The organism is Mesorhizobium sp. M8A.F.Ca.ET.208.01.1.1 (genome assembly GCF_004791315.1).
Taxonomy (GTDB): domain Bacteria; phylum Pseudomonadota; class Alphaproteobacteria; order Rhizobiales; family Rhizobiaceae; genus Mesorhizobium.
Genome location: NZ_SRUT01000006.1, coordinates 279,999 through 336,683, shown reverse-complemented (window position 1 = coordinate 336,683; position 56,685 = coordinate 279,999). Strand labels below are relative to the sequence as shown.

Below are 56,685 nucleotides of genomic sequence, written 5' to 3'. Positions count from 1 at the left end.
TAGCGGCAGCGGATTTCGCGGAAAACGGCGATGGCCGGCCTTCGCTGTTTGACGCGGATGGCGTTGAGGGCTTGACTGACCCGCCGGACCGAATACGCTAAGGCCAAATACCGGCTCTGATCGCCGGGCGGCAAACATGCCTCGTATGCCTCGCCTTTTCCGGCGCTGGCTGCGGGGCATTGTCATTTCTGGGGTCCTGTTTGAAACGGCGCATCGAAATCGGCATCCTCTATTCCCGCTCGGGCAGTTATCAGCTCGTTTCCGACGCGTGTCGCATGGGCGCCATGCGCGCCATCGCCGACATCAACGCCGACAGGAGTTCAGGCATCGAGCTGGTGCCGGTCGAGCGCGATCCGCAAAGCAATGCCGATCGCTACGCGACGCTGTGCGAGGATATTTTCAAAACCAGCAACGCCCGCCATGTCGTCGGCTGCGTCACCTCCTGGAGCCGCAAGGAAACGATTCCGGTGCTTGAGAAGGCCGGCGGCATGCTCTGGTATGCTTGCCCCTATGAGGGTTTCGAGGCCAACGAGCATGTCGTCTACATGCACGCCTGCCCCAACCAGCACCTGGTGCCGCTGCTGGCTCATGTCGTGCCGCGCTTCGGCGCCAACGGTTTTCTGCTCGGCTCGAACTACATCTGGGGCTGGGAGATGAACCGCGTCGCGCGCGACCTGATCGCGGACGCCGGCGGCAAGGTCTTGGGCGAGCGCTATCTGCGCATCGGCGAGACCGACGTGTCGCGGCTGATCGCCGAAATCCGGGCGACGCGGCCGAACTTCGTCCTCAACAATCTGATCGGCACCTCGTCCTATGCCTTCCTGGCGGCCTATCGTGACCTGGGCGTTGAGGATCCCGCCTTCAGTTCGCAAAACTGCCCGGTCATCTCCTGCAACCTCACCGAGGGTGAGCTGCCGGCGATCGGCGAGACCGGCAAGGGCCATCTGTCGGTCGGGCCCTATTTCGCGCCAAGGCCGGCCGCCTTCGCCTCCTCCTTCGAAGCCTCCGCCTATGCCTCGGTGCAGGTGATGGCCGACGTGCTGTCGCGCGATCCCGACGCCGGCCCGGCGGAATTTTCCAAGGCCTTCGCCGAACGGCGCTTTTCCACCCGCCTCGGCCCGATCGCCATCGACGCCCATTCCCAGCACGCGACGCTGCCTGTCATCATCGGCCGGATCGCGGATGGCTTCTTCGAAGTCGTCAGCCGCGAGGACGAGGTCGCGCCGGACCCGTATCTGTCGCGCTACGACCCCGCAAAGACATTCGGCCGGCCACGCCTCAGGGTGGTGTCGTGACCCGAACCCCGCGCATCCCCAATCTCGGCGGCGCCAGGGCCTTTGTCCTGCATCGCCCGCACCCGACGGTGCAGGCGATCACCAGGCAATTGTCGGCCATCGGGCTTGTCACCGTGGACTGCTGGCCGGAACTGGCGCCGGAGGCGCTTGCCGCCGACTTCGTCTTCTTCGACGCCGATCTCGGCTTCGACGAGCAATTCCCCTGGAAGCCGGGCGAGGCGCCGATGCCGATGGTGGCGCTGATCGGGTCCGAAGCGCCCGGCCGCATCGAATGGGCGCTGTCGCACAAGGCAGATGCCCAGCTCCTGAAGCCGGTCGGCAATGCCGGCGTCTACAGTGCATTGCTGATCGCGCGGCAGAGTTTCGAGGCGAGAAAACATTTAGCCGGCGAGATCGCCGCGCTGCGCCAGCGTGTCGCCGAGCGCCAGACCATCGTGCGGGCTGTCTCGGCTTTGTCGAAAGGCGGCGACGACGACCGCGCCTATGCGCAGCTGCGCTCGCTGGCGATGAGCTGGCAGATCAGCGTCGAGGACGCCGCGCGCCGTATCGTGGCGATGACGGACGAGGCCAAGACCGAAGAGGAAGGCGGCGATGACCAGTCCCATCGCGCCTGATCTCACGGCCGGGCGCATGCCGGCCAAGCCGCGCGCCGGCGTCTGGCGCCGGCTGATCAAGCGCCGCCTGGCGCTGCTCGGCTTGGTCATCGTCGCCATCGTCGTCGCCGGCGCGATCCTGGCGCCGTGGCTGACCGGCTACGATCCCAACGAGCAGATGTTCGACGGCCTGACCATCGAGGGCTCGCCGCTGCCGCCGACCGCGAAATTCTGGCTGGGCACCGACCTGCTCGGGCGCGATCTTCTGACCCGCATCCTCTACGGCGCGCGCACCTCGCTGATCATCGGCATCGTCGCCAATGGCGTGGCGCTGCTCATAGGCACGCTTGTCGGCGTCAGCGCGGGCTATTTCCGCGGCTGGGTCGGCAGCGCGCTGATGCGTTTCACCGATCTGATGATGGCCTTCCCGGCGCTGCTGCTGGCCATCTGCCTGGCGGCGGTGTTCCAGCCCAGCCTCTGGATCGTCGCCATGGTCATCGCCCTGGTCAACTGGGTGCAGACCGCGCGCGTCATCTACACCGAAACCTCGTCGCTCGCCGAACGCGAGTTCATCGACGCCGAGCGCACCATCGGCGCGAGCGCGCCGCGCATCCTGTTTCGCCACATACTGCCGCATCTCCTGCCCACCATCATCGTCTGGGGCACGCTCGGCATCTCGACCACGGTGCTGCTGGAGGCGACGCTTTCCTTCCTCGGTATCGGCGTGCAGCCGCCGACGGCATCGTGGGGCAACATCATCTTCGAGAACCAGACCTATTTCCAGGCCGCGCCCTGGCTGGTGTTCTTTCCCGGCGCCGCGATCCTGGCGCTGGCGCTGGCTTTCAACCTGATCGGCGACGCGCTGCGCGACATTCTCGACCCGACGCAGAGAGGGCGGGAATAATGGGGGGCAGGTCATGATCGCCTATCTCGGCCGCCGCCTGATCCAGTCGCTGCTCATCCTGCTCGGCGTCTCGCTGATCACCTTCGCGCTGCTCTATCTCCTGCCCGCCGACCCGGTGCGCCAGATCGCCGGCCGCAGCGCCACGCCGCAGACGGTGGAGAACATCCGCCAGCAGCTCGGCCTCGACCAGCCCTTCGTCGTCCAGTATTGGCACTATCTGGTGAAGCTCGTCGGCGGCGATCTCGGCCGTTCCTACATCCAGCGCTCCGAAGTCACCGAGCTGATCGTCTCGCGGCTGCCGGCCAGCCTGCTTCTGATGGTCGGCGCCATCCTGTGCGAATTGCTGATCGGCCTCTCGATGGGCCTGATCGCCGCCGTCAAGCGCGGCACCGCCACCGACCAGACCTTGATGGTCGCCTCCTTCGTCGGCGTCTCGGCGCCGCAATTCGTCGTCGGCCTTTTGCTGCTCTACGTCTTTGCGGTCAGGCTGAGCTGGTTTCCGATCGGTGGCTACGGCACCTGGCGCCATCTCGTGCTGCCCTCGCTCACCATGGGCATTCTCGGCGCCGGCTGGTATGCGCGTATGATGCGCTCGTCGATGATCGACGTGCTGCGCCAGGATTACGTGCGCACCGCGCGTGCGAAAGGGCTGGCGCGCGGCGCCATCATTTTCCGCCACGCGCTGCCCAACGCCATCCTGCCGGTCATCGCCATGATCGGCATCGACATCGGCATCTTCATGGGCGGCATCGTCGTCGTTGAAAGCGTGTTCGGCTGGCCCGGCATCGGCCAGCTCGCCTGGCAAGCCATCCAGCGTGTCGACATCCCGATCATCATGGGCGTCACGCTGGTTTCGGCCTTCGCCATCGTGCTCGGCAACCTCTTGGCCGACATCATCGCGCCGTTCATCGACCCCCGTATCAAACTGAGATGAGCGCCCGGATGAAACCAGAAAACAAACAGAGAAAGGGAACACGACAATGAAGAAGTTTCTCGCATCGACCGTCGCCGCATCGGCCTTGGCGCTGATGCTCGGCATGACCAGCGCCCGCGCCGAGGACACGATTGACCCGAACGCCAGGCAGGGCGGCGAAATCATCGCCACATACAAGGACGATGTCACGACGCTCGATCCGGCGATCGGCTATGACTGGCAGAACTGGTCGATGATCAAGAGCCTGTTCGACGGACTTATGGATTACGAGCCCGGCACCACCAACCTCAAGCCCGACCTCGCCGAGAGCTACGAGATTTCGCCCGACGGCAAGACCTTCACCTTCAAGCTGCGCCACGGCGTGAAATTCCACAATGGCCGCGAGATGACGGCCGACGACGTCAAATATTCGCTCGACCGCGTCACCAACCCGAAGACGCAGAGCCCCGGCGCCGGCTTCTTCGGCTCGATCAAGGGTTATGACGATGTCGCCGCGGGCAAGGCCGAGGGCCTCTCCGGCGTCACCGTCGTCGACCCCTACACGGTCAAGTTCGAGCTGACCCGCCCCGATGCCACCTTCCTGCATGTCATGGCCATCAACTTCTCGCATGTCGTGCCGAAGGAAGAGGTGGAAAAATATGGCGCCGATTTCGGCAAGCATCCGGTCGGCACCGGGGCGTTCAAACTCGCCGAGTGGACGCTCGGCCAGCGCATCGTCTTCGAGCGCAATCCGGACTATTGGCACAAAGGCCTGCCGCATCTCGACAAGATCACCTTCGAGGTTGGCCAGGAGCCGATCGTGGCTTTGCTGCGCCTGCAGAAAGGTGAGATCGACCTGCCGCTCGACGGCATTCCTCCGGCAAAATTCCAGGAGGTGATGGCCGATCCCGAGCAGAAGGCGCGCGTCGTCGAGGGCGGCCAGCTGCACACCGGCTATGTCACCATGAACACCACCATGGCGCCGTTCGACAATGTGAAGGTGCGCCAAGCCGTCAACATGGCGCTCAACAAGGCGCGCATCATCCAGATCATCAACGGCCGTGCCGTGCCGGCCAACCAGCCGCTGCCGCCATCGATGCCGGGCTACGACAAGGCCTACAAGGGTTATCCCTACGACGTCGCCAAGGCCAAGGCGCTGCTTGCCGAGGCCGGCCATCCCGATGGTTTCGAGACGCAATTGTTCGCCATGAACACCGACCCCAACCCACGCATCGCCCAGGCGATCCAGCAGGACCTTGCGGCAATCGGCATCAAGGCCAGCATCCAGTCGCTGGCGCAGGCCAACGTCATCGCCGCCGGCGGCGACAAGGCCGGCGCGCCGATGATCTGGTCGGGCGGCATGGGCTGGATCGCCGACTTCCCCGATCCATCCAACTTCTACGGCCCGATCCTCGGCTGCGCCGGTGCCGTACCGGGCGGCTGGAACTGGTCGTGGTATTGCAACAAGGAACTCGACGCCAAGGCGGCCGAGGCCGACTCGATTGTCGACCCTGCGAAGGCCGGGGAGCGAAGCAAGATGTGGAGCGACATCTACGCCAAGATCATGGCGGACGCGCCCTGGGCGCCGGTCTTCAACGAGCAGCGATTCACCATGAAATCGGCCCGGATGGGAGGCGCCGACAACCTCTATGTCGACCCGGTCCACGTTCCGATCAACTACGACAATGTGTACGTAAAAGATGTGCAATAACTGCGACTACACCATCCACGGGCGCCACCACCATTTCGGCTGGGACAATTCGTTTGTCCCGGCGCAGCGCGTGGCGCCCGGCTCCACCATCGAGTTCCAGTGCCTCGATGCCGGCGGTGGCCAGCTGAGGCCCGATAGCACCGCCGCCGACATTGCCAAGCTCGACTTCGCGGGGATCAATCCGGTTACCGGACCGATCTTCGTCGAGGGTGCCGAGCCCGGCGATGCGCTGAAGGTGACGATCGAGATGTTCAAACCGTCCGGCTTCGGCTGGACGGCGAACATTCCGGGTTTCGGCCTGCTCGCCGACGACTTCAAGGAGCCGGCGCTGAACATCTGGAAATACGATGCGGCTTCACTGGAGCCGGCATTGTTCGGCAAGAACGCCCGCGTGCCGTTGAAGCCCTTTGCCGGCACCATCGGCAATGCGCTGGCCGAGATGGGCCATCACTCGGTGGTGCCGCCACGCCGTGTCGGCGGCAATCTCGACATTCGCGACCTTGCCGCCGGCACCACGCTCTATCTGCCGGTAGAGGTGGCGGGCGCGCTGTTCTCGGTCGGCGACACCCATGCCGCGCAAGGCGACGGCGAGGTCTGCGGCACCGCGATCGAAAGCCCGATGGACGTCGTGCTCAAGCTCGATTTGGTGAAAGATGCGCGGCTGAAGACGCCACGCTTCACCACATCTGGCCCGGTGACGCGCCATCTCGACGCCAAGGGCTATGAGGTGACGACCGGCATAGGCCCCGACCTGATGACGGGCGCGAAGGAAGCGGTCGCGCAGATGGTCGATTTGTTGGCGGGCCGCTACAAAATAGATCCCGTCGAGGCCTACATGCTGGCCTCGGTCTGCGGCGATCTCCGCATCAGCGAAATCGTCGACATGCCCAACTGGGTGGTGTCGTTCTATTTTCCGCGTTGCGTGTTTGAATGAGGGGTCGGCGCCGCACCCCCCTCTGCCCTGCCGGGCATCTCCCCCTCAAGGAGGGAGATTGGCTGTCATTCATGCCGGCTTCCCCCATTGCAGCGTTGGAAATTGGCGAAGCCCTGCGTGCCGTTCAATCTCCCCCCTCGAGGGGGAGATGTCCGGCAGGACAGAGGGGGGCGTGCCGCGCTAAACCTCTCGGAAGCCTGCGCCTGCAATGACCACCACCAACCCCATCCTCACCATCGCCAACCTCTCCGTCTCCGTGCGCGGCGAGGAGGGCTCCCGCGAGGTCGTCTCCAACCTCTCCCTGACGCTCGAGCGTGGCGAAACACTCTGCATCGCCGGCGAGTCCGGCTCCGGCAAGTCCATGACCGCGCTTGCCATCATGCAGCTGCTGCCGCAGCCCGCCGCGCGCATCTCCGCCGGCACCATCCGTTTGGCCGACACCGAGCTGACCACGCTTGACGAACGCCGCATGCGCCGTATCCGCGGCGACCGTATCGCCATGATCTTCCAGGAGCCGATGACATCGCTCAATCCGGTGCTGTCGATCGGTCGCCAGCTCACCGAATCCATCGAGGCGCACACCAGCCTGACGCCTGCGCAGGCCCGCCAGCGTGCCATCGAGGCGCTGAAGGCGGTGCGCATTTCGGAAGCCGAAAGCCGGCTAAAACAGTTTCCGCATGAGCTCTCCGGCGGCATGCGCCAGCGGGTGATGATCGCCATGGCGCTGGCGCTGGAACCCGACGTGCTGATCGCCGACGAGCCGACGACGGCGCTCGACGTCACCGTGCAGGGCGAGGTGCTGGAGCTGCTGCGCGACCTGCAGCAAAAGCATGGCACCAGCGTCATCCTGATCACCCACGACATGGGCGTCGTCGCCGAGATGGCCGACCGCGTCATCATCATGCGGCATGGAAGCATGGTCGAGGAAGGCAAGACATCTGACATTTTCGCTCACCCGCAAGCCGATTATACGCGCGAGCTGCTCGCCGCCGTGCCGCGTATCGGCAAGCGACGGGATCCGGACTCGGCACCGGCTCCCTCACCCAGCCTCCGCTCCGCTCGGCTGACCTCTCCCCCAGGGGAGAGGAGTTCTTCGACGTTCGCGCCAGTCTCCTTTGCCCAACGGAAAGAGGAGGAACTGGACGTGGCGTCAACCTCCTCTTCTCCCCCACGGGGAGAAGGTGGCCCGCAGGGCCGGATGAGGGGGCCTTCCGCCGAGCACTCAACCCCCGTCGCCATGGTCAAAGACCTCCACGTCCGCTTCGACCTGCGCGGCGGCGTCTTCGGTCGGGTCACCCGCCGCGTCCATGCCGTCGAGGGCGTCAGCTTCTCGATCGCGCCCAACGAGACGCTGGCGCTGGTCGGCGAATCCGGCTGCGGCAAGTCGACCACCGCCAAGGCGCTGGCCGGGCTGGTGCCGTATAGCGGCGATATTGTCGTCGGCGGCCGCAACCTGTCCGGCCTCGGCCGCGACGAGCGCAAGGCGGTGCGCCGCGACGTGCAGATGATCTTTCAGGATCCGTTTGCTTCGCTCGACCCGCGCATGCGCGTCGGCGACCTCGTCGCCGAGCCGCTGGTCATCCACGGCATCGCCTCGAAGGACGAGCGCCGCGAGCGGGTGGCGGCCTTGTTCGACCGTGTCGGCCTTTCATCAAACCAGATGGAGCTCTACCCGCACGAGTTCTCCGGCGGCCAGCGCCAGCGTGTCTGCATCGCCCGTGCGCTGGCGCTCAGGCCAAAACTGATCATCGCCGATGAAAGCGTCTCCGCGCTCGACGTCTCGGTGCAGGCGCGCGTGCTCGACCTGTTGAAGGAACTGCAGCGCGAATTCGGTGTCGCCTATCTCTTCATCTCGCACGACATGGCCGTGGTCGAGAACATCTCCGACCGTGTCGCCGTCATGTATCTCGGCCAGATCGTCGAGATGGGCTCGCGCGACCAGGTTTTTTCAAACCCGCGCCACCCCTACACCAAAAGGCTGATCGAAGCCGTGCCGGTGCCCGATCCCGCGCGGCGCAGAAACCGTTTCGCCCGCCTCGATCAGGAAATCCCCAGCGCGACGCGCCGGATCGGCGAGGCGCCGCTGAAACTGGCGCTGAGCGACGTCGGCGACGGCCATCTCGTCGCCGCCGAGGGCTGAGGGACGGCCGCCGCTGGCCGGGCTCCCTCAAGGCGATCGTCTTCCAGTTCGCCACCCTCACCGACGTCACCTGGCAGATGTCGGGCGAGGTGATCCTGATGACGCTTCTCGGCGGCATCGGCACCATGGTCGGCCCGATCATCGGCGCCAGCCTCGTCGTCGGCCTGGAAAACACGCTGGCCACGTCAGGCTTCCCGGTGACCATCGCGACGGGGCTGATCTTCATGGGGTGCGTGCTCATTTTCCGACGCGACATCGTCGGCGAACTTTACGCGCGGCTTCTCAAACGGCCGGGCAGGGGCTGATCAGGTCCAGATCGACTAACCGCGATTGAGCGGGCTGCCGCAAGGGGCGCTTTGCCCAGAGTGGGAACGTCTTGATCGGCGAGGCAAGCGAGAAGGCAGCGTCAAGTTCGAGCCGGAGATGAAGAAGAACGGAGCCATCGCCGCATAGGCGTCCGCCTCCGTGGGTATGGACGGATCCAATCATGCGCAATATGGATGTGGTATTCGCATTTTCACCGCGTCGCTGAGGCAGGAGACGTTTGTTGAATGACGCAGCGCAGGGCGGGTTGGCCTTCTGGTCCAATGCCGCTCGCATATGCGTCGATATCAGGGGATCTGGTCAATGACCGACAACAAGCCAGACGTTACCAAGGATTGGCAAGCGACGCAGGGCCAGAAGTCCTCCGCCACGCGTCTTCGCCTTTTCGCCGCACTGTCGTGGATCGTCGCCATTGGCGGCGAGATCTACGGGATTATTCTGCTTCGCCAGAACAGGTTCGACCAGGGACACCTGCCGCTGATCATCGGCCTTCTGGTCGGCATTGCGATTTTCGCAATCGCCGGCAATTTGCTGTGGAAGGCGGCCAACAGGCACGATCCGGCCCGTGCATCCGACACAGCCAGGTTCTTCTTCCAAAACCAACTCGGCGCAATCATCACGCTGATAGCCTTCCTCCCGCTGGTTTTCCTGATCCTCACCGACAAAAACATGGATCCGCAGACCAAGAAGGTTGCCGGCGGCCTCGGCGCTGCGCTGGCCGTGCTCGCGACTGTCATGGGGATCAGTTTCAAACCCCCGTCGGTCGAACAATACACCCAGGATATGAACGCCTGCGCAGCCCAGATCAAGTCGGGGCAGCCCACCACCGCCTGTTCGCCCGACGTCGCCGCCCAGGCGCAGGCGATAGCCACCGACTCCGCCGCGGTGGCTGCGGCGACGAAGGACGCGGCAAATCCCGCAGGTCAGGATGTCGTCTACTGGATCGCGCCCGAAAACGGAGCCGCGAAGTCCACGGAGCCGCATGTTTTCCATCTCTGCGCGGGCGTCAGCCCACTGAAGGACAAGACCGTGAATAGTGGCTCGGTGACGGAGGCCTACGCACAGAACGCCGTCCGCATCACGAAACAGATCGAGATGGAACAGAAGCAGTGCGGGTTTACCGCCACAACCAGCACCAACTGAGCACGCCTGCTTTCGATCGCGTTCAGCTCTTGTCGAGAGGGATGGCGCGCAAGCGCAGGCTCAGCCCGCCCCCTTACCCGTAACACCCGCGCTCCACCGCCAGCCGCCGCACCAGCGCCAGCACCCCATCGATCGCCGGCGTCGGCTGCCCCGTCAGCCGCCCCAGTTCCTGCACCGCGCCCACCAGCGCGTCGATCTCCATAGGGCGGCCGCGTTCCAGGTCTTGCAGCATCGAGGTCTTGTGTTCGCCGACATCGCCGGCGCCCTTGATGCGGCGGTCGACGTCTATGGGGAAGCGCACGCCGAGGCTTTCGCCGATTGCCTGCGCTTCCAGCATCATGGCGCGGGCGAGCGTGCGGGTGCCCTCGTCGGCGACGATTCCCGCCAGCGTGCTGCCGGTCAGCGCCGAGATCGGGTTGAAGGAGAGATTGCCCCACAGTTTTATCCAGATCTCGCCGCGTATGTCGTCGCGCACCGGGGCCTGCAGCCCGGCCTTGACCAACTCCCCGGCCAGAAGCGTGGTCCGTTCGCTCCTCTCGCCCGAGGGCTCGCCGAGCGAGAAGCGCCTGCCCTCGACATGGCGGACGAGGCCGGGCGCGTCGACCTCGACGGCGGGATAGACGACCGAGCCGATGACACGCTGCGGGCCGAGCCGTTCCCAGATCGTGCCGCCGGGATCGACCTGCTGCAGCCTGGTGCCTTCGAGCGCGCCGCCGGCCTTGTAGAAATACCACCAGGGCACGCCGTTCTGCATGGTGACGACCAATGTGTCGGGTCCAAGCAGCGGTGCGATCTGGTCGAGCGCGGGCGCGACGGAATGCGCCTTCAGCGCCAGCACGACATAATCCTGCGCGCCAAGCTCCTCCGCCTTGGCGGCGGCCCTGACCGGGGCGGTCGTTTCCTTGCCGTCCTCGATCAGGCGCAGGCCATCTGCCTTGATCGCCTCGAGATGCGCGCCGCGGGCGACGATCGACAGATCGGTGCGGCCGGCAATGGCCAGCTTGGCCGCGAGATAGCCGCCGATGGCGCCGGCGCCGAAGATGGTGATCTTCATCGTCAGAGCCCGAGCTTGGCGGCGAGCCCGATGCGCTGCAGCTTGCCGGTGGCGCCCTTGGGGATCTCGTCCAGGATCAGCACCTTGCGCGGCACCTTGAAATCGGCGAGCCGGGTCGCGGCGTGGGCGCGGATATCGCCCTCGGTGGCGCTCATGCCTTCGCGCAGCACCACGGCCGCCGCCACCTCCTCGCCAAGCTTGTCATGCGGCATGGCGAAGGTGACGACCTGCGCCACCGCCGGATGGTCCATCAGCACGTCGTCGACCTCGAGCGGCGAGATCTTTTCGCCGCCGCGGTTGATGATCTCCTTCAGCCGGCCGGTAACCTTGAGATAGCCGTCGCCGTCGAGCACGCCCTGGTCGCCGGTGTGGAACCAGCCATGCGCAAAGGCCGTGGCGTTGGCGTCCGGGTTCTTCTCGTAGCCTGACGTGACATTGGGTCCGCGAATGACGATCTCGCCGGTTTCGCCGGCCTGCATCAGCCGTCCGTCCGGCGCCATGACCGCCACTTCGGGTCCGCCCGCCGCACCGACGCTGCCCGGTTTGCGCAGGCCCGGCGGCAGCCGGTTCGAGGCCATCTGGTGCGCGGCCTCGGTCATCCCGTAGGATTCGATGACCGGGCAGCCGAAGGTCGCTTCGAGTTCGGCCATGACCTGCGCCGGCAGCGATGCCGAGGACGAGCGGATGAAGCGCGGCTTAGCTCCTGCCAGCACGCCTTCATTGCGCGCCGCGCGCGCCAGGATCGCCTGGTGCATGGTCGGCACGGCCGTGTACCAGCTTGGTTTCGCGTCACTCAGCCATTGGAAGAAGCGCAGCGCGTTGAAGCCCGGCGTGCAGTAGATGCTGCCGCCGGCGGCGAGCGACGACAGCACCGCCGCGATCAGCCCATGGATGTGGAACAGCGGCATGATGTTGAGGCAGCGATCGCTGGCCGTCAGGCCGAGCGTCGCGCCGATATGGCGGGCGGAGGCCGCGACATTGGCATGGCTGAGCGGCACCAGCTTGGGCCGCGACGTGGTGCCCGACGTGTGCAGCAAAAGCGCGATATCGTCATCGCCAGCCATGGCGGGCGCCGCCTGCGGACCGACCGCCGCACCCTCGATGATGAAGCTGCCGGCCGGAGCATCTGGCTGCACGACCAGCCGCAGCACGGCGATGCCGAGACGCTCGGCCACCGTCACGGCCGGACCGGTCTCGGTCTCCGCGACGAGGATCGCCTTGGCGCCGATGTCGGTGAGATAGAAATCGAGTTCGTCGGCCCGGTAGGCCGGATTGAGCGGCGCCGTCGAGGCTGTGGCCGCCACCGCGATGAAGCTTGTCGCCATCTCCGGCCCGTTAGGCAGCACGATCGCCACCCTGTCGCCTCGGCCGATGCCGAGGGCGTGCAGCTGAGTGGCGGTGGCGGCGATCAGCGCGCGCAGACTGCCATGGGTCAGCGTGGGCCTGTCGGGCGCCAGGATTGCGGGGGCATCGTCGGTGCCGGCAACGAGGCGGCGGGAGAGGTCTGGGTGGGTTTGGGTCATGGTCACCGACTATGTTTCAAAGCTTGTGAAAGTCCAGCGGAGGTTCGCGCCGCCCCTCATTGCCCTGCCGGGCATTTCTCCCCGTATAGCGACGGGGAGAAAGGGCTGTTCGCCGATGGTTTCGCCAACTGCCAGCAGAAAAGCGCCGAGGGAGCGGAGCGTCCCTCTCCCCGTCACTATACGGGGAGAGGATGCCGGCAGGCAGGTGAGGGGCAGCGCCAGCGCCTGGAGAAGTAGCGAGCAACCTTGAACTGAATCCCATCAGTACGCTCTACGGGTACCCATCCCTCAATATCCCAGCGCCATCCCGTCCTTGCGCGGGTCCGACGCCCCGGTCAGCGTTCCCTTTTCCCAGTCGATCAGCACCGCCTGACCGCCGCCGAGCGGATGGTGCGGCTCGGTGATGGCGTGGCCGCGCCGGCGCAGGCCTTCGATCGCCTCGGTGGGCACGTTGCGCTCGGCCTCCACCATGCCGTCATTGTAGAACACGCGCGGCGCGTCGAGCGCCTGCTGCGGGTCCATGCCGAAATCGATCATGTTGGTCAGAAGATGGACATGGCCGAACGGCTGGTAGCCGCCGCCCATGACGCCGAACGGCATCACCACGCGGCCGTTCCTTGTCGCCATGCCCGGCATGATCGTGTGCATCGGCCGCTTGCCGGGCGCGATCGCGTTGGGGTGCGCCGGATCGAGGCGGAAGCTTGAGCCGCGGTTCTGCAGCACCACGCCGCTCTTCGGGCCGACCACGCCGCTGCCGAAGGAATAATAGGTCGAGTTGATGAACGAGACCGCGTTGCGGTCGCGGTCGACAATCGAGATATAGACCGTGTCGCTGCCGGGCAGTTGCACATCCGGCAGGTGGGTCATGGCGCGCTCGCGGTCGATCTGGGCGCGCAGCCGCTCGGCATAGGCGGTCGACAGCAGCTGTCGCACCGGCACCGGGACACGGTCCTGGTCGCCGACGAAACGGTCTCGGTCGCGATAGGCCAGCCGCCCGGCCTCGATCTCCAGATGCAGGCGCTCGGCGCCGTTGGGATCGAGCTCGCCAAGCTTGAAGCCCGACAGCACGTTCAGCATCAGCAGCGCCGTCAGGCCCTGGTTGTTCGGCGGCATCTGGTGGATCTCGTGGCCGCCATAGCTGATGCTCACCGGCGCCACATAGTCGCCCCGGGTCGCGGCAAAGTCCTCATGCGAATGCAGCCCGCCCAGTTCCTTGAGCCGGCGCACGATGTCGTCGGCCACTGCGCCTTCGTAGAAACCGGCGCGGCCCTGTTTGGCGATCACCCGCAAGGTGGCGGCAAGTTCCGGCTGCCGGTGCACATCGCCGGCCTTGGGCGCCATGCCGCCCGGCAGGAAGATGCGGGCGGCATGCTCGTCGGCGGAAAGGTCGGTTTCGGGTTCGGCCCAGTCGAAGGCGACGCGGTCGTGCACGACATAGCCGTTCTCGGCATAGTGGATCGCCGGCGCCAGCACCTCGGCCAGGCTCTTGCTGCCATGGTCTTCCAGCAGCCGGCACCAGGCGTCGATGGCGCCCGGCACGGTCACCGCATGCGGCCCCTGTTTGGGAAGTTCGCTAAAGCCCTTGTCGCGATACCAGTCGACGGTCGCGGCCGCCGGCGCCCGGCCGGAGCCGTTGAAGGCCAGCACCTCGCTCTGTCCCTTGGGGCAGTAAAGGACAAAGCAATCGCCGCCGATGCCGGTCGATTGCGGCTCGACCACGCCCTGCACGGCGGCGGCGCAGATGGCGGCATCCATCGCATTGCCGCCGGCGCGCAGCATCTCGATGGCCGCAAGCGTCGAAAGCGGATGCGATGTCGCGGCGATCGCTTCGGTGGCACGAACCGGCGAGCGGCCGGGAAACTGGAAATCACGCATTCTGTCTGGATATCCCTAGGTCATTTCTGCGAATTGGTCCGATGAAATCAATGCCGCCGGCCGAAAATCTGTGCCAGCGACAAAAGCAGCACCGACAGCACGATCAGGCAGGTCGAGATGGCGGCGATGGTCGGGTCGATCTGGTCGCGCAGCGCGTTGAACATGCGGCGTGTCAGGGTCGTGGTCTCGCCGCCCGAGATGAACAGCGAAACGACAACTTCGTCGAAGGAGGTGATGAAGGCAAACAGCGCGCCAGAGACGATCGAGAAGCGGATCTGCGGCATCGTCACCTGCCAGAACGCCGCGATGCGTCCCGCACCCAGGCTGCGCGCCACCCGTTCCTGGTTCATGTCGTAGGAGCGCAGTCCTGAAAGCACCGTCAGCACCACCAGCGGCAGCGCCTGCACCGTATGCGCGATAACGAGGCCGGTCAGCGTGTTGTTGAGGCCGATGCGCGCGTAGAGGAAGAAGGTGCCGATACCGACCAGGATCACCGGGATGATCAGCGACGCCGTGAGCAGCGCGTTGATGGTGCCGTTGAAGCGCAGCGTGCCCCGGTTGATCGCATAGGCGGCAGTGGTGCCGAGCGGCGTCGCCACCAGCGCGGTCATGATAGCTACCTTGACCGACACGATGGTCGCATCGCGCCATTCCAGCGACTGGAAATAGCTCTGGTACCAGCGCAGCGACCATTGCTGCGGCGGGAATTGCAGCAGCGTCGAATCCGAAAACGACATGATGACGATGATGACCGACGGCGCGATCAGGAACAACAGCACGAGGCCGCCGAAGCCGTAGAGCCACAGGCGTTGCCGGTGCGAGATCGGCAGGCCGATACCGTCGCTCATCGCGAGCTCCATACGCCGGTGGCGCGCGCGCCGAGCAGCCACTGGAACAGGCCGAGCAGCGCCAGCGTGACCACCAGCAGCACGACGCCGAGTGCCGCACCGGCGCCCCAGTTGGAATAGAGGCTGGTGGTCTGTTCCATGCGCATCGCCCACATCACCACCTTGCCGCCCCCCATCAGCGCCGGGGTGACGAAGAAGCCGAGGCACAGCACGAAGACGATGACCACGCCCGAGGCGAGGCCGGGCAGCGACAGCGGAAAGAAGACCTGCCGGAACGTCGCGGCCGGGCCGGCGCCGAGATTCATGCCGGCGCGCAGGCAGTCGGTGTCGATGGTCTTCATCGAGGCATAGAGCGGCAAAACGAGAAATGGCAGCAATATGTGCGTCATGCCGATGACCACGCCGGAGAAATTGTTGGCGAGCGACAGCGGTTGGCTGATCACGCCCAGATCGATCAGCCAGCTGTTGATCAGGCCCTTGCGCTGCAGGATCACCAGCCAGGCATAGGTGCGCACCAGCACCGAGGTCCAGAACGGCAGGATGACGAAGATCAGGCAGATCGACGCGGCCCGGCGCGGCAGTTGCGACAGCATATAGGCCAGGGGATAGCCGAGCAGCACACAGGCGCCGGTGACGATGAAGGCGACCTTGAAGGTGCTGATGAAGGTCTTGATGTAGGAGGCCTGTTCGAAGAAACGCGCATAATTGGCGGCGCTGAAGGCGCCGGTCTCGTCGAACAGCGACAGCCAGAACAGCCAGCCGATCGGCACGATGATGATGGCGCAGACGAGGAACAGGCTCGGCGCCAGCAGCGCCAGCAGCCGCAGCGACTCACGCCGCGCGTCGGCGCGCAGCGCCTGCGCGTTGAGATCCTGCCCTGCCGGGCCGGCGATCTCCTTCAGCAGGGCGGATTGCGCGCTCATCCCTCGGCCGCCACCAGGATCGTGTCCTTCGCGTCGAGGCCGAGCATGATCGGCTGGCCGGGCGCCGGCATCCTGGCCAGCACATCGCTGCGGCAATAGTCGCGCAACGTCAGCTGCCGGCCGTCGCGCAGGCTGGCGTAGCAAACGAAACTGTCGCCCTGGTAAATGATGTCGCTGACCGTCGCTTCGAGCACATTGATGCCGGCCGACGGGTCAGCTGCCGTGACCAGCCTGAGCTTCTCCGGTCGCACCACCATCAGATGCGGGCCAGCCGGCGGTGTCGGTGCCCCGGTCTGGATCCGCCTGTCCCCATACCAGACCGATCCGTTGCGGCTTTCGACCGGGATGAAGTTCGATTCGCCTATGAAGCCGGCCACGAACTGTGTCTTCGGCGCGGCGTAAAGCGTTTCGGGCCGATCGAGCTGTTCAATGCGGCCGCCGTTCATCACGGCGATGCGGTCAGACATGGTGATGGCTTCGCGCTGGTCGTGCGTGACATAGACCGTCGTCATGCCAAGACGGCGATGAAGCGCGCGCAACTCGATCTGCATGTGCTCGCGCAGGCCCTTGTCGAGCGCCGACAGCGGTTCGTCCATCAAGACGATGCGCGGCTCGAAGACGATGGCGCGCGCCAGGGCCACACGCTGGCGCTGGCCGCCGGAGAGCTGGTCGACGCGGCGCTCGCCCAGTCCCTGCAATTTCACCAGCTCCAGCGCCTTCTCCACCCGCTGCGCCGTCTCGCCGGCCGCGACGCCGCGCTGTTTCAGCGGGAAGGCGATGTTGTGGAAGACGTTCATATGCGGAAACAGCGCATAGTTCTGGAACACCATGCCGATATTGCGCCTGTGCGGCGGCGTGGTGATGATCTCGTCGCCGCCGACCTTGATGCTCCCGGCATTGGCCCTGACGAAACCGGCCAGGATCATCAGCAGCGTCGTCTTTCCCGAGCCGGAGGGGCCAAGCAGGGTCAGGAACTCGCCGGCCTCGACATCGAGGTTCAGGTCGCGCAGCACCGGCACGCTGCCAAATCTCTTCTCGATCCGGCGCATGCTGATCGGCAGCGCGGATGGTGCAATGGACAAGGTTCTTCTCTCCTGGGCAGAAGGCTGAAGGAGCAGGGCGGCGTTCGCGCCGCCCCGCAATGTCAGGGTTCCGGCCTATTGCTGGATCAGATTGTTGAACTTCTCCGTCGCCTCGACAAGGTTGTCGCGCCAGAACTCGGCATCCTGCAGCACCTGCTTCTTGACGTTTTCGGGCGCCGAATTGATGTCCTTGATCCGCTCGGGCGGGATCTTGCCGGTCTCGAAGGCCTTCTCGTTGACCGGCCCATTGTCGACATAGAGCGGCAGATTGGCCTGCAATTGCGGGCTGACGAACATCGCCAGCGCTTTCATCGCCGCTTCCTTGTTCTTGGCGCCCTTGGGGATGACCATGCAGTCGGCGGTGAGCACGCCCTGGTCGAAGGAGAAGCTGACCGGCGCGCCTGCCTTCTTCAGGGTGCCGGCGCGTCCGTTCCAGATGCTCGCCATGTCGACTTCGCCGTCCTTCACCAGTTGCATGGCCTGGGCACCGGAGGTCCACCAGGCATCGACATGGCCGCGGATCTTGTCGACCGATTTCAAGGCGCTATCGACATCGACCGGATAGACCTTGTCGATCGGCAGGCCCGAGGCGAGTGCGGCAACGCTCAGCGTCTCCGTCGCCTGGCTGCTGCTCAACGCGCGCCGTCCCGGGAATTTTTCCACGTTCCAGAAGTCGGCCCAGGTCTTCGGGCCCTTGTCGCCGAAGACATCGGTCCGGTAGATCAACACGACGGAGGTGTAGGAAATGCCGACCCAGTCGTCATGCACCAATTTCGGGTTGATGCCGCTCTTGTCGATAATGCCGTAATCCAGCTTTTCGAACAGGCCTTCCTTCGAGCCGCGCGCGCATTCGTCGGCGCCGAGCTCGGTGATGTCCCACTTCACTGCATTTCCGGTCACCTGCAGCCGCACGTCGTCGAGGCCGTTGGTGGTGTCTTCCTTGATGGTGATGCCGAGCGCATCGGCGGTCGGCTTGAAGAAGGCCTTGGTCTGCGCCTCCTGATAGGTGCCGCCCCACGAGGCGACGGTGATCGTGTCGGCGGCGACGGCGGGCACTGCGAACGCCGCCACGAGGCCCGCGATCGCCACAACGCTAACGTTTCTGATCCTGTTCATTTCGGTTCTCCGACCGGTGTTCCCATTTGTTTTTGATTTGGCATGCGATTTTGTATACAATTTAGAATGTAGCCGAGAGATCGATGTTGTCAACTGCGACAGGCACGATCAGTTCGACGCGATGGGACGATGCCGCAGGCGTGGCAAATTGCGCCGACTGCGACTACAAACGAGGCAATGTCCGGCTAAAGCGGCTGGAGAACTGGGAACGGAACTTGGCCAAGGAAACCAAAAACACACTGCGCGACTCGGTCTATTCCGCGCTCAAGGCGATGATCGTGACCGGCCAGATTCCGCCGGGCTCGCGCGTCACCGAAAGCGACATCGCGGCGAAACTCAATGTCAGCCGCACGCCGGTGCGCGAAGCCTTCAATCGGCTGGAGCGCGACGGGCTGGTCACCGGCCGGCCGCGCCAGGGCTATGCCGTCACCGAGTTCGACATCAACATGTTCCGCGAGGCCTTCGACATCCGCGAACTGCTCGACGGCCATGCGACCGAACTCGCGGCCACCGCGGCGACCGACAAGGACAAGGCGCGGCTGCGCGCCATGCTGGCCGAATGCGAACGGCTGGCCGCCATCCCGGATCGCACCACGCGCGAGAAATTCCAGGAACTGGAAGTCGGCATCGACCTGCACCGTGTCATCGCCGAAATCAGCGGCAACGCGATGCTGCACGGCATGCTGTGCGGCATCCTCGACAAGTGCCAGCATTATGTCTGGACCGAACTCTTGTGGCTCGATGAATGGAAGATCGCCCGCGACGAGCATGCCCGGATCGTCGAGGCGATCTGCGCCGGCGATGCCGCTAAGGCCGGCGCCCTGGCGCGCGCCCATGTGCGGGGATCGCGCGAGAACGTGCTGCGCCTGCTGCAGGCGAAATCGGACTATCAGAGTTTCCTGGCCAAGGCCTCCTGAGCGGGATGGCCCCCGGCCCTACCAGGTCCAGCCGCCCTTTCCGAGCGTCGCCACCGCATCGACGATCCGGGTGAAGCTCGCGCGGGCGCGGCCGACGCTGTGCCGGGCCCTGAGATAGCCGTGCACCAGGCCGGGCTCCTCGAACCAGGTGGCGCGCCCGCCGGCCGCGACGATGCGGTCGCGATAAGCCTCGCCGTCGGATGACAAGGGGTCGCATTCGGCGGTGATCAGCACGGTCGGCGGCAAATTGGCGAAATCGGCATCGGCCAGCGGCGACAGCGTGATGTCGCCGGTTTGATCCACGCCCCCGGTTCGGATGTGCTTGTAGAATTCGAGATCGCGTACCGTCAGCATCGGCGCTTCGGCGTGCCTTACATAGGAGCCGCGCAAGCGATCGCCGCCGAGACCGGGATAAATCAGCACCTGGCCGATCGGCTTTTTCACATGGCCACGCGTCGCGTGTGCAACGGCGGCGCAAAGGTTGCCGCCGGCGCTGTCGCCGCACAGCACGACCGGGCGATCGTAGGTACGGGCCGCCCATTCGAAGGCGCTCATCGCATCATCGAAAGCGGCCGGATGCAGATGTTCAGGCGCCAGCCGGTAATCGACCGAAACCACTTCATGACCGGTGCGGCCGCAAAGTTCGGCACAGACATCGTCATGGCTGTCCAGCCCGCCGAGAATGAAGCCGCCGCCATGGATGTAGACCACCATCGCCGCATCGTCCGGCGTCGCGTTGCGGTAGATGCGGATCGGGACGTCTCGCGCGGGCGTGGCGATAACCGTGGTTTCGGCCGTCACGCCCTCGGGATAGCCGGCAAAGAACTCGCGGCACATCCGGTCATAGATCGCGCGCTGCCGCGCGACCGTGTAGTCGATCGTGTCGGGCGGATAATAGGAATTGGTCCGCTCGATAAAGGCCCAGGTCTCGGCATCGATGAGTTTTGCGTAGTCGGTCATGAAGGGAGACCGGACAGCAACGAATGCGCCCAGGGGCCGCCCTCTGGCCTAACGGGTCCGGCAGGGCAGAGGGGGGTGCCTGGCGCCATCATCTCCAGTGTCACTTCCCCTTCCACACAGGCTCGCGCTTTTCGGCGAAGGCACGGAACCCTTCCATACCGTCCTCCGACCCATAGAGCGCGTCGACGGTCGGCAACTGCCGGCGCGTCACCTTGTTCATCGCATCCTGGAAGGTCAGCGCCTCGGCCACCCGCGCCGTCTCCTTAATCGCGGCGAAGACCAGCGGCGGGCCGCTGGCGAGCAGGCGGGCGATCTCCCAAACGCGGTCCTCGAGCTTTTCCTTGGGCAGCACCTCGTTGACCAGGCCCCAGCGATGCGCCTCGGCGACATCCATCCAGCGGCCGGTGAGCAGAAGGTCCATGGCGACATGATAAGGGATGCGCTTCGGCAGCTTGATCGTCGCCGCGTCGGCCAGCGTGCCGGCACGGATTTCGGGCAGTGCGAAGGAGGAATGGTCCGAGGCGTAGATGAGGTCGCAGGACAGCGCCAGCTCGAAGCCGCCGCCGACCGCCATGCCGTTGACGCAGGCAATGACCGGTTTGTTGAGGTCACGCAGCTCCTGCAGCCCGGCAAAACCGCCGACGCCATAGTCGCCGTCGACCGCGTCGCCGCTGGCCGCGGCCTTCAGGTCCCAACCGGCGCAGAAGAACTTGTCGCCGGCGGTCTTGACGATGGCGACCCGCAGTTCCGGGTCGTCGCGGAACACCTTGAAGGTCTCGCCCATCAGCCGCGAGGTTTTCAGGTCGATCGCATTGGCCTTGGGGCGGTCGAGCGTGACCTCCAGGATGGTGCCTTCGCGGCGAGTCGAAATGACGTCAGACATTCTTGGTCTCTCCCAGCACCAGCAGCGCGTCGGCGATCCAGGCGCCCTTGCCCTGTGTGCAGACGATCAGCGGATTGATGTCGAGTTCCTCGATCTCGCCGGCATTCTCCTGCACGAAACCGGCGATGCCAGCGATCGCGTCTATGGCGGCGGCGACATCGGCCTTCGGCCGGCCGCGATAGCCTTCGAGCAGCGGGAACAGTTTCAGCCCGCGCAGCGCGGCCTCGATGTCGTCGCGCGTCGCCGGCAGCATCAGCGTGACGCTGTCGCGCAGCAGTTCGACCAGCACGCCACCGGTGCCCAGCGTCATGACGGCGCCGAACATCGGATCCCTGGTGAAGCCGACGATCAGTTCGGCGACGCCGTCGCGCACCATGCGCTCGACATAGAGCCCGGTGCCGAGCGGCAACAGGTCATGCGCCGCCGTGCTGACCGACTCGGCATCCTTGAGGTTGAGCCGGACAGCGCCGACCTCGGATTTGTGGGTGACGCCAAGAGCCTTCAGGGCAACCGGAAAGCCGAGCGCCATGGACGAAATCACCGCCTCGACCGCATTGCCGGCGCGCTCGCCCTTGGGCACGGGAAGCCCGGCCTTGATCAGCCGCGCCTTGGCTTCGGCCTCGTCGGGCGTGACGTGGTCGCCGCCAGCCGCGCCGGCAGCGGATGTGTCGACCGGCTGCGCCTGCGGTTCAGCCCATGCCCAGCCGATGAAGGCTGCCGCGCCTGCGGCGTCCATCGCCTCGGAAATGCCGAACAGCGGCACCATGCCCCGCGCCATCAGCTCGGCGGTGTATTCCTCGGGCAGGTTCTCCGGTAGCGAGGAAACAATGGCGCCATGCGCCTTGTTGGTCTTCAGCGCCGATTCGAAGGCGCGCAGCGTCGCCCACCAGTCGGTCACCGAGCAGCGGTCGGGGCGCGGGAAGTCGAGCACCAGCATGTTCAAGTCGAAGCCGCCCGACACCATGGCGGTGAAGGTGGCCGTCATCGCCGGCTCGTTGTTCCAGATGAAGGTGTGGTAGTCCAACGGGTTGGCCACCGCGACCAGCGGCCCGAGGGTCGATTTGACATGGGCGCGGTGGGTGTCGGTCAGCACCGGGAAGTTGACCCAGCGCCCTTCGGCACTGTCGGCCATGACCGACGCTTCGCCGCCCGAACAGCTCATCGACGAGAGCTTGTAGCCAGGCAGCGGGCCGGTGATGTGCAGCAGCTTCAGCGCCTCGATGAAGGCGGGGATGGAATCGACCCGCGCAATGCCAAGCCGCCTCAGGAAGGCGCCGGAAGCAGCGTCCGAGCCGGCCAGCGATGCGGTGTGCGAAACGGTTGCCTGCCGCGCCTGTTCGGACCGGCCGACCTTCATGGCGATGATCGGTTTCCTGAGCTCGCGCGCCCGTGCGGCCAGGCGCTCGAAGCCGGCTACCGAGTCGAAGGCCTCGATATGCAGGCCGAGCGACGTCACACGCTCATCCTCGATCAGGCCGAGCGCCATTTCCGACAGGCCGGTCTGCGCCTGGTTGCCGGCGGTCATCAGGAAGGCGATCGGCAGGCCGCGCTTCTGCATCGTCATGTTGATGGCGATGTTGGACGACTGGGTGATGATGGCGACGCCCTTGCCGCCCTCGTCCAGCCTGATGCCGCCATGTTGGTCGGGCCACAAAAGCGCACCGTCGGCATAGTTGATCAGGCCGTAGCAGTTCGGCCCGATGATCGGCATCTGGCCGGCGGCCGCGACCAGTTCGGCCTGCAGCCGTTCGCCGTCGTCGTCATAAGCCTCGGTTTCGAGAAATCCGGCGGCAAAGCAGACGGCGCCGCCGGCCCCGCGCTCGGCCAGCGCCTTGACCACCTCGATGGTCAGGTGCCGGTTGACACCGACAAAGGCGGCATCCGGCGCGCCGGGCAGATCCGCGACCGAGCGGTAGGCCTTGCATCCGGCAACCTCGTCCTTGGTCGGGTGCACCGGCCAGATATCGCCGGCAAAGCCCATCTTGATCGATTGCGCCACGACGGCGGCGGCCTGCACGCCACCGAACACGGCGATCGATTTCGGGCGCAGGAGACGTTCAAGTTTATGCATGGTCATCTTTTCGTTTTGAGCGAGATCTCAGGACAAACGATCTCGTTTGCCCGACAAACCGAATCCCGGCTTTGCGCGATCATGCTCTAAGCGCCGAACGGACGCAGCAGCGCCCGCGAAATAATATGTCGCTGAATCTCCGAAGTGCCTTCCCAGATGCGCTCGACACGGGCATCGCGCCAGATGCGCTCCAGTGGCAGGTCGTCCATCAGCCCCATGCCGCCATGGATCTGGATTGCCTCGTCGGCGACAAAGGCGAGCATTTCGGTGGCCTTCAGCTTGGCCATGGCCATGTCCTGGTCGGTGACGGTGCCCTGATCGTACTTCCAGCCGGCTTCGAAGACCATCAGGTCGGCGGCCTTGAGTTCCGTCGCCATGTCGGCGAGCTTGAACGACACGCCCTGGAACTTGCCGATCTGCTGGCCGAACTGCTGGCGCTGCGCGGCGTATTCGACGGCATGGCCAAGCGCCCGCTCGGCACGGCCGAGACAGGTGGCGCCGACCTGCAGACGCGTGGCGCCGAGCCAGGAATTGGCGACGTCGAAGCCCTTGTGAACCTCGCCCAGAACCTGGGATGCCGGCAGCCGGCAATCGTCGAACTCCAAAATGGCGTTGGTGTAGCCGCGATGCGAGACGTTGCGATAGCCGTCGCGCACCGTGAAACCCTTGGTGCCCTTGTCGACGAAGAAGGCGGTGATCTTCTTGCGTTTGCCGCGCGCAGACTCCTCCTCGCCCGAGGCCATGAAGACGATGGCGAAATCGGCGAGATCGGCGTGCGAGATAAAATGCTTGGTGCCGTTCAGCACCCAGTCGTCGCCATCCTGCACGGCTGATGCCTTCATGCCGCGCAGATCGGAGCCAGCGCCCGGCTCTGTCATTGCCAGGCAATCCCATTTCTCGCCGCGGATGCAGGGGAAAAGGTACTTTTCGCGCTGCTCCGGCGTGCCGGCGAGCAGAATGTTGGAAGGACGCGCCACGCAGGTCCAGTGCAGCGCGTAATTGGCCCGGCCGAGTTCCTTCTCGTAAAGCAGCCAGGTCACCGTATCGAGCCCCGCGCCGCCGACATCGGCCGGCATGTTGGCGGCATAGAGCCCGGCCTCGATCGCCTTGGCCTTGATCTCCTCGATCAGCTCGCGGCGCAGCACGCCGGTGCGCTCGACCTCGCGCTCATGCGGATAAAGCTCGTTCTCGACGAAGGCACGCGTCGTCTCGACAATGAGCTTTTGCTCTTCCGAAAGACCGAAATCCATGGTCTCAGCCCTTCTTCTTTTTCTTCGGCTTTTCGGCTTTCTTCACCGGCTTGGCGGCCTTGGCCTTTTCCGCCGCCTTTGAAGCCGCGGGCTTCTTCGCCGCCAGCTTGGCGAGCTGTTTGGTATAATCCTTGTGCAGCGCGCCGGCGCCCCAGCCCTTGCCCTTGTTCTGCTTCGACAGCGCATCCATGATCGCGACCAGATTGTCGTCGCGGATCTTTTCCAGCTCGCGGATCGACAGGCCGTGCGCCTGGTCGTCCGACTGGGTGGCGATCAGGTCGACCAGCTCGTCGTTGAACTCCGGAACGTCCATCAGCTTGGTCCACGGCCATTTCAGGCAGGGCCCGAACTGCGCCATGAAGTGGCGCATGCCGGCCTCGCCGCCGGCGACGCGGTAGACCTGGAACATGCCCATCTGCGCCCAGCGCAGGCCGAAGCCATAACGCATGATGTCGTCGAGTTCCTCGACCGTGCAGATGCCGTCCTTGATCAGCCACAGCGCCTCGCGCCAGGCGGCTTCGAGCAGGCGGTCGCCGACGAAAGCTTCGATCTCCTTGCGGATCACGACCGGCTTCATGCCGATCGAGGCATAGATTTCCTTGGCGACCTCGACAGCCTCGGGGAAGGTCTGGTCGCCGCCGACGATCTCGACCAGCGGCAGCAGGTAGACCGGGTTGAACGGATGGCCGACGACCAGCCGCTCCGGATGCTTCTTCATCGCCACCTGCATGTCGGTCGGCTTGATGCCGGAGGTCGAGGAGCCGACAATGGCGTTGGCCGGCGCATGCGCATCGATCTCGGCCAGCACCCTGTGCTTGAGATCGAGCCGTTCCGGCACGCTCTCCTGGATGAAATCGGCATCGGCGACCGCTTCGGCGATCGTCTTGGCGAAGGTGAGCTTGCCCTCCTTGGGCAGACCGCCGGGCACCATCTGCTTATAGGCGCGGCGCGCGCCCTTCATCACTTCCGAAACCTTGCGTGAAGCTTCCGGATCGGGATCGAAAATGGAGACGTCGATGCCGTTCAAGAGCAGGCGCGCGACCCAGCCGGCCCCGATGACACCGCCGCCAATGGCGGCCGCCTTGTTGATGATGCTCATTGAGAGGCTCCGGTTCTTGTCCTGGCGGTTTCGGGATCGATGAGAGGCACGCGCTCGCCGGCGCGGATGACGGATGGGTCGTAGGCCTTGCGGGCGAAGACTTCGAGCACGAAGGGTCGGAAGAATTCGATCGGCAGCGTCTCATAGTCGGGGTCGAAGCTCGACTGGTCCCAGCGCTCGCAGAACTGGTCGCAATCGTCGAAATAGGCGTGGCCGGCGAAGCGGTCGCGGGCATGGCGGTTGCCGCCGAGATGGTGGGCATAGTAGAGGCGCTGGAAGTCGCCGTGTTTCTCCACCACCCAGGTGCATTGCTCGCGCACAAACGGCTTCAGGATCGAAGCGGCGTATTCGTCGTGATTGTAGGGCGCGTAGATGTCGCCGATGTCGTGCAGCAGCGCGCAGGCGATCCAGTCGGTGTCGGCGCCGTCGCGCCAGGCCCGTGTCGCCGCCTGCAGCGAATGGCCGAGCCGGGTGATCTTGTAGCCGGACAGGCCTTCGTCGAGCTGGACCAGCGCGTCGAGCAGCCGCTCGCCGGTCCTGGCCGCATAGTCGATTTCATGGGCGGTCAGGAACTCGTAGTCTTGCCTGTCGCCATCCTTCATCGCGGTGAATTTGACGGTAGCCATAGCGACCCTCCCTGCGAATTAATCTTCTTGTTTGAGCATGATCTCTGGACAAACGAGAACCGTTTGTCCGAGAAAACCGGTTCCCACTTTCGGGATCATGCTCATGCCGCTATCGGCGCTCGCTTGGTCAGGTTGAGCTTCTTGCGCACTTCTTCCGGGCCAAGAATCCTGGCGCCGAGATTGGTGACGATCGAGGCGGCGCGCTCGACCAGCTGGGCATTGGTCGCCAGCACGCCCTTGTCGAGCCAGAGATTGTCTTCCAGGCCGACGCGGACATTGCCGCCGGCGAGCACCGCCGCCGCCGCATAGGCCATTTGGTTGCGGCCGATGGCGAAGGCCGACCAGTTCCAGGTCGACGGCACGTTGTTGACCATCGCCATGAAGGTGTTGAGGTCGTCGGGCGCCCCCCACGGCACACCCATGCAAAGCTGCACCAGCGCGTCGGGGTTGAGCACCTTTTCCTCGACCAGTTGCTTGGCGAACCAGAGATGCCCGGTGTCGAAGGCCTCGATTTCCGGCTTGACGCCGAGCGCCGTCATCATGCCGCCCATGGCGCGCAGCATGCCGGGCGTGTTGGTCATGACATAGTCGGCTTCGGCGAAATTCATGGTGCCGCAGTCGAGCGTGCAGATTTCCGGCAGGCACTGGCGCACATGTTCCATGCGGTTGGTGGCGCCGCCCATGTCGGTGCCTTTTTCGTTGAGCGGCAACGGCGCTTCCGGCGAGCCGAACACCATGTCGCCGCCCATGCCGGCGGTCAGGTTCAGGATGACGTCGACGTCAGCCGCGCGGATACGCTCGGTCACCTCGCGATAGAGATGCACGTCGCGCCTGGGCTTGCCGGTTTCGGGGTCGCGCACATGGCAATGGACGATGGCCGCACCCGCCTTGGCCGCATCGATGGCCGAGTCGGCGATCTGCTTGGGCGAGCGCGGCACATGCGGGCTGCGGTCCTGCGAGCCGCCGGAACCGGTCACGGCACAGGTAATGAAAACCTCACGGTTCATCGCGAGCGGCATCGAAACTCTCCTCCCATTCGAAACAGCCACTAGCATCGCTCGCCTTGATCCAAGCTGCTTTGCGTTTTACGAAGGCGATATGATCAAAAGCGAAAAATCTGTCTTTCGCGCCGAACGCGAGACCCTCAAGGTGACGTTCCTGGTGTTTTCCGGGTCGTCGATCATGTGCGTCGCTTCGGCCGTCGACCCGCTGCGCGCCGCCAACCGCATCTCCGGCGAGACCCTGTTCGATTTCAAGCTGGTCTCGGTCACCGGCGAGGCTCCGGTCACCACCTGCGGCCTGCCGGTCGCGGTCAGCGGGCGTTTCGACGCGGCGGAGCCGACCGACGTTCTCGTCGTCGTCGCCGGTTTCGGCACGCAGAATTACGCGACGTCGGGTCTGCTTTCAGGTTTGCGGAGGGCGGCGCGAGCGGCCCGCGCGTGCGGCGGGGTCGAGGCCGGCACCTGGCTGGTGGCGCGTGCCGGCTTGCTGGAAGGGCGCAGCGCTACCACCCATTGGGAGGACATGGAGGATTTTTCCTCGGCCTTCCCTGGCGTCGACGTCCGTCCGGACCGCTATGTCATCGACGGGCCGGTGTTCACCTCGGGCGGCGCGTCGCCGACTTTCGACCTGATGCTGCATCTCATTCGCACGCGCCTCGGCATGGCCGTGGCGCTCGATGTCGCCAGCGTCTTCATCTACGACCAGGCCCGGGCCGCGACCGATGCCCAGCCGCTGGTCTCGCTCGGCCGGCTCGACGGCTATGATCCGCGCCTGGCGCAGGCCATCCGGCTGATGGAATCGCATGTCGATCAGCCGTTGACCGTCGAGGCGGTCGCCAAACGCGCCGGGGTGACGGCGCGGACCCTGGAAAGCATCTTTCGCAAGTCGATCGGCGAGACGCCGGGCGCCTATTATCTCAGGCTGCGGCTGGGCGCCGCGCGCCGGCTCGTGGTCGACACGCGGATCGCCATGGCGGATATTGCCGGGCGGACGGGGTTCTCGTCGGCCGCGGCTTTTTCCAGGGCATTTTCAAGAGCTTTCGGCGAAGCCCCTGTCAGGCTTCGCCGGGGTTGATTGGGGCCGGGGTTGATTCGGGCCGGAGTTGATTCGGCCAGGGTTGATTTGGGAAGTCAGGCAGCATTCCGGCGGTCGCTGCCGCCGTCGATCTGCGAGCGCATCTGCCGCGCGAGATGGGTCTCGAAGCGGCTGGCAACGGCGCGGTCCCATTCATTGGTGCTGCGTGCGCCCTGTTTTGGATGCGGCATTGCCATCAGCCGGTCAATGATCGATCCGGCTTCGCCAGGTGAGAGCAGGGCGTCGATTTCACGTTCGTTCTGCATATCGGTTCGCCTCCTTCTTCCTCTCCCGCCAAGAGCGATACCTATACGAGATTCGTGACGGCAGTTTGAAGGCAAGAGCGAGGTCATTGAGAGGCGGCAAGGGGCAAAACCTTGTCGTCGGTTTCAGCATGGCGCGCAAAATGTTTCCGCGCGCCAAGCTTTCGAATCGCATAGTGCGCCGGCTTGGATTGCCGACGGCCAGGCAGCGTCAGACGTAGCGGTTGACGATGTTTTCGAGCAGTTCCTGGCGGCCGGAACGCGGCTGCGGCTCGATCTTCTTCTTCACCACGCGTTCGGCGATCTCTTCCAGCGTCCGCTTGCCCGACAGCATCGCCTTGGCCTCGGCGCTGTTCCAGCCGGCGTAGCGTTCGGCGAGCGGGCCCGACAATGCCTTGTCCTCGACCATGCGGGCCGCCGCCTTGAGGCCGCGCGCGCAAGAATCCATGCCGCCGATGTGGCCGATCAGCAGGTCCTGCGGGTCGAGCGACTGGCGGCGCAGCTTGGCGTCGAAATTGGTGCCGCCGGTCTTGAAGCCGCCGGCCTGGACGACCTGGTAGTAGGCGAGCGCCATCTCCGGCACGTTGTTGGGGAACTGGTCGGTATCCCAGCCCGACTGGTAGTCGTTGCGGTTCATGTCGATCGAGCCGAAGACGCCGAGCGCATTGGCCAGGGCCAGTTCGTGCTCGAAGGAATGGCCGGCCAGGATGGCGTGGCCCTGCTCGATGTTGAGCTTGACCTCCTTTTCCAGGCCGAAGCGCTTGAGGAAGCCGTAAACGGTCGCGACGTCGTAGTCATATTGGTGCTTTGTCGGCTCCTGTGGCTTCGGCTCGATCAGGATCGTGCCCTTGAAGCCGATCTTGTGCTTGTAGTCGACGACGAGGTTCAGGAAGCGGCCGGCCTGTTCCTGCTCGCGGGCAAGGTCGGTGTTGAGCAGGGTCTCGTAACCCTCGCGCCCGCCCCACAGCACGTAGTTCTCGCCCTTCAGCCGCTTGGTGACGTCGATGCAGCTCTTCACCGTCGCAGCGGCATAGGCGAACACATCCGGATCGGGATTGGTCGCGGCACCGGACATGAAACGGCGGTTGGAGAACAGGTTCGCCGTGCCCCAGAGAAGCTTGACGCCGGTCTGCTTCATCTTTCCGGCAAAATAATCGGCGATTTCATCCAGCCGGGCCGCACTTTCGGAGAAATCCTTGCCCTCGGGCCGTACATCGGCGTCATGGAAGCAGAAATAGGGAGCGCCGAGCAGCGAGGACATCTCGAAGGCCACATCCGCCTTCAGTTTCGCCAGTTCCATCGTGTCGACGCCGCCGGCCTTGGGGAACCAGGGACGGTCGAAGGTCTGGCCGCCGAACGGGTCGCCGCCCGGCCAGGCGAAGGAATGCCAGTAGGCGACGGCAAAGCGCAGATGGTCTTCCAGACGCTTGCCAGCCACCACTTCGTCGGGATTGTAGAAACGATAGGCCAGCGGATTGGTCGAATCCGGTCCCTCATATTTGATCTTCTGGATGTCGCCGAAAAAGCCGCTGCTCATGTTCTCTTCCTCTCCAAGATAGTTTTGCCTGATTACCTCAGGCGTAATTGGTTTCACGCCGGTGCTGGTCGAAAACGGTCACGTCAAAACCGTCAAACGAAGGAGACAGATCATGACCGACCTCAACACGATCGCCCAAAACTACATCACCGCCTGGAACGAGAGCGATGCCGGCCGCCGGGCAGCGTTGCTCAAGGCTGTTTTCACCGAAGACATCAGCTATCGCGATCCGCTCATGCAGGGCGACGGCCATGAAGGCGTCGCGGCGCTGATCGACGGCGTGCAGCAGCGCTTTGCCGGCTTCCGCTTCTCTCTGAAGGGGACTCCGGACGGCTTTGCCGACAAGATCCGGTTTTCGTGGAATCTCGGGCCGGAAGGGGTCCCGTCCGTCATCGAAGGCACCGACATCGGCGTCATCGAGGACGGTCGCCTGAAAAGCGTGACCGGCTTCCTCGACAAGGTGCCGGCGCAGTGAGGTCACCTCGTCAAGACGTGGTGGAGAATACCAATCGCCAAAGTCGGTGCTGCCCCTCATCGCCCTGCCGGGCACTTCTCCCCGTATAGTGACGGGGAGAAGGGGGCTGGCCGCAACCTTGGCGCCTTCGTCACTACGCTGGTGATTGGCGAAACCGGTGACGGGAGCGCCCCTCTCCCCGTCCCTATGCGGGGAGAGGATGCCGGCAGGCAGGTGAGGGGCAGCGCCGGCGCCCTGATAAAGAGGGTGGGACACGCCCCAACTCACGCGGTTACAGCCCTGATCGCCGGGTAAAGCGCCCGGTAGCGGTGATAGGCATCGGCATAGGCGTTGCCGAGCGCCGCATCCGGTTCGATCGTGGCGTCTGTCTTCGGCGCCGTGCACACGGCCAGCGGATCCGCCCCCGTCGCCGCGATCAGCCCGAGCCTCGCCGCACCAAACGCAGCCCCGAAATCGCCGTCGGCTGGGATGTCGACCGGAAGCTGCAGCGCGGTGGCGATGGCCTTCAGCCAGTAGCGCGAGCGCGAGCCGCCGCCGATCGCCGTCACCCGCGTCAAGGTGGTGCCGGCTGTCTTCAACGCTTCGAGGCTGTCGCGGAAGGCGAAGGCGACGCCTTCGAGCACGGCCTGGGTCAGCACGGCGCGGCCCGATTCATGCGCGAGGCCGGTGAAGGAACCGCGAATGGCGGAATCATTGTGTGGCGTGCGCTCGCCCGAAAGATAGGGCAGGAAGGACACGCCGGTCGGCGCTTTCAGCGTCTCGCCGAGTTCCGACGTCAACTCGCCTGCGCCCCTGCCCGTGATCTCCGACAGCCAGTTGAGCGAATCGCTCGCCGACAGGATGACGCCCATCTGGTGCCAGGTGTTGGGCAACGCATGGCAGAAGGTATGCACCGCGCTTGCCGGATTGGGCAGATAGGCGGCGTTGGCGGCAAACAGCACGCCCGACGTGCCGAGCGAGACAAAGGCGTGGCCGGCGCGGACCGTGCCCATGCCGCAGGCGGAAGCCGCGTTGTCGCCGGCGCCGCCAGCCACCGGAATGCCGGCCGCGATACCCCATTGCGAGGCGAGTTCGGCGCGCAGCCCGCCAGCCTTCGCGGTGCCCTCGACCAGCGCCGGCATATGGCTCTCGTCGAGCGATGTCGCCGCGAGCAGGTCCGCCGACCAGCGGCGCTTGCCGACATCGAGCCAAGACGTACCGGCTGCATCAGACATTTCGGAAATGTGTTCCCCGGTCAGCCAAAGCCGCAGGAAGTCCTTGGGCAAAAGCACCTTTGCCACCTTGGCGAAGACAGCGGGCTCGTTGTTCTTCACCCAGGCCAGCTTCGGCGCGGTGAAGCCAGGAAAGACGATGTTGCCGGTGAGCGCGCGGAAGCGTGGATCGGCGTCGAGCGCGGCCGCCTCTACATGGCTGCGCGTGTCATTCCAGAGGATGCAGGGACGCAGCACCTGATCGGCCGCGTCGAGCAAGGTCGCGCCATGCATCTGGCCGGACAGGCCGATGCCCTTAACCGCCGCGAACTGCCCGGGATGCGACGCCTTCAGTTCGGCGATCGCGTCTTGGCAGGCGCGTATCCAGTGCAGCGGATCCTGCTCGGACCAGCCGGGATGCGGGCGCGAAACGTCAAGCGTGCCATGGCCGGAGCCGATGACGCCCTGTCCGGCATCGATCAGCCACGCCTTGACGCCCGATGTCCCCAGGTCGAGGCCGAGATACATGGTTTCCTCCCACGTTCTTATTTTTTTCGGAGTCCGAAAAATATGCTTCAGCCAGTTTTTAAGGCAAGATCCGCTCCGGGTCAATTCTCTGACAAATCCGCGGCGCGTCGTGAAAACAGCGCCGACAGCGGACTGTCCGGGCGTACCATCGAGCGCTCCATCGTCAGCACCTTGGCGAGCGCGCCGTCGCCGGCGCGCAGGGCGGCCTCGATCAGCGTGAGATCGATGACGTCGCGCTGCGCGTGGCTGCCGCCAAAGCGATGGGCGATCGCCCGGATGGGCCGGATCAGTCGGATGGTCTCGGCGTAGTTGCCCTCTCCGAACGCCTTGATCGCAAGCGTCAGGGGATGGCCGACATCCCGTGTGAAAGCGGCATTGTCCTCATCGCCCCGCATCGCCTCGCGCTGGGCCTCGAGCAAGGTCTGGGCCGGGGCGTCCAGCCCGGCGCCGACAAAGGCCATCATCGCATGGGCGTCGTTGAACGCGTAATTGCCGGAGGCGGCCCTGGGCACCCAATTGGCGGCCAGCGCCGCCCAGCGGTCGCCGACATCGACGTCACCGAGATGAAGCCGCCACAGGATTGCCGATGCATCGACCATGTTGAGCGCCAGCGTCGATCTGGCGCCGTAGATCGGTCCGTCATAGAGCGCCAGCACCTCGCCGGTCTCGCCGAGATCGTAGTGGAACAGCGCCAGGTGCCACCAATTGTGCACTTGGAGGAAGCTCTCCTTGGTCCAGGCATCGGGATCGGCACGCATCCAGGCAATGCCGTCCCTTTGCCGGCTTTGCATCTCCATCACATGCGCCACCGCATGTTGCGCCCAGCCGTCGCGCGGTTCGATCTTGACCGCTCTGCGACCCAGCCTTTCGGCCTGTGCGTATTCAGCCATCTCTTCGAGCCCGAAGGCCTGCATGCCGAGGATGGCGTGGTAACCCGGCATGTCCGCCTGCCATGACGGCAGGGCGCGGGCGATGCGGTCGCGCAGCATGCGGGCGTTGCCGGTGAAGAAATCGACCTGGTGTCCGACCTGGAGCGCCACGGCATCGAGCGGGAAATCGATCGCTATGTCCTGAAGGATGCCGGAAGCCTGATGCCAGCGGCCGTTGGCGAGGTGGCCGAGAGCCGAGACATGCGCCCGTTCGCGCGTTGTCGCGGCAAGCGGCAGCGCCGCCTCGTGGCAGGTCCTGGCCACGGCCGTCGCCTCCGGCTCGGTGGCAAGGCCGAAAAGGTAGCCCTTGAAGACATGCGCCATGACGAAACCGGGGTCCTGCGCGATGGCGCGATCGACGGAGTTGACCGGATCGCCGATGAAACACTGCAATTCGCGCACGGCCTGGCCGTAGAGCGCGAATCCGGCTTCCGTCGCGCCCGAAACTGCCAAGCCGAATGTGTCTTTGATTGGCATGCGAGAGTCCTTGGTCAGACCCGGATGAGCATGATGCCCCTCGGTCCAACATCATCTTAAAGCATGGGCCAAGGCGATGCCATTTCACGGACACATCTGCGCCACGTCAGTTATTTTTGCAGTTCATCAACCATGAGAGGCAGATTAGGCTTTGTAAAACTGGACGAATTGTGGCTTCAATGCGGCGCGGGTAAGGGGCTTGAAATCGCGATCTGAGAGGGGACGCGATGCGGCACTTTGAAATACAGCCTCCGAACAGCGGTTCGGAGCACATCGGCGAGGCTATTTCTTTGACGCGGCGAAGGCCTAGGCGAATCAATCCTGGGTTTATTAGCTTACTTGCAACTACAGCGCTTATGTTGCTGCCTGGCTCCGCGGCCTTCGCGGCATGCGTGCTGGTTCCGTCTCCGGGAAATGACACCTTCACTTGCGATAGTGGCGATTCGAGCGGCAGCCTCAACGATACCAGCGGCAACAACACGCTGACCTTCCCTGCCGGCGGTACCGGCCAGGTGAGCGGCAATGTCACATTCGGCGCCGGCACGGACCGCATCGACATGCAGTCTGGCACCATCACCGGCGTGGTCGATCAGGGCGACGGCACCGATTTCTTCACCATCGGCGGCGGCACGGTCGCCGGCAATGTCCAGCAGGGCGCCGGCATCGACGACTTCAGCATGAGCGGCGGCCAGGTCGGTTCGCTGAACCAGGGCGACGGGCTGGACACCTTCACCATGACGGGCGGCCGCATCGTCGATTTCTTCGACGATGGGGACCGTGCCGTGATGACCGGCGGCCGCATCGGCCGCGTCAACATGAAGCTCGACAAGAACTATTTCAACATGTCGGGCGGCATCATCGACCGCAACCTCGTCACCGGCTTCGATCAGGACATCATCATTCTCTCCGGTGGCACGATCGGCGGCAACATCAGCGTCAGCGGCGGCAACGACAGCGTGACGATCACAGGCGGCACGGTGGGCGGCGATGTGCTGATGAGCTTCGGCGCGGACAATTTCGTCTGGAACGGCGGCGGCATCATCTATGGCTCGGTCGACCTCGGCGCCGACAACGATACCGCCAAACTCAGCAATCTCACCAACGCCAATCTCGGCGGAGCCGATGCGCTGAATGGTGGCCTCGGCACCGATGCGCTTACCTTCGACAACGTCAAGCCGGAAGGCATCGCCAGGGTCCAGAACTGGGAAACCATAGACGCCACCAACGATACCCAGTTGATCCTCGACGGCAATCTCGTACTGGGCGACAGCGGCACGGGCACCGGAAGGCTCAGCGTCGACCAGGCAAGCACGCTCTATGGCGGCGGTGGCTTCAACAGTTCCATCCAGGCCTTCACCTCGGGCCAACTGGCCGATGTGGTCAATGCCGGCCGCATCGACCTGACCAACGGCGGCACCGGCGCTTCCGATCGCCTGACCATATCGGGCAATTATGTCGGCATGGGCGGGCTGCTCCTCCTCCAGACCGAGCTTGGCGACGACAGCTCCGCTTCCGACCGGCTGGTGCTGTCCGGCGGCACGGCCTCCGGCTCGACCGGCATCGCCGTGGTCAATGTCGGCGGCGCGGGGGCGCAGACCACGTCCGACGGCATCATGCTCGTCCAGGCGGTCAACGGCGCCACGTCGAGCGCAAGCGCCTTTGCCCTCGATGCGCCGGTCGCCGCCGGCGCCTTCGAATATTATCTCTTCAAGGGCGGCGTCAGCGCCGGCAGCGCGGAGAACTGGTATCTGCGTTCGACGCTGAACACACCGGCAACACCGGCCGCCGGGCCGTCGGCGCTCGAACCGACGCCGCAACCAGAACCGGAGCCGCCGCAGGCCGCGCCGCCGCCACCGCCGTCCGAGCTGCCGCCGGTGCCGGTGCCGACCGACGGCGACATCAACAATCCGCCGGTCGATTCGACACCGCCGGTGCAGGCGAGCGACCCCGAACCCGAGGCGCCGCCGCCACCGCCGCCAGCGCCGCCGGCGGATCCACCACCGCCACCACCGGTGGTGCCGACCGCCGTTCCGCACCTGCCGACGCCGGCAGCCGGCGAGACGATCCTGCTCTACCGCATCGAGGTGCCGACCTATTCGGCTTTGCCGCCGGTGGCCGAGCACCTTGCGATGACGACGCTCGGCACCTTCCACGAGCGGCGCGGCGAACAGAGTCTGTTGTCGAACGCCGAGCTGTCGCCTGTCTGGGGCCGCATCTACGGCCAGGACGCCAAAATGGGCTGGTCGGGAACGGTGTCGCCGTCTTTCGACGGCACCTTGTTCGGCCTGCAGGCGGGCTTCGACGTCTTCGGCCGCGAAACCGCTTCGGGCGGCTTCGATCGCGCCGGCCTCTTCGTCGCCTATGCCAGCATGAAGGGTGACGTGCGCGGCCAGGCTCTGGGGCAGAATGATCTGTCCGTGGGCGGGCTCGATGTCAGCGGCACCAGCGTCGGCGGCTACTGGACCCGCATCGGCCAGGGCGGCTGGTACCTCGACGGGGTGCTCATGGCCACCTTCTTCGGCGGCGACGCAACGTCGTCGCGCGACGTTGGCATCGACATTGGCGGAACAGGTGTCACCGCCTCGCTGGAGGGCGGCTATCCCATAGCGCTGGCGCAGGGCTGGACGCTGGAACCACAGGCGCAACTGATCTGGCAGCATCTGTCGCTCGACGATACCAACGACCGTTTCTCGTCGGTCTCATTCGATAGCGACGGCAGCGTCACCGGCCGGCTGGGCGCTCGGCTGCAGGGCGAAGCCTCTGTCAACGGCATAGCGCTGCAGCCCTATCTCAAGGCCAATATCTGGCATGATTTCGGCGGCACCGACCGTGTCAGCTTCGACACCACCGACATCTCGACCGAGGGCAGGTCGACCTCGTTCGAGTTCGGCGGCGGTATCGTCGCCAAGGTGACGGACAAGGTCAGCATCTTCGCCACCGGCGATTACACCACCAACCTCGACGGCGACAAACGCCGCATCATCGAGGGCAATCTGGGCTTCAGCGTCAAATGGTGAAGCAAGCTATGCTGATGTTCAGCTAGTGCCAGCCTGACCTGAATCTCAACACGCCTTGGCCGCGCCTGCTTTCTCAATTGCCGGACCGCATCGCCACCGTGGCGATGCCGGCGCCGACCAGCAGCGTGCCGCCGGTGCGGTTGAAGATGCGGATCGCCCTGGGATTGCGCACCACGTTGCGGGCGCGTGCCGCGATCAGCGCGTAACCGAAGGCGTTGGCGAAGGCGAGCGCCAGGAAGGTCGTCTCGAAAACCAGCATCTGCGTCCAGAAACTGGCATGCCGGTCGAGAAACTGCGGCAGGAAGGCGACGAAGAAGGTGATGCTCTTCGGGTTGAGCGCGGTGACCAGCCAGGCATGCGCCACCATCTTGGCCGACGACACGGCGTCGGTACGCGGTTCGGCCTTCAGCGTGCCGCCGGCGCGAAACAGTTTCACGCCGAGATAGATCAGATAGCCGGCGCCGATCAGCTTCAGGATGGTGAAGACACCAGCGGAAGCCGCCAGCAGCGCGCCGATGCCCAGCATCGACAAGGTCATGGCGGTGAAGTCGCCGAGCGCCACGCCGACCGCCATCGGCAAAGCGGTGCGCCAGCCCTGGCCCAGCGCATAGGACACGACCAGAAGGATGGTCGGACCCGGGATCACAAGGAGGATGGTCGACGCGGCAGCGAAGGCGGCCCAGTTTTCGAAGGACATGCTCGTCTCCTTTGAGCTCAAGGAAGAGGATAAATCCTTGGGTCCCGAAGAATGTAAAGGGCCGAATCTTTGTTTTTTGCGCATTCCGGTCGGGCAACCGGTACGACCCTTACGGGACTACGACATCAATTGCGCCAGCGGCAGCCCGGTGTCAGTTCGCGCCGCCCAGCGTGCTCACGATATCGGCCAGGCTGACATTGGCACCGAGAACCGTGGCGGCCGCGACAATGGCAGCGGCAAAAAGCTTGATGTCGGTTTTTAACGTCTTGCACATGGAGGCCCCTCGCTGATCATCGGGAGAGGTAGGAAACACCAGCGCCGGGATTGTGACCTGACAGGGGTGATTTTGTGCCTGACACTGGATGACGGTCGCCGGGAGGGCGGAACGGCGTTTCCGGCAATGCGCAAACGCAAGCAGCGCAAGGCATTCACGCTTTATCAACCATGAATGATGAAAATGCCCGCTATCCGGCCGGACCGTGCTTCCCGCCGACAGCGTAGGGTTTGGGTATATGCGTGAGTTGCCGCAAGGTCCGACGCCGCCGCGAAACGGCGACGCAATCGAAACCGATCTTCTCCTCTCCCGCCGCGCCGTCCTGTCCGGGGCGGGCGCCTTGGCGCTGCTCGGCGTCGCCGGCTGCTCGACTTCAGGTGGCGGCGGCCTGCCGGCGCTCCAGCTCGACGATACGGTCACCGGGTCGGTGCCGATCCGGCCCTCGATCAGCGTCGACAAGAACATCACCAGCGCCGACGTCATGTATGCCGCGCTGACCGACAACGGCTTCAACGTGCCCGAGGTGCCCTATCTCAAGGTGAAGCCGGAATTCCGCCGCCAGATCGTCGTCGACACGACAGGCGAGGCGCCCGGCACGATCGTCGTGCATCTCAAGGAGCGCATGCTCTATCTCGTCCAGCCAGGTGGCGACGCCATCCGCTACGGCGTCGGCATCGGCAAGGACGGGTTCCGCTGGTCCGGCCGGGCCAACATCCAGTACGGCCGCGAATGGCCGACCTGGACGCCGCCGCCCGAAATGATCCAGCGCAAGCCGGAACTGGCGAAGTGGCAGGGCGGCCAGCCCGGCGGCCTCACCAATCCGCTCGGCGCCCGCGCGCTCTACATCTACCAGGACGGCAAGGACACCGGCTACCGCATCCACGGCTCGCCCGAATGGTGGAGCATCGGCCAGGCGATGTCGTCGGGCTGCGTGCGCCTGATCAACCAGGACATCATCGACCTCTACAGCCGGGTATCGAAGAAAAACCCCGTCGTCGTCATGTGATCGTGGCCACGTTTTGCGGCCGCCAGACTCTTCCGTTGCGTGAGGCGAGAAGACAGGCCAAGGTGCCTTGAAAACCTCGGGAGACGTCAGGAATGGCCGGAACTTTTGTTATCGCGCAGGGCGGCGGTCCTACCGCCGTCATCAACCAGACGGTGGTGGGCGCCACTCTGGAGATCCGCAAGCGACATCCCGGCGCCAAGGTGCTGGGCTCGATCCACGGCGTGCGCGGCATTCGTGACGGCAACTATGTCGACCTTTCGGCCATTCCCGAGGACCGGCTGCGGCTGATTGCCGGAACGCCGAGCGCGGCACTGGGCTCGACGCGCGACAAGCCGGATGCTGCCTATTGCGAGGTCATCCTGAAGGGCCTGCAGAAGGCGGGCGCCGACGCCTTCATCTATATTGGCGGCAACGACACCTCGGGCACGCAGCAGATCCTGACCGATGCCGCCGGCGGCAAGATCGCTTTCGTCCATGCGCCGAAAACCATCGACAACGATCTCGAGGAAAACGACCACACGCCGGGCTTCATCTCGGCGGCCGAATTCGTCGCCGGCGCCTTCCTGTCGGTCGACCTCGATTTTCGCGCGCTGCCCGGCATCTATGTCGGCATCGTCATGGGCCGGCATGCCGGCTTCCTGACCGCGGCCGCCGCGGCCTGGCAGCTCGACCCCGACAGCGGCCCGCATCTCGTCTACGTGCCGGAGCGGCCGTTCTCCGCCGCAGGCTTCATCGAGGACGTGCGCGCCACGCTCGACCGCCACAAGCGCTGTATCGTCGCCGTGTCGGAAGGCGTCAGCACCGCCGACGGCAAGGCGCTGGTCGAAAGCCTGGTGCCGGCGGACAAGCTCGAACGCGACCAGCACGGCAACGTCAAATTGTCGGGCAGCGACCTGCCTGCGGCGCTCGAACGGGCATTGGCCGAAGGGCTGCCGGGCAAGCGCGCCCGCGTCGACGCACTCGGCTACATGCCGCGCGGCTATGTCGGCGCCATCAGCGCGGTCGACGCGCAGGAGGCCTTCGATGCCGGCGCCTTCGCCGTCGGCGTCGCCGAACAGGGCGGCGGCTCGGTCGCGCTGCAGTATGATGGCAGCAAAATAGTGCTGAAGAAGGTGCCGCTGAAGAACGTCGCCGGCAAGACCCGGCACATGCCCGACGATTTCATGAAGTCCGACGCCAACCAACTGTCCGAGACCGGCATGGCCTATCTCAAGCGGCTGGTGCCGGAAAAATACAAGGTCGGAAAACCGTTCGTCTGATCTTGGGCTTGGAATTAATGCCTGGTGCCGCCTGATGGAAAACTGGTTCAGCAAGCGCATCGTCGACGACAGGACGATGATGCTGACCGAGCCGTTCGTGCACGACTATGTGCGCGCCAACATCTGGCATTTCACCGGTCGCGACGCCGACCTTCTGGTCGACACCGGCATGGGCATCTGTCCACTGGCGCCGCAGATAGAGACGCCCGCAGGCAAGCCGCTTCTGGTCGTCGCCACCCATATCCACCTCGACCATGTCGGCTCGCTGCACGAATTTCCGCTGCGGGCCGGGCCAAGGATGAGCGCGGCGCAATTCGAGAGCATGGATGAGGCCGCGACCTACGCCTACATGTTTCACGATCTCGAGGGCGCGGTTTCGAAGCTGCCCGAGCCGGGTTGGAAGTCGGCGGATTACAAGATCCCATCGGCGCCGCTGACGCGGACCCTTGATGAGGGCGACGTGGTCGACCTCGGCGACCGGCAATTTCGCGTGCTGCACCTTCCCGGCCACTCGCCGGATTCGATCGCGCTGTTCGACGAGGCCGATGGCCTGTTCTTTAGTGGCGACGCCATCTATGACGACACGCTGATCGACGATCTGCCGGATTCCGACAGGGGCGCTTATGCCAGCACGATGCGGCGCCTGCTCGACCTGCCGATCCGCATCGGCCATGGCGGCCACGGCCCGAGTTTCGACGGCAAGCGCATGCGTGAAATCGCGTCGGCCTATCTGCGATCCGTAAGCGCGCTCTGAATTAAATCTTCGTAAGGTCGGGCAAAAACCCTAATTCGGGCCATTCGGCACCCTAGATACCTCATGTCGATCCGGCCGGCCGCCATGTACGGCGAGACAGGCCATCCCGGCCGTCGACACGCTGACGGGCGCCTTCTCCCAAGAGCCGCCCGAGGCGCCGGATCAACCCTCGCCCGGACAGAACGACCATGTCACCTCTTGGTATTCTTCGTAGGCATCGCGTCGCCGCCCTGCTGGGCGCCGCGCTGATCATCTCCCCCGCCGTCGTCTCCCTCGCTCAAAATGCCGGCAATGGTGGCTTGAGCAACGTCGTTGCGACGACGCAGACCCCTGTCGCAGGGATAACGGCTCCGAACGGATCGTTCGCGCCCATCGTGGCTTCGACCAAGCCCGCTGTCGTCACGGTCACGACAGTCATGAAGGCGCAACCGGATGCCATGAGCGAAGGTTCGCCTGAGAGTTCGCCCTTTGGCGGCAATTCGCCCTTCGACGACTATTTCCGCCAGTTCTTCGGCGATCAGGGCATGCCTGGTCCAAAGACGCCTCCGCAGCAACAGCAGTCGCAGCGCGCCGAGGCGCTCGGTTCGGGCTTCATCGTCAGCGCCGACGGCACCATCGTCACCAACAACCACGTCGTCGACGGCGCCTCTTCGATCAAGGTCACGCTCGACGACGGCACGGAGCTTCCGGCCAAGCTGGTCGGTCACGACGCCAAGAACGATCTCGCGGTGCTGAAGATCAAGGCCGGCAAGTCGCTGCCGACCGTGAAATGGGGCGACTCGGACAAGCTCATGACAGGCGACCAGGTGTTGGCGATCGGCAATCCGTTCGGCATCGGCACCACGGTCACGGCCGGCATTGTCTCGGCGCGTGGCCGTGACCTGCACAGCGGGCCGTTCGACGATTTCATTCAAATCGACGCGCCGATCAATCACGGCAATTCCGGCGGCCCGCTGGTGGATGTCAGCGGCAATGTCGTCGGCATCAACACGGCGATCTATTCGCCGAATGGCGGCAGCGTCGGTGTCGGCTTCGCCATTCCGTCGGACCAAGCAGAGAAGGTGGTTGCCAAGCTGATGAAGGGTGGCGACATCGAATACGGCTATCTCGGCGTCGAGATCCAGCCGGTCACCCCGGACGTGGCCAGCGCCATCGGGCTCGACCATCCCGCCGGCGCCTTGGTCTCGCAGGTCAATGACGGCTCGCCCGCGGCCAAGGCCGGTGTCGAGACCGGCGATGTCATCACCAGCTTCGCCGGACAGGACGTCAAGGATCCCAAGGACCTGTCGCGGGCTGTCGCCGACGTCGCGCCGGGTGCCAGGGAGACACTGGATGTCTGGCGGAAGGGCAAGGCCATGCGGATTTCCGTCGATGTCGGCCGCAACAGCGACGATGTGAAAACGGCATCGACCGGCGATTCCAGCGCGCCGGGGACCGAACAGGGCTCCCGCGCGCCGGCCATCGGCCTCGGCCTGATGGACATCACGCCCGACATCCGCCAGCAGATGAACCTGGCCGACAACGAGCACGGCGCGGTGGTCGCCACCGTCAACCCGGACAAGGCCGCGGCCACCGCCGGCATCCAGCCCGGCGACATCATCGTCGCCGTCAACCAGGCGCCGGTGAAGAACGCCAGGCAGGTCACGCAAGCCATCGCGCAGGCCGGCAAGTCAGGCCGCAAGTCGGTGCTGCTGCTGGTCGAACGCGAGGGCAGCCAGATCTATGTCGCCGTCCCGTTCGCCAATGGCTGAACCGTGATCCCGCATTTCGCTCGTAGCAGGTTCGACGAACCTGCTACGAGCTGCTAGCGCGCGGCTGTATCGGCGCGGATGAGCACTGTCACCGAACCATTCTGGAGCAGCAAGCGGTAGCCCCGCAGCGCGTCTGCGACCGCGGGGTTGTCGCGAAGTGGCCTCGGCGGAGGGGGGTTGTCCGCGATCTTCAGCAATACCGGGGCACTGGGTACCGTCGTCCCATCGTCAAGGACGATGTCCGGCCGTTTGGTGGTCACTTCCTTCGCAATATCGAGAATGTATGTGTCCCGCAGTGCCTGCAGTTCCTTCCGTGTGACCGGATCCCTCCCCGCCTCGATCAGCAGCCCGGAATCCCTGACCATCCACGCGGAGGGGTGACGACCGACAAGGCGGCCACCGACCGCCCGCACGAGTGGGTTGCCGACCTGCAGCCGAGAGCCGATCGACATGACGGTGGGGCGATCGACGGCGATGGCGATGGCGGCTGTCGCCGCGTCCAGATCGCCGCGAGGCTGCAACAGGGCTGAGACCTGTCCCTGAAGGGCGATCAGTATCAACAGAAGCAGGCCGAGCGCGGTTCCGGTCCTGGCCAAGATGGTCAGGTCCCGCCACGGCGGCCGCCGGACAAATTGGAGCAGGAATGCCAGAGCGCCAAATGTCAGGAACGGCAGCGCCTGATAGGTCCAACCCTTGCCCATCATGAGGAAAGCGGGGACATAAGCCGTCCCGGCCAGAAGCAGTATTTTCGCATCGCGATGAATACGGTCGGGGCGAGCCATTGCGAGCGTGGTCGCCGCCATTGCCAGGAACCCTTCGACCGGCCAGAGCGTCAACATATCAACGACCGGCGCGCGCATCGGCAGATAGACCTGACGCAGCAACGGCAAGACATCGGTGAAGAAGGGGCGCATGAAGACTGCGACCACAGTCAGATAGATGACGGTCAAGATGCCGCCGACGACATTCTCCGTCGTCCAAAGCGGACGCAATGAGCGTCGTTGCAGCGCAACCACCAGGGCCGGCACCGCCAGCGCCAGCACGCTGTACGGAGGTTTGATCATGACGAAGACAGCGGCGCCTACACCCGCAACGATCCGCTCGGCAGCGCTGCCGGCGTGGAAGTCCACTCTGTGATCGCGCACCGAGAACAGTGCCAGCCATGGCAGCAAGGCAATGACGGAAATCTGCTCGCGTTGGCCGAAATCCAGCGGCAGCAGGAACAGCACGCAAAACACCGCGACCGGAGCGAGCCAGGCGTATCGCTTGAGCGATTCATCGGCCTGGATGAGAATGCGGGCCGAAAACCAGATTGAAGCAACCGCCAGCGCCGCCAGTCCAACGCTCAGCCAGAGTTCCGCCGCGAGCCCGGTCAGCCGCTCCATGACAAGGAAGGGCAGATAGAGCCAGGTTGAAAACGGCGGGTTGGCCTCGGCAATATCAACGTAAAGGCGTTCGCCATTGAGGACGCGGTCGCCGACCGTCAGCAGCCAGGAGACGTCGACATTGACCGGTAGAAGAAGCGAGGTGATGGTCGCATAGGCGACGATCAGCAACGTTGCAGCGGCCGGAGCACCGAGACGAGACGCGGCCTGGCTGGAATTCAAGCTTGCCGGCTTGCCCGGGGCAATGAGCGGCGCATCCATGCCAACGGCCTTCACCACAACAGCTGATATGGCGGAGTTCTAGCAACCAATCGGTTAAGGGCGTTCTAATCGGACGCCAGTCGCATCGAAACGGTTCGAGCGGAACCGTTTTCTGAAAGCCTAGAGCTTGCGCAGCGCCACTTCCTCGACCAGGTGGTCGGCGCCCTTGCGCAGGATCAAGTCGGCGCGGGCGCGCGTCGGCAGGATGTTCTCGCGCAGGTTCTTCAGGTTGATGTTGGTCCACAGGCCCTCGGCGATTGCCTTGGCCGCATCCTCCGACAGCCGCGAATAGCGATGGAAGAAGGAGTCCGGGTTGCGGAAGGCGGTCTCGCGCAGCCGCATGAAGCGGGAAATATACCACTGGTGGATCAGCTTCTCATCGGCATCGATATAGATGGCGAAGTCGAAGAAGTCCGACAGGAAAGGCACGATCTTGCCGTCCTGCGGCAGCTTGCCCGGCTGCAGCACGTTGATGCCTTCGAAGATCAGGATGTCGGGCCGGTCGATGGTGACGAACTCGCCGGGGATGACGTCATAGGTGAGGTGCGAATAGACCGGCGCGCGGACGTCGGGCAACGCCGACTTGATGCCCGAGAGGAAACGCAGCAGCGCGCCGACATCGTAGCTGTCGGGAAACCCCTTGCGCTCCATCAGGCTTTCGCGGCGCAGCACCTCATTGGGCAGCAGGAAGCCGTCGGTGGTGATGAGGTCGACCTTGGGGCTCGACGGCCATCGCGCCAGCAATTCCTTCAGCACGCGCGCCGTGGTCGATTTGCCGACCGCGACCGAACCGGCGATGCCGATGATGAACGGCGTCTTGGCGACATCGACGGCATTGAAGAAGGCCTGGCGCTGCCTGAAAAGAAGCTGGCTCGCCTCGACATGCGCCGACAAAAGCCGCGACAGCGACAGATAGATGCGCTTGACCTCTTCGAGGTCGACCGGGTCGTTGAGCGACCGCAGGCGGCGGAACTCGTCCTCGCTCAGCGTCAGCGGGGTGTCGGCGCGGAATTGCGACCATTGCTCGGCCGAGAAAAAGCGAAACGGGGAATATTTCTCGGTTGGCGCGAGCTGATCCATCGAGATACCTGCCCTCCCTCGCGGTCAGCCCTTGGGCCGTGACGCCTTCTCGGCGATGCCCGAACGCCCGGTGCGGCCTTCGAGCTCCCTGAGCACGTCGTTCAGCGGAACGCCCGCTATGCCGAGAACGACGAGCCAATGATATATGAGATCGGCGCTTTCCGAAACGAGGCCCTGTTTGTCGCCCTTGACGGCGGCAATCACGGTCTCGACCGCCTCCTCGCCGAGCTTCTGCGCCGCCTTGTCCATGCCGCGCGAAAACAGCTTGGCCGTCCATGAGTCCGGATCGCCGGAATGGGCGCGGTCGCTGACGATTTTTTCCAGGTCGGAGAGCGAAAACTCGGCCATGTCAGTCTATCTTCTTGTTTAAGCCTGCTCTTTTCCGAAAGCCGGTTCAAGGAACATGCTCTAGGACCTGTTTCCCAGCGAGTCCAGCCGCATCGGCAGGCCGGCCGCGGCCATATGCGCCTTGGCTTGCGCGATGGTGTAGGTGCCGAAGTGGAAGATGGAGGCCGCCAGAACAGCCCCTGCATGGCCGTCACGAATGCCTTCGACCATATGATCCAGCGTGCCGACGCCACCCGATGCGATGACTGGCGCACGCACCGCGTCCGATACCGCCCGGGTCAGCGCGATGTCGTAGCCGGCCTTGGTGCCGTCGCGGTCCATCGAGGTCAACAGGATCTCGCCGGCGCCGCGATCGACCATTTTTCGCGCAAACTCGATGGCGTTGATGCCGGTCTTTTCGCGCCCGCCATGGGTGAAGATTTCCCAGCGGTCGGCTTCATTGGGCGCCGACACTTTCTTGGCGTCGATGGCGACGACGATGCACTGGTTGCCGAACTTGTCGGCGGCTTCGGCGACGAAATCCGGGTTCTTCACCGCGGCCGTGTTGATCGACACCTTGTCGGCGCCGGCCAGCAGCAATTTCCTGATGTCGGAGACCTGGCGCACGCCGCCGCCGACGGTCAGCGGCATGAAGCATTGTTCGGCGGTGCGGGCGATGACGTCGAAGATGGTCTCGCGATTGTCCGACGAAGCGGTGATGTCGAGAAAGCAGAGCTCGTCGGCGCCGGCGGCATCATAGGCCTTGGCTGCCTCCACCGGATCGCCGGCGTCGATGAGATCGACGAAATTGACGCCCTTGACGACACGGCCGTCCTTGACGTCGAGGCAAGGGATGACACGGGCTTTCAGCATCAGCGGCCCTCTATCGTGGCAAGCAGATCGTTGAGCAACTGGCCGACCAGCGGCGGCACCTCGGCCTGGGCATCGAAGGCCGGATCGTAAGCGGAAACGGTGATGCCGACGACCGGCACCGCAAGCGCCATGGCGCAGGCCGCGTGGCGCAGCTGCTCCGCGTTCGGTCCGCCTGATGTGACATAGCGGTTGGCCTGCAGCGCCTTGGGATCATGCACGTCGAGATCGAGATGCATGTGCACGCTGTTGGCGCCGGCGGCCTTCAATTGTTCCGTCGCTTGCGCCACGCCGGGGCATTCCGTCCGGATGACCGGCAATGTTTCGAGAAGTTTTTCCTCCGCCGGATCGAGATCGCGGGCGTTGACGAGCACGCAGCGCGCGGGATCGATCGGCCTGAAGCCGGGAATGGCCGATGCCATCGGGCGCCAGCACAGGCCGAGCACCGTCGACAGCGCCATGCCGTCGAGAAAACCGTATACGGACGTCTCGGGCGTGTTGAGGTCGCCATGCTGGTCGGCCCAGATGATGGCGTCGGCGCCTTCGCCGGCGACCGCGCCGGCACTGGTCAGGCAGTTTCCGGCCAGCACGATGGGAAACCGCCCCCTGTCGCGGGCGATGCGGACCTCGCCCGAGACGGCGTTGCAGACGGCGAAACCCGTGGCGATCTCGCGCTCCTGGTCGTCACCGACCCTGCCGATATCTTCGACCGTGACGTCATGGCCGGCAAGGGTCAAGGCGTCGACCAGCCCGCCCGAGATCAGCGCGTCGGGCCCCTGGCCCATGCCGCCATGATAGTGGCCGCTGTCATAGGAGGCCAGGATGAGCGAAACCTTCACGACCGCGTCTCCGTCGCCGGCCTGACCTGCAGGATCGCCAGCGCCTCTGCGGGATCGATGCGGCCGTCATAGAGCGCGCGGCCCGAGATGGCGCCTTCGAGTTTTTGCGCGTCGGGCATGGTCATGCGCACGATGTCGGCGATCGAAGCCAGTCCGCCGGAGGCGATGACCGGGATCGACACGGCGTCGGCGAGATCGATGGTGGCGTCCCAGTTGATGCCGGTCAGCACGCCGTCGCGGTCGATGTCGGTGTAGATGATGGCGGCCACGCCGGCGCCCTCGAATTTCCTGGCCAGTTCGATGACGCCGAGGCTCGACGCCTCGGCCCAGCCTTCGACGGCAACCTTGCCGGCCTTGGCATCGATGCCGACGGCGACCTTGCCCGGAAATGCCTTGCAGGCCTGCCTGACCAGATCTGGATCGCGCACCGCCACCGTGCCGAGGATGACGCGGGCCAGCCCACGGTCGAGCCAATCCTCGATCTGCTCCAGCGTGCGGATGCCGCCGCCGAGTTGCACAGGGTTCTTCGTCGCTTTCAGGATGGCGCCGACCGCGGCGCTGTTGACGCTCTGGCCCTGGAAAGCGCCGTTGAGGTCGACGACATGCAGCCACTCAAAACCCTGCTCTTCGAAGGCCTTGGCCTGCGCGGCCGGATCGTCATTGTAGATGGTCGCGGTCGCCATGTCGCCGTGCTTGAGACGCACGCATTGGCCGTCCTTGAGGTCGATGGCTGGAAACAGGATCATACGGCTTGGGGCTCCTGGAACGTTTGGGCGCCCGAATTGGCCGGTGGAGCGCTGCGATCCATCACAGGTCCGCGCTGCCCCTCATCGCCCTGCCGGGCACTTCTCCCCGTATAGAGACGGGGAGAAGGGGGCAGTTCCGGCCTCGTCGCCTCTTTCAGAATTGTCGAAAACATCGAAGACAGCGTTTTTCTCCCCGTCCTTATACGGGGAGAAATGTCCGGCAGGACAATGAGGGGCAGCGCCAACGGTCGGTGCGGATGGCTCATCAGGGCCTCCAGCGCAGGAAATTCGTGATCAGCGCCAGGCCCAGCGCCTGGCTCTTTTCAGGATGGAACTGCGTGCCGGCCAGATTTTCGCGGGCGACCGTGGCGGTCACCGGGCCGCCATAGTCGGCAACCGCAAGGACCTCGTCGGAGTTTTTCGCATCGAGATGGTAGGAGTGGACGAAATAGGCATGCAGCCCGTCTGGCCCGGTCGGAATGCCGGAAAACAGCGGGTGCCGACGCCTCAATTCGATCGTGTTCCAGCCGATCTGCGGAATCTTCAGCGCCGGATCGGCAGGCTGGATCTCCTTGACGTCGCCCGATATCCAGCCGAAGCCGTTGGTGATGGTCTTCTCGAGGCCGCGCTGCGACATCAGCTGCATGCCGACGCAAATGCCCAGGAAAGGCCGGCCCTTGGCGATGGCGACCTCCTCGACCGCCTCCCACATGCCCTCGACGGCGCGCAGGCCGGCCGCGCAATCGGCGTAAGCGCCGACGCCGGGCAGGACGATGCGGTCCGCGGTGCGCACACGGTCGGCATCGGCCGTCAGGTCGATCTCGGCCGCGATTCCGGCCTCACGCGCGGCGCGCTCGAAGGCCTTGGTGGCCGAGCGCAGGTTGCCCGAACCGTAATCGATGATCGCAACGCGCATCTCAGCGCCGTCCCGGAATGTGGGTCAGCCCCAGCGCCATGCCGGGCTGCGCCGGGCGCGCCAGAGCGGCATCCGGAACGATGCGCGGCGCGGGTGCCGCTTCATCCGAAAGACCTTCGACCTCAAGGGCATAGCGCATGTCGGCGTCCCCGAGCCGGCCGGCCTCGACGACGCCCCATTCATGCCAGCCGCGGCGGCGCATCGCCGCGATGCGCAATCCCTGGCCCTCCAGGCCGACATAGAGCGAGACGAGCAGCGACAGCAGCGAGCCGGCCACGCCGAGGCCAAGTTTCTGACCAAGCATCGAAAGCACGCCCATGATGACAAAGGCCAGCGCCGCTTCGACCCACAGCCGGTGCCAGGCAAGCCACAGCGGCGGCACCAGCAGGCCGAGCCAGGTGAAGCCGTCGCGGACCAATGTCGTCATGTCGACTTTCTCGCTGCGGCCAGGTGGCTCCATCACGACATAGGCGGTCATGAGGCTATCCCTTCAAAGAACCCTTGGTGGAGGGAACCGCGTCGGGCTGGCGCGGATCGCGCTCGAGCGCGGCGCGTAGCGCGCGCGCCACCGCCTTGAAGCAGGTCTCGGCGATATGATGGTTGTTGGCGCCATAGTGGTTGGTGACATGCAGCGTGATGCCGGCATTCTGCGCCAGCGCCTGGAAGAACTCACGCACCAGTTCGGTGTCGAAGGTGCCGATCTTGGGCGACGAGAACGAAACGTTCCAGACCAGGAAGGGGCGGCCCGAGACGTCGATCGCCGCACGCGTCAGCGTCTCGTCCATGGCAAGGTCGATCGAGGCATAGCGTATGATGCCGCGCCGCTCGCCCAACGCCTTGGTCAAGGCCTGGCCGAGCGCGATGCCGGTGTCCTCGACCGTGTGGTGGTCGTCTATGTGCAGGTCGCCCTTGGCCCTGACGGTCATGTCGATCAGCGAATGGCGGGAAAGCTGGTCCAGCATATGGTCGAAGAAGCCGACGCCGGTGGCGATGTCCGATTTGCCGGAGCCGTCGACATGGATCGACACCGAGATGTCGGTTTCCCTGGTCTTGCGGCTTGCATCGGCGGAACGGGGCGCCATCACTCTATCCTTGTGCCAGTGGTTCAGACCGCGACCGGTTCACGGGCCTCAAGCGCTCGCTGGCTTGAAAACGAGAGCCTTCTAGCAGCATGATCCGGCGATTGCCAGTTGCGATCCCGGCCGCTATCGAGCGGTTTGCAATCATTGGCCCCATGCATACATATGGCCGATCAAAGTCACTCGTACCGCGCCAAATCGCCTTTTAAAGGGATGGCGCTGCTCGGAGCAGGAAATGTCCAATGAATTGACCATGCATGCCACGACGATCGTGACCGTGCGCAAGGGCAACAAGGTGGTGATCGCCGGCGACGGCCAGGTCAGCCTTGGCCAGACCATCATGAAGGGCAATGCCCGCAAAGTGCGCCGCATCGGCAAGGGCGGCAATGTGATTGCCGGCTTTGCCGGTGCCACCGCCGATGCCTTCACGCTGCTGGAGCGGCTCGAAGCAAAGCTCGAACAGTATCCTGACCAACTCACCCGCGCGTGCGTCGAGCTCGCCAAGGACTGGCGCACCGACCGTTATCTGCGCCGGCTGGAGGCGATGATGCTGGTTGCCGACAAGTCGGTCTCGCTGGCACTGACGGGCAATGGTGACGTGCTGGAGCCCGAACATGGCGTCATGGCCATCGGTTCGGGCGGCAATTACGCTCTGGCCGCGGCGCGCGCGCTGATGGACACCGACAAGGATGCCGAGGAGATCGCCCGCAAGGCGATGCAGATCGCCTCCGACATCTGCGTCTACACCAACAACAATTTCGTCGTCGAAACGCTCGATGCCGCCTGAGAGGGTGGTGCCCTACGATTTTCGGCCGGTCACCAAAAAGGACCTGCCGATGATCGCCGGCTGGCTGGCCGAGCCGCATGTCGCCGAGTGGTGGGACGATCCGGAGACGGAAATCGCAGAGATTGCCGATCACATAGACAGCATTTCCGTCGAGCCGCTGATCGTGGAGCTCGACGGCAAGCCGATTGCTTATCTCCAAAGCTACGACCCGCATATGGAGGACGATCATCCCTATGCTGATCAGCCGTTCGGCACGCTCGGCATTGATCTCTCGATCGGCCGGCCGGAACTGGTCGGCATCGGCCATGGCTCGGCGATCGTGCGCCAGTTCGTCGAAGACCTGTTCGAGGAAGGCGTGCCGCGCGTCATCATCGACCCCGATCCCGCCAACATCAGGGCCATTCGCGCCTATGAAAAGGCGGGATTTCGGGCCATAGACCGCAGGCAATCGATCTATGGCGACGCCGTGCTGATGGCGATCGACGCCGAAGACGCGCAAGAGGGGTAATCCAGGCATGGCCACATCCAGCGAGGACAAGAGCCTTTCTGCTTACGAGGATAGCTGGCGGATGGGGCTGATTATCGTCGCCGGCCTGCTCGTCGCCCAGGCCGTCACGCTCTATCTCATGGGTCATCCGCCGATCTGCACCTGCGGTTATGTCAAGCTGTGGCATGGCGTGGTGAACAGTTCGGAGAATTCCCAGCACATTTCGGACTGGTACACCTTTTCCCACATCATCCACGGCTTCCTGTTCTATGCGCTGGCCCGGTTCCTGTTCCCGCGCTCGCCGATCGGCTTGCGGCTGGCATTCGCCGTCCTCATCGAGGGCGGCTGGGAAATCCTCGAAAACAGCCCGTTCATCATCGAGCGCTACCGCGCCGGCACCATCTCGCTCGATTATTACGGGGACAGCATCATCAATTCGGTGTCCGACACACTGGCCATGGTGCTGGGATTTGTGATGGCGCGAAGGCTACCTATATGGGTGATCGTCAGCCTCGCCGTCCTCTTCGAACTGGGTACCGGCTATCTCATCCGGGACAATCTGACGCTCAACGTGATCATGCTGCTGCATCCGTTCGAGGCCATCAAGCAGTGGCAAAGTGGAATTTAGTGATATGAGCACATTTTCTCCCCGCGAAATCGTTTCGGAACTCGACCGCTTCATCATCGGCCAGAAGGACGCCAAGCGCGCCGTGGCCATCGCCTTGCGCAACCGCTGGCGCCGCCAGCAGCTCGAAGGCCAGATGCGCGAAGAGGTGATGCCGAAGAATATCCTGATGATCGGCCCGACAGGCGTCGGCAAGACCGAGATCTCGCGCCGCCTGGCGCGGCTGGCCGGCGCGCCGTTCGTCAAGGTCGAGGCGACCAAATTCACCGAAGTCGGCTATGTCGGCCGTGACGTCGAGCAGATCATCCGCGATCTGGTCGAGATCGCCATCGGCCTGGTGCGCGAGAAGATGCGAGAGGACGTCAAGGCGCGCGCCCATGTCAACGCCGAGGAACGTGTGCTGGAAGCCTTGGTCGGCAAGACAGCGAGCCCGGCGACCCGCGACAGCTTCCGCAAGAAGCTGCGCGACGGCGAACTCGACGACAAGGAAATCGAGATCGAGGTGGCCGACACCGGCAATGGCGGCATGCCAGGCTTCGAGATTCCCGGCATGCCGGGCGCCAATATCGGCGTGCTCAACATCAACGACATGCTGTCGAAGGCGATGGGCGGCAAGAAGACCAAGCTGCGCAAGACCACGGTGAAGGAATCCTACGATCTGCTGGTCGCAGACGAGTCCGACAAGCTGCTCGACCAGGACGAGGTGGTGCGCCGGGCGCTGGACGCGGCGGAGAATGACGGCATCGTCTTCCTCGACGAGATCGACAAGATCGCGGCCAGGTCTGACATTTCGGGCGGCCCTTCGCGTGAAGGCGTGCAGCGTGATCTGCTGCCGCTGGTCGAAGGCACCACGGTGGCGACCAAATACGGGCCGTTGAAGACGGATCACATCCTGTTCATCGCGTCGGGCGCATTCCACGTCTCGAAGCCCTCCGACCTGCTGCCGGAATTGCAGGGACGCCTGCCGATCCGCGTCGAGCTGCGTGCGCTGGAGAAGGAGGACTTCGTCCGTATCCTGACCGAGACCGAGGCCAGCCTGATCAAGCAGTATATCGCGCTGATGAAGACCGAGGGCGTCGAGCTCACCTTCACCGACGACGCCATCGATTCGCTCGCCGGCGTCGCCGTCGACCTCAACGCCAGTATCGAGAATATCGGCGCGAGGCGGCTGCAGACGGTGATGGAGCGGGTGCTGGACGAGATCTCCTACGATGCGCCCGACCGCAACGGCACGGCCGTCACAATCGACGCTGCCTATGTCCAGAAGCATGTCGGCGACCTCTCCAGAAACACGGATCTGTCGCGGTTCATCCTTTGAACGGCAGCGCCGGACCGTTCCGGCGCGGGATCCGGTGACACCTTCCGGCAGGAGCCATGTGTGGCCAGATGGTACCATCTGGCCACCTTTCGTCTCGCCGGATGATGACGCGCTCTCGACTCAACCAAGAGCAATACCCTAGTTTGCGCGGCAATTCTCTAGGCGGCGGCGCATGAAAAAACTCATCCTGGTCATTCTCGGCTTGACGCTGGCGGCGACGCTGTTCGCCGCCGATGCGGCGACATTGGTGCCGGCGGGAAACCGCAATGCCGAGCAGCCGGACATTCCCGGCGCCTCAAGCCGACGCACGCAGGCGACCAACACCACCTTCCAGGCGAAGTACCGCAAGGTCTACGCGCTGCTGCAGAACGACGCTGATCTGCGCGCCAAGATCAAGAAGGCGGCAAGCGCCTATGGCATCGACCCCTTGCATATCGTTGGCGCCATCGTCGGCGAGCACACCTACAATGTCGACGCCTATGACCGGCTGCAGACCTACTACGTCAAGGCGATCTCCTATCTCTCGAGCAAGCTCTCCTTCGCCTATGACGGCGAGGACATCACCAATTTCGTGCAGCGACCGGAATTCAAGAAATGCGCCGCGATTTCGGACAGCTACGATCTGTGGGAATGCCGCGAACAGGTCTGGAACCGTTCGTTTCGCGGCAAGACAGTCGGCGGCGAGGATTTCCCCGACAACCGTTTCGGCGCCACCTTCTTCCAGCCCTACTATGCCGGCCAGACCTTCGGCCTCGGCCAGCTCAACCCGTTGACCGCCCTGCAGATGAGCGACCTCGTGCACAAGGTGTCCGGCTTGCCGAAGCTCGACGTCTCCGATCCCAACTCGGTCTACAAGACCATCATGGATCCGGACCTGACGCTGCCATATGTCGCGGCGACGATCAGGAAGTCGATCGACGCCTATAAGAGCATCGCCGGCTTCGACATTTCGGGCAATCCAGGACTGACCGCCACGCTCTACAATGTCGGCAATCCGGAGCAGCGCGCCTATGCGCTGAAGGCTGAAAACGGCAAGCGCCGCGCCGCCGGCGAGCCGGAGAAGCTGCCGGAAGAGAATTATTACGGCTGGCTGGTCAACGACAAGCTGCCGGAGCTCAGGGCGCTGTTCTAGCGGCTCCGGCGTGGTGGCATTAGCTCGTTGACGCCTGCGCCGCCCCTCATTGTCCTGCCGGACATTTCTCCCCGTATAGTGACGGGGAGAAAGATGCTGATATCAATGATTTCGCCAATTTTTAGCGGTGCATGATGAATTGCGGCGAGGGTGCCACAGCTCCCTTCTCCCGTTCTACGGGGAGAAGATGCCGGCAGGCAGACGAGGGGCGGCGCCGCCATCGGCGAGCCGATGTGACCGTTCAGGCGCCAGCAACGCCTTCAGCTTGACGTCAGGCGATCCCAGCGCCTCCACCGACGGCTTCGCTCGCTTGCCGATCAGCATTTCGGCGAGCCTTATGTCGCGGGCCACCGCATTGCCCGGGCCGATGCCGCTAGCCGCCACCAGCCTGCCTTCCTCGGCCAGATGAAACAGGATGAAGGCGCCGTCACTGAGATCGCGACGCACCGTGCTGCGGCCTTCGTCGGAAAGTCCGGCGATCTGCAGGGACAGGCCATATTGATCCGACCAGAACCACGGCACCGCCGCATGCGCCTCGCCGGCGCCAAGCATGTTCCTGGCCCCCAGCGCGCCCTGTTCCTGCGCATTGCGCCAGGCTTCCAGCCGCACGCGGCGGCCGCCATAGACGGCGAGCGGAAACGAGCAGCAATCGCCGGCGGCGAAGATGTCGGGATCGCTGCTGCGCAGCTCGGCGTCGACTGCGATGCCATTTTCGATGGCCAGGCCGGCTTCCGCCGCGAGCCCGGTGACGGGCACGGCGCCGATGCCGATGACGGCGAGGTCGGCTGATATCTCGCGCCCGCCGGCAAGCATCACTCGCACCTCCTTGCCGTCGTCGGCGATGGAGGCGATGCCTTGCCCGCAGACCACGTCGACACCCTCGGCGACATGCGCTTTGTGAATGATTTCGGCGATCTCGGCCGGAACGCCACGCATCAGGATGCGCGGCTGCGCCTCGATGACGGTGACCGAAGCGCCGAGCTTGCGCGCCGCCGCGGCAAGCTCGAGGCCGATGAAGCCGCCGCCGATGACGGCGATGCGGTTGCCGGCACGAAGATGGGCGCGAATGGCCAGCGCGTCGGCGAAGGTTCTGAGATAGACGCAGCGCCCGCCAAGGCCAGGCATCGGCAGCTTGCGCGGCGTCGAGCCGGTGGCGAGCAGCAGCTTGTCGTAGGGCAGCGCCGAGCCGTCGGACAGGCGCACCGTGTGCGCCGCGCGATCGATAGCCACGGCCTGGACGGAATGGATATGCCGGATCGATTTTTCGGCCAGCACCTCGTCGCTGGCGATCGCCTTGATTGCCGGCGCGTCGCTGGCCATCGCCTCCTTGGACAAAGGCGGCCTCTCATAGGGCAGATGCGGCTCGTCGCCGACCAGCGTCACCGGCCCGTCATAGCCGAGATCGCGCAAGGCGAGTGCGGCCCGACCGCCGCATTCCCCGGCTCCGATGATCACCATCCCGCGTGCCATGCCGGTCACCCGATCTGAACGAGGACTTTGCCGGCGTCGACCTTGACCGGATAGGTCTTGATGTTGACGCAGACCGGCGCGCCCCTGGCCGCGCCGGTCTTGTAGTTGAAGCGGCCATTGTGCTTGGGACATTCGATGATGTCATCCATCACCAGCCCGTCGGCGAGATGCACCTTCTCATGCGTGCAAAGTCCGTCGGTGGCGAAATACTCGTCGTCCGGGCTGCGATAGATGGCGAAGGTGCGCCCGCCATGATCGAAGCGCATCACGTCCTCTTCATCGATGTCACCGGCGGCGCACGCCTCGACCCAATCGCTCATTCAGTCCTCCCCTGGAGCCGTTCGATGTCATTCCGCCGCCGTGGCGACGGCGTCGTTGTGGAATTCCTCGCGGTATGGCCTGGCGGTCGGCGGCAGCTCGCGCTTGAGGAAATAATCCTCGTTGCGCAGCTGGCGGCGGAAGACCGGGATCATCTCGCGGTACCCGGCCAGGATCGATCGCGTCGGTGCCGGCAGATCGTGCTTGATCAGCGCATGCAGCCTGGGCAGCGCATGGTAGGGCACCATCGGGAACATGTGATGCTCGACGTGGTAGTTCATGTTCCAGTAGATGAAGCGGCTGATCGGGTTCATGTAGACGGTGCGGCTGTTCAGCCGGTGGTCGGTGACGTTGTCGGCAAGGCCGCCATGCTGCAGCAGGCCGACCATGACATGATGCCAGGCACCGTAGAGCCTGGGCAGGCCGACCAGCATCAAGGGCAGGAACGATCCGGTGTAGAGCGCCAGCGCGATGGTCGCGGCATAGATCGCCGTCCAGATGCGGGCAATGCGGATCGCCTTCTGCTGTTCCTGCTCGGGAATGAAGGTCTTCTCGGCCGCGCTGATGTTGCCGGCGGCATTGCGCAGCATGTCTGACATCGCGTGCCAGGCGTCGAGCACGCCGACAA

General features: G+C 64.7%; 54 protein-coding genes and 1 pseudogene (2 of these 55 running past the window's edge). 24 read left to right on the top strand and 31 right to left on the bottom strand.

The window, feature by feature from the left end; translation table 11 throughout:
* From EN851_RS25675 to EN851_RS25625, 10 genes and pseudogenes are all read left to right on the top strand, one after another.
* Positions 1 to 3 carry the final stretch of a hypothetical protein gene (locus EN851_RS25675; RefSeq protein ID WP_135930247.1) on the top strand. Its footprint begins 480 nt before the window's first position, so the window shows 3 of its 483 coding nt (coding positions 481–483); the start codon falls outside the window, past its left edge; it ends in the stop codon at positions 1 to 3.
* A 197-nt stretch (positions 4 to 200) separates the two neighbouring features.
* A complete protein-coding gene (locus EN851_RS25670) occupies positions 201 to 1,295 on the top strand; it encodes a transporter substrate-binding protein (RefSeq protein WP_135930246.1) in 1,095 nt (364 codons plus the stop codon).
* Positions 1,292 to 1,909 (top strand): ANTAR domain-containing protein, encoded by a 618-nt coding sequence (locus tag EN851_RS25665; RefSeq protein ID WP_135930245.1) that lies wholly within the window; start codon positions 1,292 to 1,294, stop codon positions 1,907 to 1,909. Before EN851_RS25670 ends, EN851_RS25665 begins: the two co-directional genes overlap by 4 nt.
* Positions 1,887 to 2,792 carry an ABC transporter permease gene (locus EN851_RS25660; protein ID WP_135921852.1) on the top strand — a complete coding sequence of 302 codons (906 nt, stop codon included), beginning with the start codon at positions 1,887 to 1,889 and terminating at the stop codon, positions 2,790 to 2,792. Before EN851_RS25665 ends, EN851_RS25660 begins: the two co-directional genes overlap by 23 nt.
* A 13-nt stretch (positions 2,793 to 2,805) precedes the next feature.
* Entirely contained in the window at positions 2,806 to 3,726 is a 921-nt protein-coding gene (locus EN851_RS25655) for an ABC transporter permease (RefSeq protein ID WP_127278048.1), read from the top strand.
* A gap of 46 nt (positions 3,727 to 3,772) precedes the next feature.
* The gene (locus EN851_RS25650; RefSeq protein ID WP_135930244.1) at positions 3,773 to 5,416 is read left to right on the top strand and encodes an ABC transporter substrate-binding protein; all 1,644 of its coding nucleotides are present in this window, start codon (positions 3,773 to 3,775) and stop codon (positions 5,414 to 5,416) included.
* Positions 5,406 to 6,350, top strand: a complete 945-nt coding sequence (locus EN851_RS25645; RefSeq protein WP_127278046.1) for an acetamidase/formamidase family protein — start codon at positions 5,406 to 5,408, stop codon at positions 6,348 to 6,350. The genes EN851_RS25650 and EN851_RS25645 overlap by 11 nt, the downstream gene beginning before the upstream one ends.
* A gap of 208 nt (positions 6,351 to 6,558) precedes the next feature.
* Entirely contained in the window at positions 6,559 to 8,490 is a 1,932-nt protein-coding gene (locus EN851_RS37355) for an ABC transporter ATP-binding protein (protein ID WP_135930243.1), read from the top strand.
* Positions 8,491 to 8,516: 26 nt separating this feature from the next.
* Positions 8,517 to 8,795 (top strand): annotated as a pseudogene (locus EN851_RS25630) (branched-chain amino acid ABC transporter permease); the annotation flags it as partial.
* A 322-nt stretch (positions 8,796 to 9,117) separates the two neighbouring features.
* On the top strand, positions 9,118 to 9,957 hold the full coding sequence (locus EN851_RS25625; RefSeq protein WP_127278045.1) for a hypothetical protein: 840 nt from the start codon (positions 9,118 to 9,120) through the stop codon (positions 9,955 to 9,957).
* Between the two features lie 73 nt (positions 9,958 to 10,030).
* Here EN851_RS25625 and EN851_RS25620 read toward each other — a convergent pair whose 3' ends face one another.
* The 7 genes from EN851_RS25620 to EN851_RS25585 form a co-directional block, all read right to left on the bottom strand.
* Complete coding sequence (locus EN851_RS25620) at positions 10,031 to 11,011, bottom strand: 2-dehydropantoate 2-reductase (RefSeq protein ID WP_135930242.1); 981 nt, start codon at positions 11,009 to 11,011, stop codon at positions 10,031 to 10,033.
* A 2-nt stretch (positions 11,012 to 11,013) separates the two neighbouring features.
* Positions 11,014 to 12,534, bottom strand: a complete 1,521-nt coding sequence (locus EN851_RS25615; protein WP_189521933.1) for an acyl--CoA ligase — start codon at positions 12,532 to 12,534, stop codon at positions 11,014 to 11,016.
* Positions 12,535 to 12,822: 288 nt separating this feature from the next.
* Positions 12,823 to 14,409: a gamma-glutamyltransferase gene (gene ggt / locus EN851_RS25605; protein WP_135930240.1), complete on the bottom strand. Its 1,587-nt coding sequence runs from the start codon at positions 14,407 to 14,409 to the stop codon at positions 12,823 to 12,825.
* Between the two features lie 47 nt (positions 14,410 to 14,456).
* Positions 14,457 to 15,257 (bottom strand): ABC transporter permease, encoded by an 801-nt coding sequence (locus tag EN851_RS25600; RefSeq protein WP_127277781.1) that lies wholly within the window; start codon positions 15,255 to 15,257, stop codon positions 14,457 to 14,459.
* The gene (locus EN851_RS25595) at positions 15,254 to 16,180 is read right to left on the bottom strand and encodes an ABC transporter permease (protein ID WP_127277782.1); all 927 of its coding nucleotides are present in this window, start codon (positions 16,178 to 16,180) and stop codon (positions 15,254 to 15,256) included. The genes EN851_RS25600 and EN851_RS25595 overlap by 4 nt, the downstream gene beginning before the upstream one ends.
* Positions 16,177 to 17,262 (bottom strand): ABC transporter ATP-binding protein, encoded by a 1,086-nt coding sequence (locus EN851_RS25590; RefSeq protein WP_127277783.1) that lies wholly within the window; start codon positions 17,260 to 17,262, stop codon positions 16,177 to 16,179. Before EN851_RS25590 ends, EN851_RS25595 begins: the two co-directional genes overlap by 4 nt.
* A 75-nt stretch (positions 17,263 to 17,337) precedes the next feature.
* Positions 17,338 to 18,378, bottom strand: coding sequence for an ABC transporter substrate-binding protein (locus tag EN851_RS25585; RefSeq protein WP_127277784.1), 1,041 nt, complete (start codon positions 18,376 to 18,378; stop codon positions 17,338 to 17,340).
* A 215-nt stretch (positions 18,379 to 18,593) separates the two neighbouring features.
* On the opposite strand from EN851_RS25585, the gene EN851_RS25580 reads away from it, so the two are divergent.
* Positions 18,594 to 19,295: a GntR family transcriptional regulator gene (locus EN851_RS25580; protein WP_189343558.1), complete on the top strand. Its 702-nt coding sequence runs from the start codon at positions 18,594 to 18,596 to the stop codon at positions 19,293 to 19,295.
* Positions 19,296 to 19,313: 18 nt separating this feature from the next.
* Here the strand turns inward: EN851_RS25580 and EN851_RS25575 are convergent, their stop codons facing one another.
* From EN851_RS25575 to EN851_RS25545, 7 genes are all read right to left on the bottom strand, one after another.
* Complete coding sequence (locus tag EN851_RS25575) at positions 19,314 to 20,255, bottom strand: alpha/beta hydrolase (protein WP_127277785.1); 942 nt, start codon at positions 20,253 to 20,255, stop codon at positions 19,314 to 19,316.
* A gap of 100 nt (positions 20,256 to 20,355) precedes the next feature.
* Positions 20,356 to 21,138, bottom strand: a complete 783-nt coding sequence (locus EN851_RS25570) for a carnitinyl-CoA dehydratase (protein ID WP_127277786.1) — start codon at positions 21,136 to 21,138, stop codon at positions 20,356 to 20,358.
* Positions 21,131 to 23,209: an acetate--CoA ligase family protein gene (locus EN851_RS25565; RefSeq protein ID WP_127277787.1), complete on the bottom strand. Its 2,079-nt coding sequence runs from the start codon at positions 23,207 to 23,209 to the stop codon at positions 21,131 to 21,133. The genes EN851_RS25570 and EN851_RS25565 overlap by 8 nt, the downstream gene beginning before the upstream one ends.
* A gap of 86 nt (positions 23,210 to 23,295) precedes the next feature.
* Positions 23,296 to 24,459, bottom strand: a complete 1,164-nt coding sequence (locus EN851_RS25560) for an acyl-CoA dehydrogenase (RefSeq protein ID WP_127277788.1) — start codon at positions 24,457 to 24,459, stop codon at positions 23,296 to 23,298.
* A gap of 4 nt (positions 24,460 to 24,463) precedes the next feature.
* Positions 24,464 to 25,558: a carnitine 3-dehydrogenase gene (locus tag EN851_RS25555; protein WP_127277789.1), complete on the bottom strand. Its 1,095-nt coding sequence runs from the start codon at positions 25,556 to 25,558 to the stop codon at positions 24,464 to 24,466.
* Entirely contained in the window at positions 25,555 to 26,184 is a 630-nt protein-coding gene (locus EN851_RS25550) for an HD domain-containing protein (protein ID WP_127277790.1), read from the bottom strand. The genes EN851_RS25555 and EN851_RS25550 overlap by 4 nt, the downstream gene beginning before the upstream one ends.
* 101 nt (positions 26,185 to 26,285) lie before the next feature.
* Positions 26,286 to 27,203 carry a 3-keto-5-aminohexanoate cleavage protein gene (locus EN851_RS25545; RefSeq protein ID WP_091586279.1) on the bottom strand — a complete coding sequence of 306 codons (918 nt, stop codon included), beginning with the start codon at positions 27,201 to 27,203 and terminating at the stop codon, positions 26,286 to 26,288.
* A gap of 79 nt (positions 27,204 to 27,282) precedes the next feature.
* On the opposite strand from EN851_RS25545, the gene EN851_RS25540 reads away from it, so the two are divergent.
* Complete coding sequence (locus EN851_RS25540) at positions 27,283 to 28,260, top strand: GlxA family transcriptional regulator (protein ID WP_135862763.1); 978 nt, start codon at positions 27,283 to 27,285, stop codon at positions 28,258 to 28,260.
* 56 nt (positions 28,261 to 28,316) lie between these two features.
* Here EN851_RS25540 and EN851_RS25535 read toward each other — a convergent pair whose 3' ends face one another.
* Entirely contained in the window at positions 28,317 to 28,526 is a 210-nt protein-coding gene (locus tag EN851_RS25535) for a hypothetical protein (RefSeq protein WP_127279348.1), read from the bottom strand.
* 208 nt (positions 28,527 to 28,734) lie between these two features.
* The gene (gene xylA, locus EN851_RS25530; RefSeq protein WP_135930239.1) at positions 28,735 to 30,060 is read right to left on the bottom strand and encodes a xylose isomerase; all 1,326 of its coding nucleotides are present in this window, start codon (positions 30,058 to 30,060) and stop codon (positions 28,735 to 28,737) included.
* Between the two features lie 112 nt (positions 30,061 to 30,172).
* Between xylA and EN851_RS25525 the strand changes: the two genes are divergently transcribed.
* A complete protein-coding gene (locus EN851_RS25525; protein ID WP_127279346.1) occupies positions 30,173 to 30,535 on the top strand; it encodes a nuclear transport factor 2 family protein in 363 nt (120 codons plus the stop codon).
* Between the two features lie 263 nt (positions 30,536 to 30,798).
* Here EN851_RS25525 and xylB read toward each other — a convergent pair whose 3' ends face one another.
* Together xylB and EN851_RS25510 are read right to left on the bottom strand one after the other, a co-directional pair.
* Positions 30,799 to 32,253 carry a xylulokinase gene (gene xylB / locus EN851_RS25515; RefSeq protein WP_135930238.1) on the bottom strand — a complete coding sequence of 485 codons (1,455 nt, stop codon included), beginning with the start codon at positions 32,251 to 32,253 and terminating at the stop codon, positions 30,799 to 30,801.
* 80 nt (positions 32,254 to 32,333) lie between these two features.
* Positions 32,334 to 33,659 carry a tetratricopeptide repeat protein gene (locus tag EN851_RS25510; protein ID WP_135930237.1) on the bottom strand — a complete coding sequence of 442 codons (1,326 nt, stop codon included), beginning with the start codon at positions 33,657 to 33,659 and terminating at the stop codon, positions 32,334 to 32,336.
* 227 nt (positions 33,660 to 33,886) lie between these two features.
* Here EN851_RS25510 and EN851_RS25505 point away from each other — a divergent pair, with 227 nt between their 5' ends.
* The gene (locus EN851_RS25505) at positions 33,887 to 36,676 is read left to right on the top strand and encodes an autotransporter outer membrane beta-barrel domain-containing protein (protein ID WP_135930236.1); all 2,790 of its coding nucleotides are present in this window, start codon (positions 33,887 to 33,889) and stop codon (positions 36,674 to 36,676) included.
* Positions 36,677 to 36,749: 73 nt separating this feature from the next.
* On the opposite strand, the gene EN851_RS25500 is transcribed toward EN851_RS25505, so the two are convergent.
* A complete protein-coding gene (locus EN851_RS25500) occupies positions 36,750 to 37,373 on the bottom strand; it encodes a LysE family translocator (protein WP_135930235.1) in 624 nt (207 codons plus the stop codon).
* On the opposite strand from EN851_RS25500, the gene EN851_RS36480 reads away from it, so the two are divergent.
* The 5 genes from EN851_RS36480 to EN851_RS25475 all read left to right on the top strand — a co-directional run bounded on the left by EN851_RS36480 (position 37,372) and on the right by EN851_RS25475 (position 42,417).
* Positions 37,372 to 37,635: a hypothetical protein gene (locus EN851_RS36480; RefSeq protein ID WP_189521932.1), complete on the top strand. Its 264-nt coding sequence runs from the start codon at positions 37,372 to 37,374 to the stop codon at positions 37,633 to 37,635. The genes EN851_RS25500 and EN851_RS36480 overlap by 2 nt on opposite strands.
* A 250-nt stretch (positions 37,636 to 37,885) precedes the next feature.
* Positions 37,886 to 38,653: a L,D-transpeptidase gene (locus EN851_RS25490; protein ID WP_135917591.1), complete on the top strand. Its 768-nt coding sequence runs from the start codon at positions 37,886 to 37,888 to the stop codon at positions 38,651 to 38,653.
* A 92-nt stretch (positions 38,654 to 38,745) separates the two neighbouring features.
* Positions 38,746 to 39,912: a diphosphate--fructose-6-phosphate 1-phosphotransferase gene (locus EN851_RS25485; RefSeq protein WP_127279474.1), complete on the top strand. Its 1,167-nt coding sequence runs from the start codon at positions 38,746 to 38,748 to the stop codon at positions 39,910 to 39,912.
* Between the two features lie 34 nt (positions 39,913 to 39,946).
* Positions 39,947 to 40,666 carry an MBL fold metallo-hydrolase gene (locus EN851_RS25480; RefSeq protein WP_127279475.1) on the top strand — a complete coding sequence of 240 codons (720 nt, stop codon included), beginning with the start codon at positions 39,947 to 39,949 and terminating at the stop codon, positions 40,664 to 40,666.
* Between the two features lie 188 nt (positions 40,667 to 40,854).
* On the top strand, positions 40,855 to 42,417 hold the full coding sequence (locus tag EN851_RS25475) for a DegQ family serine endoprotease (protein WP_135930234.1): 1,563 nt from the start codon (positions 40,855 to 40,857) through the stop codon (positions 42,415 to 42,417).
* Positions 42,418 to 42,470: 53 nt separating this feature from the next.
* On the opposite strand, the gene EN851_RS25470 is transcribed toward EN851_RS25475, so the two are convergent.
* From EN851_RS25470 to hisB, 9 genes are all read right to left on the bottom strand, one after another.
* Entirely contained in the window at positions 42,471 to 43,973 is a 1,503-nt protein-coding gene (locus EN851_RS25470) for a hypothetical protein (RefSeq protein ID WP_135930233.1), read from the bottom strand.
* A gap of 210 nt (positions 43,974 to 44,183) precedes the next feature.
* Complete coding sequence (gene coaA, locus EN851_RS25465) at positions 44,184 to 45,143, bottom strand: type I pantothenate kinase (RefSeq protein ID WP_127871187.1); 960 nt, start codon at positions 45,141 to 45,143, stop codon at positions 44,184 to 44,186.
* 24 nt (positions 45,144 to 45,167) lie between these two features.
* Positions 45,168 to 45,491: a phosphoribosyl-ATP diphosphatase gene (locus EN851_RS25460; protein WP_127280828.1), complete on the bottom strand. Its 324-nt coding sequence runs from the start codon at positions 45,489 to 45,491 to the stop codon at positions 45,168 to 45,170.
* 60 nt (positions 45,492 to 45,551) lie between these two features.
* Positions 45,552 to 46,346: an imidazole glycerol phosphate synthase subunit HisF gene (gene hisF, locus EN851_RS25455; RefSeq protein ID WP_189521938.1), complete on the bottom strand. Its 795-nt coding sequence runs from the start codon at positions 46,344 to 46,346 to the stop codon at positions 45,552 to 45,554.
* A complete protein-coding gene (locus tag EN851_RS25450) occupies positions 46,343 to 47,179 on the bottom strand; it encodes an arginase family protein (RefSeq protein ID WP_135862737.1) in 837 nt (278 codons plus the stop codon). The genes hisF and EN851_RS25450 overlap by 4 nt, the downstream gene beginning before the upstream one ends.
* On the bottom strand, positions 47,176 to 47,925 hold the full coding sequence (gene hisA / locus EN851_RS25445; RefSeq protein ID WP_135921870.1) for a 1-(5-phosphoribosyl)-5-[(5-phosphoribosylamino)methylideneamino]imidazole-4-carboxamide isomerase: 750 nt from the start codon (positions 47,923 to 47,925) through the stop codon (positions 47,176 to 47,178). The genes EN851_RS25450 and hisA overlap by 4 nt, the downstream gene beginning before the upstream one ends.
* Before the next feature lie 265 nt (positions 47,926 to 48,190).
* The gene (gene hisH / locus EN851_RS25435; RefSeq protein ID WP_135921871.1) at positions 48,191 to 48,841 is read right to left on the bottom strand and encodes an imidazole glycerol phosphate synthase subunit HisH; all 651 of its coding nucleotides are present in this window, start codon (positions 48,839 to 48,841) and stop codon (positions 48,191 to 48,193) included.
* Position 48,842: 1 nt separating this feature from the next.
* Complete coding sequence (locus EN851_RS25430; protein ID WP_135883876.1) at positions 48,843 to 49,319, bottom strand: DUF2628 domain-containing protein; 477 nt, start codon at positions 49,317 to 49,319, stop codon at positions 48,843 to 48,845.
* A gap of 4 nt (positions 49,320 to 49,323) precedes the next feature.
* Positions 49,324 to 49,923, bottom strand: a complete 600-nt coding sequence (hisB, locus tag EN851_RS25425; RefSeq protein ID WP_135930232.1) for an imidazoleglycerol-phosphate dehydratase HisB — start codon at positions 49,921 to 49,923, stop codon at positions 49,324 to 49,326.
* A gap of 232 nt (positions 49,924 to 50,155) precedes the next feature.
* On the opposite strand from hisB, the gene hslV reads away from it, so the two are divergent.
* The 5 genes from hslV to EN851_RS25400 all read left to right on the top strand — a co-directional run bounded on the left by hslV (position 50,156) and on the right by EN851_RS25400 (position 54,269).
* On the top strand, positions 50,156 to 50,707 hold the full coding sequence (gene hslV / locus EN851_RS25420) for an ATP-dependent protease subunit HslV (RefSeq protein WP_127279611.1): 552 nt from the start codon (positions 50,156 to 50,158) through the stop codon (positions 50,705 to 50,707).
* Complete coding sequence (locus tag EN851_RS25415) at positions 50,697 to 51,215, top strand: GNAT family N-acetyltransferase (protein ID WP_135930231.1); 519 nt, start codon at positions 50,697 to 50,699, stop codon at positions 51,213 to 51,215. The genes hslV and EN851_RS25415 overlap by 11 nt, the downstream gene beginning before the upstream one ends.
* 7 nt (positions 51,216 to 51,222) lie before the next feature.
* Positions 51,223 to 51,822: a DUF2585 domain-containing protein gene (locus EN851_RS25410; RefSeq protein WP_127279609.1), complete on the top strand. Its 600-nt coding sequence runs from the start codon at positions 51,223 to 51,225 to the stop codon at positions 51,820 to 51,822.
* A 4-nt stretch (positions 51,823 to 51,826) separates the two neighbouring features.
* Entirely contained in the window at positions 51,827 to 53,137 is a 1,311-nt protein-coding gene (hslU, locus tag EN851_RS25405) for an ATP-dependent protease ATPase subunit HslU (RefSeq protein WP_135883875.1), read from the top strand.
* A gap of 172 nt (positions 53,138 to 53,309) precedes the next feature.
* On the top strand, positions 53,310 to 54,269 hold the full coding sequence (locus EN851_RS25400; protein WP_135930230.1) for a DUF1402 family protein: 960 nt from the start codon (positions 53,310 to 53,312) through the stop codon (positions 54,267 to 54,269).
* Between the two features lie 174 nt (positions 54,270 to 54,443).
* Here EN851_RS25400 and EN851_RS25390 read toward each other — a convergent pair whose 3' ends face one another.
* The 3 genes in view from EN851_RS25390 to EN851_RS25380 are tightly spaced (at most 27 nt apart) and all read right to left on the bottom strand, a layout consistent with a single transcriptional unit that may run on beyond the window.
* On the bottom strand, positions 54,444 to 55,739 hold the full coding sequence (locus tag EN851_RS25390) for an FAD-dependent oxidoreductase (RefSeq protein WP_245520808.1): 1,296 nt from the start codon (positions 55,737 to 55,739) through the stop codon (positions 54,444 to 54,446).
* A gap of 5 nt (positions 55,740 to 55,744) precedes the next feature.
* The gene (locus EN851_RS25385; protein WP_127280380.1) at positions 55,745 to 56,059 is read right to left on the bottom strand and encodes a MocE family 2Fe-2S type ferredoxin; all 315 of its coding nucleotides are present in this window, start codon (positions 56,057 to 56,059) and stop codon (positions 55,745 to 55,747) included.
* A 27-nt stretch (positions 56,060 to 56,086) separates the two neighbouring features.
* Positions 56,087 to 56,685: the 3' portion of a fatty acid desaturase family protein gene (locus tag EN851_RS25380; protein ID WP_135930229.1), read on the bottom strand. Its footprint extends 493 nt past the window's final position; the window shows 599 of its 1,092 coding nt (coding positions 494–1,092); its start codon lies beyond the right edge, outside the window; the stop codon is at positions 56,087 to 56,089.

Coding starts and splice junctions, on each gene's coding strand:
- EN851_RS25650 (WP_135930244.1), top strand. CDS start 3,773: ATGAAGAAGTTTCTCGCATCGACCGTCGCCGCATCGGCCTTGGCGCTG.
- xylB (WP_135930238.1), bottom strand. CDS start 32,253: ATGTATCTCGGCCTCGACCTGGGGACATCGGGCGTCAAGGCGTGGCTG.
- EN851_RS25485 (WP_127279474.1), top strand. CDS start 38,746: ATGGCCGGAACTTTTGTTATCGCGCAGGGCGGCGGTCCTACCGCCGTC.
- EN851_RS25550 (WP_127277790.1), bottom strand. CDS start 26,184: ATGGCTACCGTCAAATTCACCGCGATGAAGGATGGCGACAGGCAAGAC.
- hisH (WP_135921871.1), bottom strand. CDS start 48,841: ATGCGCGTTGCGATCATCGATTACGGTTCGGGCAACCTGCGCTCGGCC.
- EN851_RS25615 (WP_189521933.1), bottom strand. CDS start 12,534: ATGACCCAAACCCACCCAGACCTCTCCCGCCGCCTCGTTGCCGGCACC.
- EN851_RS25595 (WP_127277782.1), bottom strand. CDS start 16,180: ATGAGCGCGCAATCCGCCCTGCTGAAGGAGATCGCCGGCCCGGCAGGG.
- EN851_RS25475 (WP_135930234.1), top strand. CDS start 40,855: ATGTCACCTCTTGGTATTCTTCGTAGGCATCGCGTCGCCGCCCTGCTG.
- EN851_RS25460 (WP_127280828.1), bottom strand. CDS start 45,491: ATGGCCGAGTTTTCGCTCTCCGACCTGGAAAAAATCGTCAGCGACCGC.
- hslU (WP_135883875.1), top strand. CDS start 51,827: ATGAGCACATTTTCTCCCCGCGAAATCGTTTCGGAACTCGACCGCTTC.
- EN851_RS25645 (WP_127278046.1), top strand. CDS start 5,406: ATGTGCAATAACTGCGACTACACCATCCACGGGCGCCACCACCATTTC.
- EN851_RS25535 (WP_127279348.1), bottom strand. CDS start 28,526: ATGCAGAACGAACGTGAAATCGACGCCCTGCTCTCACCTGGCGAAGCC.
- EN851_RS25620 (WP_135930242.1), bottom strand. CDS start 11,011: ATGAAGATCACCATCTTCGGCGCCGGCGCCATCGGCGGCTATCTCGCG.
- EN851_RS25625 (WP_127278045.1), top strand. CDS start 9,118: ATGACCGACAACAAGCCAGACGTTACCAAGGATTGGCAAGCGACGCAG.
- EN851_RS36480 (WP_189521932.1), top strand. CDS start 37,372: ATGCTCGTCTCCTTTGAGCTCAAGGAAGAGGATAAATCCTTGGGTCCC.
- EN851_RS25575 (WP_127277785.1), bottom strand. CDS start 20,255: ATGACCGACTACGCAAAACTCATCGATGCCGAGACCTGGGCCTTTATC.
- EN851_RS25585 (WP_127277784.1), bottom strand. CDS start 18,378: ATGAACAGGATCAGAAACGTTAGCGTTGTGGCGATCGCGGGCCTCGTG.
- EN851_RS25570 (WP_127277786.1), bottom strand. CDS start 21,138: ATGTCTGACGTCATTTCGACTCGCCGCGAAGGCACCATCCTGGAGGTC.
- EN851_RS25525 (WP_127279346.1), top strand. CDS start 30,173: ATGACCGACCTCAACACGATCGCCCAAAACTACATCACCGCCTGGAAC.
- EN851_RS25540 (WP_135862763.1), top strand. CDS start 27,283: ATGATCAAAAGCGAAAAATCTGTCTTTCGCGCCGAACGCGAGACCCTC.
- hslV (WP_127279611.1), top strand. CDS start 50,156: ATGTCCAATGAATTGACCATGCATGCCACGACGATCGTGACCGTGCGC.
- coaA (WP_127871187.1), bottom strand. CDS start 45,143: ATGGATCAGCTCGCGCCAACCGAGAAATATTCCCCGTTTCGCTTTTTC.
- EN851_RS25565 (WP_127277787.1), bottom strand. CDS start 23,209: ATGCATAAACTTGAACGTCTCCTGCGCCCGAAATCGATCGCCGTGTTC.
- EN851_RS25480 (WP_127279475.1), top strand. CDS start 39,947: ATGGAAAACTGGTTCAGCAAGCGCATCGTCGACGACAGGACGATGATG.
- EN851_RS25655 (WP_127278048.1), top strand. CDS start 2,806: ATGATCGCCTATCTCGGCCGCCGCCTGATCCAGTCGCTGCTCATCCTG.
- EN851_RS25490 (WP_135917591.1), top strand. CDS start 37,886: ATGCGTGAGTTGCCGCAAGGTCCGACGCCGCCGCGAAACGGCGACGCA.
- xylA (WP_135930239.1), bottom strand. CDS start 30,060: ATGAGCAGCGGCTTTTTCGGCGACATCCAGAAGATCAAATATGAGGGA.
- EN851_RS25400 (WP_135930230.1), top strand. CDS start 53,310: ATGAAAAAACTCATCCTGGTCATTCTCGGCTTGACGCTGGCGGCGACG.
- hisA (WP_135921870.1), bottom strand. CDS start 47,925: ATGATCCTGTTTCCAGCCATCGACCTCAAGGACGGCCAATGCGTGCGT.
- EN851_RS25545 (WP_091586279.1), bottom strand. CDS start 27,203: ATGCCGCTCGCGATGAACCGTGAGGTTTTCATTACCTGTGCCGTGACC.
- EN851_RS25660 (WP_135921852.1), top strand. CDS start 1,887: ATGACCAGTCCCATCGCGCCTGATCTCACGGCCGGGCGCATGCCGGCC.
- EN851_RS25500 (WP_135930235.1), bottom strand. CDS start 37,373: ATGTCCTTCGAAAACTGGGCCGCCTTCGCTGCCGCGTCGACCATCCTC.
- EN851_RS25600 (WP_127277781.1), bottom strand. CDS start 15,257: ATGAGCGACGGTATCGGCCTGCCGATCTCGCACCGGCAACGCCTGTGG.
- EN851_RS25415 (WP_135930231.1), top strand. CDS start 50,697: ATGCCGCCTGAGAGGGTGGTGCCCTACGATTTTCGGCCGGTCACCAAA.
- ggt (WP_135930240.1), bottom strand. CDS start 14,409: ATGCGTGATTTCCAGTTTCCCGGCCGCTCGCCGGTTCGTGCCACCGAA.
- EN851_RS25385 (WP_127280380.1), bottom strand. CDS start 56,059: ATGAGCGATTGGGTCGAGGCGTGCGCCGCCGGTGACATCGATGAAGAG.
- EN851_RS25505 (WP_135930236.1), top strand. CDS start 33,887: ATGCGGCACTTTGAAATACAGCCTCCGAACAGCGGTTCGGAGCACATC.
- EN851_RS25410 (WP_127279609.1), top strand. CDS start 51,223: ATGGCCACATCCAGCGAGGACAAGAGCCTTTCTGCTTACGAGGATAGC.
- EN851_RS25555 (WP_127277789.1), bottom strand. CDS start 25,558: ATGAGCATCATCAACAAGGCGGCCGCCATTGGCGGCGGTGTCATCGGG.
- EN851_RS25390 (WP_245520808.1), bottom strand. CDS start 55,739: ATGGCACGCGGGATGGTGATCATCGGAGCCGGGGAATGCGGCGGTCGG.
- EN851_RS25510 (WP_135930237.1), bottom strand. CDS start 33,659: ATGCCAATCAAAGACACATTCGGCTTGGCAGTTTCGGGCGCGACGGAA.
- EN851_RS25560 (WP_127277788.1), bottom strand. CDS start 24,459: ATGGATTTCGGTCTTTCGGAAGAGCAAAAGCTCATTGTCGAGACGACG.
- EN851_RS25430 (WP_135883876.1), bottom strand. CDS start 49,319: ATGACCGCCTATGTCGTGATGGAGCCACCTGGCCGCAGCGAGAAAGTC.
- EN851_RS37355 (WP_135930243.1), top strand. CDS start 6,559: ATGACCACCACCAACCCCATCCTCACCATCGCCAACCTCTCCGTCTCC.
- hisB (WP_135930232.1), bottom strand. CDS start 49,923: ATGGCGCCCCGTTCCGCCGATGCAAGCCGCAAGACCAGGGAAACCGAC.